We start from the raw sequence: 57,333 nt of genomic DNA, 5'->3' as shown, positions 1-57,333 counted from the left end.
CCGTCAACGACCGGCTCGGCAGAGCGGCGGCCGCATTCGAGGCGCACGAGTCCTGACCGCTCCACGCTTCGTCCCCAACGCTTCGCGCGCGATGCCCGAAGCCAACGCGCAAAAAAGCCCGACTCACAAAGAGCCGGGCTTTTTCGTATCGAACTAGAGTTCGGGAAGCCGTCGGCGGGAAGCGCGCTCCCGCCAGGCCCCGGGTGCCCGCTTACTTGCCCAGACCCGTCGCCGCGATCTGTTGTTCGACGTAGGTGGCGAATGCGGCATACGCGTGCGTCGTCGGATGGAGCTGGTCGGCGAAGACATACGACTGGTCCGCGCCCGCGACCGTCAGCGTCTGCGGCGAGCAGAACAGCGACGAGCCGAATTGCTGGCCGTACTGCTGCGCCGTCATGCCGCCGACCAGCACCGACGGGTTCGCCGTCGCATAAGCGGTTGCGTTCTGTTCCATCTGCGTGATGTTGCAACCCGTGCCTGTCGCGTTGGTGAAGCCTTGCGACTGGTAGCTGCCGAGCAACTGATGCAGCCAGATGAACGAACTGACCTGAATCACCTTCGTGTCGATGCCGGCCGTCTTCAGGCCATTTGCAACTAGCGTGTTGTATGCGGATACGATGCCCGTGATCAGCGCCGGCAGTTGCGGAGCGTTATTCGCTGCCGCCTCGCCCGTCGCAAGCGGCGTCAGGCCGATGTCCGGCACATCGACCACGACCACGTGCGTTGCACCGTTCGACAGCGTGGTGCCGACGAGACCCACGAAGCTCGCGATCGTCGTCTGAAGCTGCGTTCCAACCGCCGTCCCGATGATCAGCTGCTGTTGCTGTACGGTGGTGGCCGTCGCGAGCTGCGTCTGGAGGTTGGTCATGAACTGCGTGTTTTGGAGCAGCTGCAAGATGTCGTTTGCGCCGCCGTTGATCAGCACGAGCTGATTCGAGTTGAAGCTGCCGTGATCCGTCAGGTATTGCTTGACCTGTGACGTGACGGGCACGGTCGTGGCCGCCATGTTGTTGGGCGCGAAGCCGATGCCGACTGGGTTCGCCACATCGGAGCCGCCCTGCGCGTAACCGAAGCCGCCGTTGGCCTTCAGCGGCACGCCGAAGCCGCCGACGTAGGCGGGCGTCAACGTATCGCCGTAATACTCGGCGACCTTCTGCGTCCACACTTCGCCGGGGTTCGTCGTGAAGCGCCCGCCGCCGAAGTTCGCGGCGATCACGGGCGAATACGTGCCGGCGTCCGACAGACTGTCCCCGAACGACACCACCTGCAGCTTGACCCCGCCAGCCGGCGCGCTGCTCGCGTTGTTATTGTTGTTGTCACTGCCGCCGCCGCACGCGACGAGCGTCGCGAATGCCGCGCACGCGACCGCGATCCGTGCGAGGCGCACGACGCCAGCGTTGTTCGATGCTTGCTTCATAAGGTCCTTATCTCCTCGTATGTATTTGGCCTCGAGCGATCCGTCTCTTGAGCCATCTGATGCAGGCAGTGGCCAGCGTCGTGTGGACGCGGCGACGGCTTTGCAAAAATTTTCCCCTGTTATTCGATTCGTGGCGACTAGACGGCCGCGTTGTTGTTCTGCGGCGTGTGTCCTGCCGATTCAAAAGTGCTTTGTCCGTCGCAAAGACTCGCGTGATACTGCGCGGCCCAGGCAGGCGGCCCGAAGAGCGCGTTCAGCCGGTTGCGCCAGCCGCGCACGCGCACGACATCTCGTGCCATCGACGCCCACTCATGAAACGTCGCCTGCAACGGGTTGTACGTGTGCAGCGGCTCGACGATGCCGTACACGGGCGCCTCGTTGGCATCTTCGTCGACGTAGCTGCCGAACAGCCGGTCCCAGATCACGAGCACGCCCGCGTAGTTGCGGTCGATATAGCGGTCGTTGCGCGCGTGATGGACGCGATGAATCGACGGCGTGTTCAGCACGTATTCGAGCCAGCCGAGCTTGCCGATTGCCTGCGTATGCACGAAGAATTGAAACGCCAGATTGATCAGCACGATGCCGACGATCTGCTTCGGCGGAAAGCCGAGCAACGCGAGTGGAATCCAGAAGACCCACATGCCCGCGACGGGATACATCAGGCTCTGCCGGAACGCCGTCGAAAAGTTCATCCGTTCCGACGAGTGATGCACGACATGCGCGGCCCACAGCCAGCGCACGCGATGGCTGCAGCGATGGAACACGTAGTAGAGCAGATCCTGCGCGACGAACAGCACGGCGAACGACAACCAGCCCGCGTGCCAGTCGAAGAGACGGTAATGCTCGTAGCACCACGCGTAGACGGGAATGACGAACAGCCAGGCGAGCTTGTCGGCGCCTTGATGCATCAGCGCGAGCGCGGTGTTGCACAACGTGTCGCGCCAGCTGTAGATGCGCGCTTCGGGATGCGTGCGCCGCGTGCGCCACGCTTCCCAGCCGATGCACGCGAGAAAGACCGGCGCCATGGCGAGCAGGAGCAATTCGGCATCGAATTGCATTGACGTCTCCCTCCGAGGGTCCCTGCGGCCTCCTTCAGGAGGCCGGCATTGTCTTTATTGTTTGCGGCATCGTTCGACGATCGGCGTGCATCGTGTGCGGCTTGCGCGCGATGATGCCCTGCTTGTGCGTGTTTGCCGACGCCATTTTCATACTGCCCGACAGCGTACAACGCCTCGCGACGCGCCGCGCAGCGCTTCGCTAGAAGGAATCCTCAGTGAGCGCCGCGCCGCTGAGGGTTTGTCCTGGTCTTGCGGTGCGGCGCCGCGCTGCGTTCGACAGCGACCGGCGCGGCTGTTTCCGCCAGCATCGTCGAAGGCCCCTGGTACACCCATTCGAGCAGTTCGTCATGCGCGGCGCGCGCCGCTTCCGCGTGCGGATCGTTGATCAGGCTGACGACCACATAGCTCTGTCCATCGGCGGAGGCGACGTAGCCTGCGATCGCGCGCACGTCGCGCAACGTGCCCGTCTTGATGTGCGCATTGCCGTTGACGGGCTTCGACGCCAGACGGTTGCGCATCGTGCCGTCCACGCCGACCACGGGCAGCGAATCGACGAACACCTGCGCGACGGGACTCGCGTTCGCGCTTTGCAGCAGATCGGCGAGTGCGAGCGCCGTGACGTGCTCGTTGCGCGACAGGCCCGAGCCGTTGTCGAGCGTCAGGTATTCCATCGGCATCGCGCTGCGATGCAGGAACGATTCGATGGCCGCCGCCGACTTCGCGGGCGTCGCGGGCGGCTTGCTCGTGACGGCGCCGATCGTCAGGAACAGATTGCGCGCCATCGTGTTGTTGCTGAACTTGTTGATGTCGTGAACGATGTCCGACAGCACCGGGCCCTGGTGCGTCGCGACGAGCTTCGCATCGATGGGCACGGCGCCTTCGCGCGTCGTGCCATTGAACGTGCCGCCCGTCTGTTGCCACAGCGCGAGGAAGCCGCCCGCGAAGAAGGTCGTGTGATCGAGGACGGCCACGTTGACCGTGCGCTCGCCACAGCGCAGCGGATAGTCGCCGACGAACGACGCATTGACGACACCGTTGGAAGCGGGCGTGACGGCCGGCGTCACGAGTTCGCCGCGGCACGGGCCGCGCGTCGCGCGCAGCTCGTTGTCGATCTGCAACTGCGCGAGCGCGGGCAGCACGTCGATCTGCACCTTGCCGTCGTCGTTCGGCGACATCGTGAACGACAGCGACTTGAACGCATACAGCAGCGGATCGGGGCCGACGTTGTACGGCGCGCTCACGTCGTCGTCGAACGCGGGCAGGTCGCGCGTCGACGGATCGAAGAAGCGCTTGTCGAGCACGAGCGCGCCGTCGATGCCCGTGATGCCCGCCTTGTGGATCTTCTGGACCAGATCGATCAGCTCTTCGGGCACGAGCTTCGGATCGCCCGTGCCCTGGATGTACAGATTGCCGTGCAGCACGCCGTTGCCGTCGACGTCGCCTTGCGCATAGGCCGTGGTCTTCCAGCGGTAGTCGGGGCCGAGCATCGACAGGCCCGCATAGGTCGTGACGAGCTTCATCGTCGACGCGGGCATCATCGGCTGACCCGCATTCAGCGCGAGGACGGGCGTGCGGTCGCCGACCTTCTCGACGACGACGCTGATCGACGACAGCGGCACATGCGCGCGCTGCAAGCCCGCCATGACGGGCGCGGGCAATACCGTGGTGACGTTGACGGCGGGATGCTGCGCTTTCTTGCGCGCCTGTGCGGGCGCGGCGACGGCGAGCGCCGAACAGGCGAACAGCACGACGGCGGCGCGCGAGACCGTCAACGATCTGAAGCGGCGTGCGAGCGAACGGGCATACGACGAAACAGGTGAAGCGAAGGCGAGCGGCATGTAGAAGAAATTCGGCGAATGATCAGCGCAAGTCGGTGTCGCGGCGCACCGGCGGACAACGCAAACGCAGCGCGGCAAGCACCATGACAAGCAGCGTGGAACGAACGGCCTGGAAAGGCAAATGCAAGCACCGGCAAGCGAAAGAGACCGCACGCCCGATGCAAAAGCGCTCATTGTAGAGAGTTGCCGTGACACCGAGAACAAAATGATGAGACGCGCGCAGTGCGGCGTGTAGCGCGCGCCACGCCGCGTCCGGCGGCGCATCGCGAGGACATGCAGCCTGCATGCATCGGCCATGTGCGCAGCGCTCGGGCGCTAGAATGCTGGCATTGGAAAACCATCCCGGAACACGACGGCGGAACAGCCGGAACGGATACAAAGCGATGCGCATACTTCTCGTTGAAGACGACCGGATGATCGCCGAAGGCGTCCGCAAGGCGCTGCGCGGCGAAGGCTTCGCGGTCGACTGGGTGCAGGACGGCGAGTCCGCGTTGAGCGCGGCGGCGGGCGAGCCTTACGATCTCGTGCTGCTCGATCTCGGCTTGCCCAGGCGCGACGGCCTCGACGTGTTGCGCACGCTGCGCGCGCGCGGCCATCAATTGCCCGTGCTGATCGTCACCGCGCGCGATGCCGTCGCGGATCGCGTGAAAGGACTCGACGCCGGCGCCGACGATTATCTCGTCAAGCCGTTCGATCTCGACGAACTCGGCGCCCGGATGCGTGCGCTGATCCGCCGCCAGTCGGGACGCAGCGAATCGACGATACGCCACGGCAATCTGACGCTCGACCCCGCGTCGCATCAGGTGACGCTCGATGGCGCGCCCGTCGCGCTGTCCGCGCGCGAGTTCGCGCTGCTGGCCGCGTTGCTCGCGCGGCCGGGCGCCGTGCTGTCGAAGAGCCAGCTCGAAGAGAAGATGTACGGCTGGGGCGAGGAGATCGGCAGCAATACCGTCGAGGTCTACATCCACGCGCTGCGCAAGAAACTTGGCGCCGAACTGATACGCAACGTGCGCGGTCTCGGCTACATGATCGCGAAGGAAGCCTGACACGATGCGTTCGATTCGCCGTCAATTGCTGTTCTGGCTGCTCGCTATCGTGTTGCTCGGCGTCGGCATTGCGGGCTGGCTGATCTACCGTCAGGCGCTCGCCGAAGCCAACGAACTGTTCGATTACCAGCTGCAGGAAATCGCCGCCGCGCTGCCCGCCGAGCCGTTCTCGCAAGTGCTCAGCTCGCGCGATACGGGCGACGAAGGCATCGTGCTGCAGATCTGGAATCGCAACGGCGTGCTCATGTACTACTCGCATCCGCGCGCGCCGCTCGCGCCGCGCGCCGAGCTCGGCTTTTCGACGGAGCGCACCGAGCGCGGCGACTGGCGCGTGTATGGCGCAATCGTCGGCGATAACGTCGTGCAACTCGCGCAGCCCGTGTCGGTGCGCAACCGGCTCGCGGCGAACGTCGCGCTGCGCACGCTGTGGCCGCTGATCGTTTTGCTGCCGTTGTTGGGCGTGGCCGTGTGGGGCGTCGTCGGACGCGGGCTTGCGCCTTTGCGGCGCGTCACGGGCGCGCTCGACACGCGCCACCCCGAGGCGCTCGACCCGCTGCCCGATTCGCGTCTGCCGCTCGAAGTGCAGCCGCTCGTCCGTGCGTTGAACGGTCTGCTCGAGCGACTGGCGGGCGCGCTCGATACGCAAAAGGCCTTCGTCGCCGATGCCGCACATGAGTTGCGCACGCCGCTCGCCGCTGTGCAGATTCAGGCCCAACTGGTGGCGCGCGCGCACGACGAAACGGAGCGCCGCGAAGCGCTCGACGATCTGCAAGCGGGCGTCACGCGTGCGACGCGTCTTGCCGAGCAGCTGCTCGCGCTCGCGCGCTCCGAACCGGATGGACACGCGGCAACAGCCACCGTCGATCTCGACGCGCTGATCCACGAATGTGTCACCGCCTATCTGCCACTCGCGCAGGAGCGCCGCGTCGATCTCGGCATCGAGGCGAGCGAACCGGCCACCGTCCCCGGCGATGCCGAAGCGCTGCGCGTGATGCTCAACAACCTGATCGACAACGCAACCAAATACACGCCGTGCGGCGGGCGCGTCGATGTATGTCTGCGCGTCGAGAACGGCAGGCCCGTCGTGCAGATCGCCGATAGCGGTCCGGGCATTCCACCCGGCGAGCGGGACCGCGTGTTCGACCGTTTCTATCGCGTCGGCGCGGGCGTGAATCGCGCGCGCACGGACGTGTCGGGCAGCGGTCTCGGGCTTGCGATCGTGAGGCGCATCGCGCTTCAGCACCACGCGGCCGTCACGCTCGACGATGCACCCGCCGGCGGCCTGCAAGTCAACGTGCGTTTCTGAATTTGCCGCCCGCGCAAGGCTTGCATCCCGTTAGCGTTGTTTAAGATTGATTTAAGTGACGCCACGTACTCTTCGAGACATCAGAGTCCAATCTCTCCCAGTCAGGAGTACGCGATGAAAGCAAGAATGCTGACCCGAGGCGCCGTTGCAGCGGCCGTCGTTATCGCCTTGTCGGCGGGCTACGTCGCCGGCCACCGCAACGTGCCCGCTCCGCAGGTGATCTCGCCCGCGCAGGCCGCCGCGATGATGCCCGCCGAGGCCGCGGCGAAAACGGGCATTCCGGATTTTTCGGGCCTCGTCGAAACGTATGGTCCCGCCGTCGTCAACATCAGCGCGAAGCACGTCGTGAAGCAGGCGTCGATGCGCGGCAACGGCAACGGCAATGGCAACGGCCAGTTGCCCATCGATCCGAGCGACCCGTTCTATCAGTTCTACCGCCACTTCTTCGACCAGATGCCGGGCATGCAAGGCCCGAATGGTGGTGGCGGCGATGATGGCGGCGACCAGCCGAGCGCGAGCCTCGGTTCCGGCTTTATCGTCAGCGGCGACGGGTACATCCTGACGAACGCGCACGTCGTAGACGGCGCGAACGTCGTCACCGTGAAGCTCACCGACAAGCGCGAGTTCAAGGCGAAAGTGGTCGGCGCGGACAAGCAGTCGGATGTCGCAGTCCTGAAGATCGACGCGAAGGATCTGCCGACCGTGAAGATCGGCGATCCGCGCGCAAGCAAGGTCGGCCAGTGGGTCGTCGCGATCGGCTCGCCGTATGGCTTCGACAACACGGTGACGTCGGGCATCATCAGCGCGAAGTCGCGCTCGCTGCCGAACGAGAACTACACGCCGTTCATCCAGACCGACGTGCCCGTGAATCCGGGTAACTCGGGCGGACCGCTCTTCAATCTGCAAGGCGAAGTGATCGGCATCAACTCGATGATCTATTCGCAGACGGGCGGTTTCCAGGGCCTTTCGTTCGCAATCCCGATCAACGAGGCGATCAAGGTCAAGGACGATCTCGTGAAGACGGGTCATGTGAGCCGCGGACGTCTCGGCGTCGCCGTGCAGGGCATGAACCAGACGCTCGCCGATTCGTTCGGTATGAAGAAGCCGCAAGGCGCGCTCGTCAGCTCGGTCGATCCGGGCGGTCCTGCCGCGAAGGGGGGCTTGCAGCCGGGCGACGTGATCCTGTCGGTGAACGGCACGGACGTGACGGATTCGTCGGACCTGCCGTCGCAGATCGCGGGCCTCAAGCCGGGCACGCAAGCCGATGTCAAGGTATGGCGCGACAAGTCGACGAAGGACGTGAAGGTGACGATCGGCTCGCTGTCGGATGCGAAGGTCGCGTCAAACGACGATAGAGGCCCCGCGCAGATGCAAGGGCGCCTCGGCGTCGCCGTGCGTCCGCTGACGCCGGCGGAGAAGAGCAGCGCTTCCGTCTCGCACGGTCTGCTGGTGCAGGATGCGGGCGGCGCGGCGGCCAGCGCGGGCATCCAGCCGGGCGACGTGATTCTGGCCGTCAACGGACGCGCTGTATCGAACGTCGATCAGCTGAAGCAGGCGGTGTCGGCGGCGGGCAACAGCCTCGCGCTGCTGATCCAGCGCGACAACGCGCAGATCTTCGTGCCCGTCGATCTCGGCTGACGATCAGATGACAATCGGGCTGATGCTGGACTGACGATCGGCTGTGACCGGTAAAAGCTGCCGCTCCTGGAAAAGGGCGGCAGCTTTTTTTCGTGGTCGCGCGCAATGCGTGCCGGCTGTGCAGGCGCCGATTTACGGCGCGGAGAGGGAATGACGGGAATGACGGCAATGGCGAACAAACGGGCATACAGCTTGCGTGCATACGCTCGTCAGGACTGTTTGGGATCGCCCCAAAAGGAGCCACGCAATGATCCATCGTCGTATCCCCGCACGCGCCGTGACGGCCGCGGCTGCGACAGTTCTCACGCTCGGTCTCGCGGGCGGCGCCTTCGCACAGCAGGCGAGCGAAACCACGGGCGGCAGCACCACGGATAACACGAGCGCGGGCAACGTCAACGGCGGCGGCCTGCCGCAGGTTCAGCAGCAGGGCGACGTGTCGTACACGTCGGGCGGCGTCGGTCTCGACGAATCGAAGGCACTGCTCGCGGCGCAAAGCCAGTGGCCTTTGTCGCTGCGCTTCACGGGCCCCGGTTCAGACTACCTCGCGGACGTCAAGGTGAAGATCGTCGATGCGCATAGCGCCGACGTACTCGACGCGACTTCGCGCGGGCCGTACATGCTGGTCAGGCTGCGTCCCGGCCGCTACACCGTGCACGCTTCCTACAAGGATCTCGACCAGTCCAAGGCCGTCACGGTGCCGGCGAGCGGCACGGCCAAGGCGGGGTTCTACTTCGCCACGCAGTAAGCGGGCCGGAATTGCCCGCAAAGCTCGCCGGGAACGACGGCAGGCGGGCGGGCTGCGAGGCTGTGCAACGCGCGGCCCGACGCATGCCCGAAGGCTTGCCCGAGACCGCGCCGAACGCCCTTTCCGCACGCGGCGTGGGCGCGGCGCAACACGTGCGCGCCGGCAATCGGTAGAGACCCCATCCAGCCAACGAAGGTCGCGCAATCCCCCGGCGTTTGGTCAATAATGAAGCCACGCCACGAACACGCTCGTCGCTTCGCCGCATCCAGGGTCGCCATATCGAAGCGAAGCCGGCGCTGCGTGGCCGAGGGAGACGCGCCCCGCAGAATCACAACGAGGCGGCGCGTGCCGCGAGTGCCGGGCTGACGGTTCAGCCATGCGGCCAGTCGGACAGGACAAGCACGTGCCCATCAGCGGAGCGGACGACATGAACGATGCCCCAGCTAGCGGAAGCGCCGACGGCGCGGACGGCGCCGATGCCGTACGAGGCGGCCACCCCGGCGATGCGTCCGGTGGTGCGCCAGCGCACGGCGGGCATGGGCGGGCGCCCCATACGATCCGTATCACGACCAACCGGCACCGGGTGCGCGTGATCCACCAGGGCGTGACATTCGCGGATACGTTCGGCGCGCTCACGCTGAGCGAAACCGGCTATCCCGACGTGTTTTATTTTCCCCGCGCCGACGTGAACATGGCGCGGCTCGAACGATCGACTCATCAATCGCGCTGCCCGTTCAAGGGTGAGGCGTCGTACTTTCATCTTCGCACCGAAGACGAGGTCATCGAAAACGCAGTCTGGAGTTATGAAAACCCGTTAGAAGAGGTCAAGCAGATCAGGGGTTATCTGGCGTTTTACGCATCGCGCGTCGACCGCATCGATCAGACGTCCTGATCCCGCAGTCGCGCGTATTTCGGGGAGGCTGCCATGGAATTGAACGACGCGTTGAGGGTGCCGCTCGCGCCGTCCGAAGTCTGGGACGCGCTGCAGGATCTCGCGTTGTTGCGCGCGAGTCTCGACAACTGCGAGTCGCTGCGCCGGCTCCAGGGCGGCGAATATCTGCTGACGATGACCGTGCCGCTCGGACCATTGCGCGCGCATTACCAGATTCGCGCGCACGTTGCGAGCGAAGACGGCCCGGATAGCGACAAGCCGCACCGCACGCTGAATTTCAAGGCGCGCGCGGAGGGTGTCGGCTCGCTGCGCGGACAGATCGACGTATCGCTGCGCACCGACGATGCGCTTCATTTGCCGGGTCGCGGCCCGAGCACGCGCATCGACTATTCGGTGTGGGCGACCGCGACCGGGCCGCTCTCGGAACTGCCCGCGCGCCAGATCGAAAATGCGCTGCACGAGCTCGCCGACGATTTCTTCACCGAGTTCTGCGCGGTCGTTCAGGCGAAGCACGGCAAGGGGCCGAATCGCGCGACGGCCACGCAGGGGCGCCGCCAGCATGTGTTCCTGCGGCCGATCAGCTTGAGCGGCGTCGCACGCCGGGCGCGGCTGCACGACCACCATCACGGCGGCACGCTGACGGGCCGCGCCGCGCATTCGCTCTTGCACGGCCTGCATCACGAGCACGATCCGCACGTGCTGCCCCACTGGGCATGGGCCGCGATGATTTTCTTCGTCGCGCTGCTGCTCTATATCGCGCGGTACTTCACCCAGGGCTGACGGCCTTAGTAGCTGTCGGCCCGGCGAATCGCGGGCTGTGTCGGCCGCGCGTCACACGCCGCGAAATTCCCGCCGCCATGCGGACGGCGATGTCCTGAACGCGTCGGTGAAATGCTGACGTAGCGAAGCCGTCGAGCCGAATCCCGCCATCCCCGCAATCGATTCGATCGACTCGTCGGTGCTCTCGAGCAATTGCTGCACGCGGGTAAGCCGTTGCGCGAGCAGCCACGCGCCGACAGTCGTGCCCGTCGCGGCCTTGAAGTGACGCGTGAACGTGCGGCGGCTCATTGCGGCGCGGCTGGCGAGCGAATCCAGCGTATGCGGCGCGTCGAGCGAGCCGTTCACCCAGTCGAGCAGCGCGGCGAGACGATCGCCGCGCACGTCTTGCGGCATCGGCTGCTGCACGTATTGCGCCTGTCCGCCTTGACGATGCGGCGGTACGACGAGGCGCCGCGCGACATAGTTCGCGCTTTGCGCGCCGCACAGCTTGCGCACGACATGCAGGCAGCAGTCGAGTCCCGCCGCCGTGCCCGCCGACGTGAGGATGTCGCCGTCGTCGACATACAGGACTTGCGGATCGACCTTCACCTTCGGGAAGCGGCGCGCGAAGTCGCCGGCCCACGCCCAGTGCGTCGTTGCGGGGCGCCCGTCGAGCAGGCCCGCGGCGGCGAGCACGAACGCGCCGAGGCACAGGCCGACCAGTTGCGCGCCGCGCGCGTGAGCGGCGCGCAATGCGTCGAGCAGCGCTATGGGCGGATCTTCGTGCGGATCTCGCCAGGTGGGCACGATGATCGTGTCGGCATCGGCGAGCGCTTCGAGGCCATGCGTTGCGGCGATCGAGAAACCGGCTGTCGTCGACAGCGGGCCAGTCTCGATCGAACAGACGCGGAAATCGAAAACGGGCACGCCGCCGTCGCTGCGATCCTCGCCGAAGACGACGCAAGGCACGGACAGGTGAAATGGGCTGATGCCGTCGAAGGCGATCGCGGCGATCACATGCCTGCGCGGCTTTTTCGCCGTGGCGTTGCGGGTGGCGGTCTTGACGCGGCGAGGCGTGGGGACGGCAGCGTTGGGAAAAACAGAACGGGAAGCGTGGCGGGCCATTCGTGGCCTCCGGAGCGGAAATGCGAATGACCCAATCCTAGCGAAAATTGTCATTCGGGTCACTGTCGCGCGGCGGCCGGAAAGCGAAGAATGCGGGCATCGCGGCTGCAATCGCCGGCCGCTCAACGCCAGCTTGAGGAGACCTGCCATGTCGACGCCCCGTCGCGCCGTGATCGTCATCGACGTCCAGAACGAATACGTCACGGGCGACCTGCCGATCGAATACCCCGACGTGCAGACATCGCTCGCGAACATCGGCCGCGCAATCGACGCGGCGCGCGCCGCGCGCATTCCCGTTGTCGTCGTGCAGAACCTGACGCCGCCCGGCGCGCCGATCTTCGCGCGCGGCAGCGACGGCGCGGAACTGCATCCCGTGGTGGCGTCGCGGGAACGCGATCACTTCATCGAGAAAGCGCTGCCGAGCGCGTTCACGAACACGGACCTCGCCGACTGGCTGGCCGCGCGCGACATCGACACGCTGACGGTGGTCGGCTACATGACGCACAACTGCGACGCATCGACGATCAATCACGCGCTGCACATGGGACTGGCCGTCGAGTTTCTGCACGACGCGACGGGCTCGGTGCCGTACGAGAATAGCGCGGGCTTCGCGAGCGCCGAGGAGATTCATCGCGTGTTAAGCGTCGTGTTGCAGTCGCGCTTCGCGGCGGTGGCGAGCACGCAGCAGTGGATCGCGGCCGTGGAGTCGGGCGGCCAGCTCGAGCGCGGTTCGATCTATGCGTCGAATCAGAAGGCGCGCGCGAGGGCGGTCGCCTGAACGAAGTCGAAGTGAACGTGAGCCGGTCAAAAGCGCGTGAGCCGGCTTTTTTGCGGCCAGTCAGAAGCGGTCCAGCCCATGCACGAACAGCCTGTTGACGGCGCCCGTCCTCAGGCGCCCAGCCGCAACGCCGGACTGCGCAGCCCGTCGATCATGCTTTCGACCATCTGCCGCGCGTAATGGCCGAAGTCCAGCGCTTCGGGCACGAACAGCATATCGCGCAGCGAGCCGCTGATGAACGCATGCACCATCGATGCGGCGACGGGAACGTTCATGTCCGCCGGCAGCTGCCCTTTGGAGATCGCGTTGCGCATCGCCACCTGCATGTTGGCGAGACCTTCGCGCATGTTGTTCTGATAGCGCGCCATTACGGGGCCCATTTCCTCGACGAACTCGCACTTGTGAAAGAGGATCTCGAACACGCGACGGCGATGCGGGTCGTTGGCCGTGTCGCGCAGGCACACGGTGCAGATGTCGATCAGGCGGCCGAGCGGATCGGCCTCGTTCGGGTCCACCGAGGCCGCCTTCAGTTCGACGAGCGGTAGCAGCACGCGGTCGAACATTTCCGTGAAGAGTTCGCCCTTGTTGGCGAAATGCCAGTAGATCGCCCCCCGCGTGACGCCCGCCGTCTGCGCGATGTCGGCCAGCGAAGTGCGCGACACGCCTTTCTCAAAAAAGACCTTTTCCGCGGCATCGAGGATGCGGGTGCGCGTCTCCTGCGCTTCTTCCTTGGTTCGACGGACCATTCGTGTGACCTGCGGGTGATTACGGGGTTTCCCTGACGTTTTTAAACGCGCGTGATAAAGATCATTTCCCATGCCGGTTATTGCCTGGTCGATCTTTCGGGAGAACGCCTTCTTTCGGGCTGAACGCTCTTTTACGTGCATTCATGAATGTATATATAATAGCACCCCATCGATCGGATAGCTCATGTCGGAGTGAACGGTTAATATCCGTCACTGTTGCCTTTTACAGGTGCCTTGCGCTGTCTCAATTATTGGGCGGCGCGGTGCTGCATTCCCGGTTTCGCGCATTTCGCAATGGGTGCACCCGCAGGAAGCGCATTCGTGAGCGTCCGGTCATGGCGTCGTCGTCGAGACGCCGATGTGCGCAGCCTTCTCCGGAGAGAGATGCACGCACTTTTTCCTTCTCAGTCTTTGACAGAGGTCGCTCCATGCGCGTCGAACGGATTCCATTCCGCTTACTCACTGCCGCGACGGCTGCCGTAATGCTGGCAGCGTGCGGACAAAAACAATCAGCACCTCCGCCACAAACTCCCGAAGTCGGCGTCGTCACGGTTCAGCCGCAGTCCGTGCCCGTCGTCACCGAGCTGCCGGGCCGCACCAGTGCATTCCTCGTCGCGCAGGTGCGCGCGCGTGTCGACGGCATCGTGCTGCGCCGCGAATTCACGGAAGGCACGCAGGTCAAGGCCGGCCAGCGTCTGTACAAGATCGATCCGGCGCCGTTCATCGCGTCGCTGAACAACGCAAAGGCGTCGCTCGCGAAGGCGCAGGCGAATCTCGCGTCGACGACCGCGCAGGCGAACCGCTACAAGGTGCTCGTCGCGGCGAACGCGGTGTCGAAGCAGGATTACGACAACGCCGTGGCCGCCGAAGGCCAGGCCGCTGCCGATGTCGCCGCAGGCAAGGCTGCCGTCGACACCGCGCAGATCAACCTCGGCTACACGGATGTCGTTTCGCCCGTGACGGGCCAGGTCGGCATCTCCCAGGTGACGCCGGGCGCGTACGTGCAGGCAAGTCAGGCGACGCTGATGTCGACGGTTCAGCAACTGGACCCGGTTTATGTCGACGTGACGCAATCGAGCCTCGCGGGCCTGAAGCTGCGCCGCGAAATCCAGCAGGGCCGTCTGAAGACCAGCGGTCCGAACGCCGCCAAGGTCGATCTGATTCTCGAAGACGGCCGTGTCTATTCGGAGAAGGGCAAGCTGCAGTTCACCGACGTGACGGTCGATCAGTCCACGGGCTCGGTGACGATCCGCGCGATCTTCCCGAACAAGGACCACGTGCTGCTGCCGGGCATGTTCGTGCGCGCGCGCATCGAAGAGGGCATGAACGACAACGCGCTGCTCGTCCCGCAAGTGGGCGTCACGCACGACCAGAAGGGCCAGCCAACGGCGCTCGTGCTCGACAAGGACGACAAGGTCGAGTTGCGCGTGCTGCAGACGTCGGCGACGTATGGCCAGTACTGGGTGGTCGATGGTGGCCTGAATGCGGGTGACCGCGTGATCGTGCAAGGCACCGACAAGGTCCGTCCGGGCGCACAGGCGAAGGGCGTGCCGGCGCAACTGCCCTCGGCACCCGCCGCCGCGTCGGACGCGGCAGCCGCTGGCGCGCAGAGCTCGCCGGCTGCGGGCGGCGCGCAGCCAGCCAGTGGCGCGGCTGCGGCCTCCGCTGCATCGGGCGCGTAATCAAAGGGAGCCTGTTTCATGGCAAAGTTTTTTATCGATCGCCCGATCTTTGCATGGGTGATCGCCATCATTCTGATGCTGGCGGGTCTGGCGTCGATCTTCACGCTGCCGGTCGCGCAATACCCGACGATTGCGCCGCCTGCCGTGCAGGTCAGCGCGACCTATCCGGGCGCATCGGCAAAAACGGTTGAAAACACCGTCACGCAGGTGATCGAGCAGCAGATGAGCGGCCTCGACCACCTGCTGTATCTGTCGTCGACTTCGGACGATTCGGGCACGGCGACCATCACGCTGACGTTCGCACCCGGGACGAACCCGGACATCGCGCAGGTGCAGGTGCAGAACAAGCTGCAGCTCGCGACGCCGCTCCTGCCGCAAGTGGTGCAGCAGCTCGGCACGAAGGTGACGAAGTCGAGCAGCAGCTTCCTGCTGGTGCTGGCGTTCGTGTCGACGGACGGCAGCATGAGCAAGTACGACCTCGCGAACTATGTCGCGTCGAACGTGCAGGACCCGGTGAGCCGTATCGACGGCGTGGGTACCGTCACGCTGTTCGGCTCGCAGTACGCGATGCGGATCTGGCTCGACGCGCACAAGCTGACTAACTTTGGGCTCACGCCCGTGGATGTCGAAACCGCGCTGCAGGCGCAGAACGTCCAGGTGGCGGGCGGCTCGCTCGGCGGCACGCCGTCGATTCCGGGCCAGCTGCTGCAGGCGACGATCACCGAGGCGACGCTGCTGAACACGCCCGAGCAGTTCGGCAACGTGTTGCTGAAGGTGAATCAGGACGGCTCGCAGGTCCGCATCAAGGACGTGGCGCGCATCGAACTGGGCGGCGAAAACTACAACTTCGACACCAAGTACAACGGCCAGCCGACGGCGGGCTTCGGTATCCAGCTGGCGACGGGCGCGAACGCGCTGGCGACGGCGAAGGCCGTGCGCGACAAGATCGACCAGCTGTCGAAGTACTTCCCGCACGGTCTCGTCGTGAAGTACCCGTACGACACGACGCCGTTCGTGCGCCTGTCGATCGAGGAAGTGGTCAAGACGCTCCTCGAAGGCATCGTGCTGGTGTTCCTCGTGATGTACCTGTTCCTGCAGAACCTGCGCGCGACGCTGATACCGACGATCGCGGTGCCCGTGGTGCTGCTCGGTACGTTCGCGATCATGAGCGCGGTGGGCTTCTCGATCAACGTGCTGTCGATGTTCGGTCTCGTGCTCGCAATCGGCCTGCTGGTGGACGACGCGATCGTGGTCGTGGAGAACGTCGAGCGGGTGATGTCGGAAGAAGGCTTGTCGCCGCGCGACGCAACCCGCAAGGCGATGGGCCAGATCACGGGCGCACTGGTCGGCGTGGCGCTCGTGCTCTCCGCCGTGTTCGTGCCCGTGGCGTTCTCGGGCGGCTCGGTCGGCGCGATCTACCGGCAGTTCTCGCTGACCATCGTGGCGGCGATGGTGCTGTCCGTGCTGGTCGCGCTCATTCTCACGCCGGCGCTGTGCGCGACGATCCTCAAGCCGATTCCGCAGGGCCATCACGAAGAGAAGAAGGGCTTCTTCGGCTGGTTCAACCGCACCTTCGACAAGAGCCGCGACAAGTACCACGCGGGCGTGCACCATGTGATCAAGCGCTCGGGCCGCTGGCTCATCATCTATCTGGTGGTGATCGTCGCCGTGGGTCTGCTGTTCGTGCGTCTGCCGAAGTCGTTCCTGCCCGACGAAGACCAGGGCACGATGTTCGTGCTGGTGCAGACGCCGTCGGGCTCGACGCAGGAAACCACGGCGCGCGCGCTGAAGGACATCTCCGACTATCTGCTGAACGACGAGAAGTCGATCGTCGAATCGACGTTCACGGTGAACGGCTTCAGCTTCGCGGGCCGTGGCCAGAACTCCGGTCTCGTGTTCGTGCGGATGAAGGATTATTCGGAGCGTCAGCATGCGGATCAGAAGGTGCAGGCGCTGGTCGGCCGGATGTTCATGCACTTCTCGACGTACAAGAACGCGACCGTGTACCCGGTGAATCCGCCGTCGATTCCCGAACTCGGCACGGCGTCGGGCTTCGACTTCGAGTTGCAGGATCGCGCGGGTCTCGGCCACGAAAAGCTGATGGCGGCGCGCAACCAGCTGCTCGGCATGGCCTCGAAGGACCCGACGCTCGCGCAGGTGCGTCCGAACGGGCTGAACGATACGCCGCAGTTCAAGGTGTCGATCGACCACGAGAAGGCGTCGGCGCTGGGCGTGAGCCTCGCGACGATCGACCAGACGTTCTCGATCGCATGGGCATCGCAGTTCGTCAACAACTTCCTCGATACGGACAGCCGGATCAAGAAGGTGTATCTGCAAGCCGACGCGCCCTTCCGCATGACGCCGGAGAACCTGAGCGACTGGTACGTGCGCAATACGTCGGGCGGGATAGTGCCGTTCACGGCGTTTGCAAGCGGCCAGTGGTCCTACGGTTCCCCGAAGCTCGAGCGCTATAACGGCATTTCGGCGATGGAAATCCAGGGTCAGGCGGCGCCGGGCAAGTCGACGGGCCAGGCGATGACGGCGATGGAAGCGCTGGCGGCGAAGTTGCCGACGGGTATCGGCTACGAATGGACAGGTCTGTCGTTCCAGGAACGCCAGTCCGGCTCGCAGGCGCCGATCCTGTACGGCATCTCGATCCTCGTCGTGTTCCTGTGTCTCGCGGCGCTGTATGAAAGCTGGTCGATTCCGTTCTCGGTGATCATGGTCGTGCCGCTCGGCGTGCTGGGCGCGCTGCTGGCCGCGACGCTGCGCGGACTGGAGAACGACGTGTTCTTCCAGGTCGGTCTGCTGACGACGGTGGGCCTGTCCGCGAAGAACGCGATTCTGATCGTGGAATTCGCGCGCGAGCTGCAGCAGGGCGAAGGCATGGGCCCGATCGAAGCGGCGCTCGAAGCGGCGCGTCTGCGGCTGCGTCCGATCCTGATGACGTCGCTCGCGTTCATTCTCGGCGTGCTGCCGCTCGCGATCAGTAACGGCGCGGGCTCGGCAAGCCAGCACGCGATCGGTACGGGCGTGATCGGCGGCATGCTGACGGCGACCTTCCTCGCGATTTTCATGATCCCGATGTTCTTCGTCGTGATTCGCGCGAAGTTCACCGGCGAGAAGGAAGACCCCGACGAGGCGCTGAAACACTACAACGAGCACCATCCGCATGACCCGCAGGGCGGCAGCGGTCCGGGCAACGCCAGCTGAGGACATTGAGATGCGTAAATATTCTTTGATGGCAGTGGCAGTCGCGCTCTTCGCCGCAGGCTGCACGATGGAGCCGAAGTACGAGCGGCCCGCCGCACCGGTGTCGGGCGCGTTCCCGAGTGACGGTGTCTACGCGACGCAGCCCGCGCCTGGCGCAGGCGCGCATTCGGCGAACGGCCAGGCGGCCGTCGAAATCGGCTGGCGCGATTTCTTCGTCGATCAGCGGCTGCAACAGCTGATCGATATCGCGCTGAAGAACAACCGCGATCTGCGCGTGTCGGTGCTGAACATCGAGGCTTCGCGCGCGCAGTATCAGATCGCGCGCGCGGCGCTGATGCCGACGATCGACGCCGTCGCGTCGCAGACGAAGCAGCGCACGCCGAAGGACCTGTCGTTCTTCGGCCGGACGATTTCCAACCAGTACTCGGTCGGTCTGAACGCATCGTGGGAAATCGACTTCTTCGGCCGCATCCGCAGCCTGAAGGACCAGGCGCTCGCGAAATATCTGGCGACGGCGCAGGCGCGCAAGGCCGCGGAGATCGCACTGGTCGCTTCTGTCGCGGATCAGTATCTGACGGTGCTCGCCTTTGACGATTCGTTGAGGGTCACGCAGGACACGCTCAAGACCGCGCAAGAGTCGTATCGCATCACGAAGCTGCAGTACGACACGGGCACAGGTTCTGAACTCGATCTGCGTCAGGCTGAGACAGTTGTCGAACAGGCGAATGCGAATCTTCAGTCACAAGCGCGTCTGCGGGCACAGGCTGAGAATGCGCTCGTGCTACTCATCGGCGAACCGTTGCCGACTGATATGCCGAGCGGACTTGCGCTCAACGACCAGGACCTGCTGACCGACATTCCCGCCGGTCTGCCGTCGGATCTGCTCACGCGCCGTCCCGACATCATGGAGGCCGAGCAGAACCTGCTGGCGGCCAACGCGAACATCGGCGCGGCGCGCGCAGCGTTCTTCCCGCGCGTTTCTCTGACAGGCAGCTTCGGCACGCTGAGCCCGACGCTCGGCGGACTGTTCAAGCCGGGTTCGGCGGCGTGGAGCTTCGCGCCGCAGATCACGTTGCCGATCTTCGAAGGCGGCCAGAACCGCGCAAACCTCGATCTCGCAAACGTCGAGAAGAACATCCAGATCGCGCAGTACGAGAAGACGATCCAGACGGCGTTCCGCGAAGTGGCCGACGGGCTCGCTGCGCGCGGCACGTACGATCAGCAGATCAAGGCGCTCGAACGCGACACGTTCGCGGAACAGCGTCGACTCGATCTGTCGGACCTGCGTTACCGGAACGGCGTCGACAGCTATCTCGCCGTGCTGACCGCGCAGACCGCCCTGTACGACGCGCAGCAGTTGCTGATCACGGCGCGCACGCAGCGTCTGACGAACCTCGTCGATCTGTACAAGGCGCTCGGCGGCGGCTGGATCGAGCACGCGGGCGAGCAGCCGCGTCCCGCCGACGCACCCGTCGACTACGGCGCGGCCAGCGCGCCCGTTGCAGCATCGGCTGCGACGTCGGGCTGAGCTTCTGGCTGGATCGACAGCACCCTTTCCTTGCTTCACGCAAAACGCCACGGCATGCCGTGGCGTTTTTTATTGTCGTCCTGCAAACCTCGTCCGGATGGCCAATTCAGGTCTCCAGATCGTTCATGCGCGTCGCGAGCCGCTAGTATCGGCATCTGATGGACGGAAATTGATCGTTCATTGGTTGTCACTTGACAACCTCGTGGCGGAAGCTATAGACTGGAGTCGTTCATGAATCGTCGAACTCATTCGAAGAAGGAAGTCGAGTCAGCACTCGGCTATGCAGAAGAAAACGGCTGGCGCGTCGTGCCAGGCACGGGCTGCGGGCATGCCTGGGGGCGAATGTATTGCCCCTACAACGACACCGATTGTCGATGTGGCGAGTTTTGCATCACCAGCATCTGGTGCACGCCGCGCAATGCAGTCAGTCACGCCAGAACCTTGCGCCGCATCGTGGAGAATTGCGCGCCGCATCGGCACAAGGTCATTTCTCTGCGCGTGATTGCCGAAGCGAAAAGGCGAGCGCGGGCGCAACAGCAGCACGGGCAGCAAGAAGAGCAACAGGAGTAGCAACCAGGGAAGGACAAGGAGCAAACATGGAATACACCTTCACACTGAAGTACCGTCTGAGCGCGGAAGACTGCGATCACGACGAGATCGTCGAGCGTCTCGCGCAGCAAGGTTGCGACGATGCAACCGTGGGTGTCGGTCAGCCTGGGCGCCTTGCGCTCGCGTTTGCTCGCGAGGCGAAAAGCGCGACGCATGCGCTCGTCAGCGCGCTGAAGGACGTGCGCCGCGCGGTGTCGACGGCACAGTTGGTCGAGGCCGCACCGGATTTCGTCGGACTGACGGATGTTGCGGAAGTGGCGGGCGTGTCGCGCCAGAACATGCGCAAGCTGATGCAATCGCATGCCACGGAATTTCCCGCGCCCGTTCATGAGGGCAGCACGTCGCTGTGGCATCTGTCGGACGTGCTCGAATGGATGCACGATCGCGGCGGCTATGACATCGCACCTGAGGTCTTCGAAGTGGCGAGATCGGCGAAGCAGATCAATCTGATGAAGGAGGCTCGCGATCTTGAGCCGAAGGTGACGCGACACTTCAACAACCTGGTCGCTTGAGGCGGGACGAAGGCGGCTGTTCTGCCGTTTGCGTGCGCACGACCGTAGTCATGCGCACGCGTAAGGCGGTAGTTGCCGCCTGGCGCCTGGTGCAGCGTTTGGCGCGAGGCTTAGTGCATGTCGGCGGCGCGCAGCATTTCGTCGCCGGCGATGGTGTCGTCGTTGCCGCTGCGTCCGTCGAAGTCATGACCGGCGCGGCGAATATCGCGCTTCGCTGCGCGTTCGCCCTTCACGCCGTTGAAGATCAGGTTCAGCACGACAGCCGAAACGGATGCCAGCAGAATCCCGCTGTGCAACAGCGGCGAGAGTGCGGGCGGCAGCTTCGAGAAGAAGTTCGGCGAGACCACGGGCACGAGGCCAAGACCGATGCTCACGGCGACGATAAAGAGGTTGTGATGGTTCTTCACGAAGTCGACTTTCGACAGCACTTTGATGCCGTTGGCCGCCACCATGCCGAACATCACGATGCCCGCGCCGCCCAGCACGAAGGCGGGCACCGATGCGACCACCTGCGCCATCTTCGGGAACAGGCCGAGCAGCACGAGGATCACGCCGCCCATCGCGCAGACGAAGCGGCTCTTGATGCCCGTCACGCCGATCAGGCCGACATTCTGCGAGAACGATGTATGAGGGAAGGAGTTGAAGATGCCGCCGATCAGCGTGCCGAGACCGTCCACACGCAGACCCCGCACGAGTGTCTTCTGGTCGACGGGGCGGTCCACCATGTCGCCGACGGCGAGGAACATCCCCGTCGATTCGATGAACGTGACGAACATCACTGTGACCATGGTCGCGATGGAGAGCGGATCGAAGTGCGGCAGGCCGAAATGGAACGGCATCACGAAGCCGACCCACGGCGCGTTCGTCACGCCATCCATGTTCACGCGACCCAGCAGCGCGGCAATGACGAAGCCCACCACGATGCCGAGCAGCACCGAAATATTCGCGATGAAGCGCTTGCCGAACTTGTTGATCAAAAGGATCAGCGTGAGCACGACGAGCGACAGTCCGAGGTAGACCGGGTTGCCGTAATCCGGATTACCGACTCCGCCTGCCGCCCAGTTGATGCCGACTTCCATCAGCGAAAGACCGATCACCGAGATCACCACGCCGACCACGACGGGAGGGAAAAAGCGCAGCAGCTTGCCGATCATCGGCGCGGCGACGATGCCGATCACGCCGGCCGCGATCGTCGAGCCGAAGATGTCGAGGATGCCCAGGTTCGGGTTCGTGCCGATCGCGACCATCGGACCGACTGCGGCGAACGTGCAGCCCATGATGACGGGCAGCCGGATGCCGAAGATCCACAGGCCGAGCGTCTGGATCAGCGTGGCGATGCCGCAGGAAAAGAGGTCGGCGCTGATGAGAAAGGCGATTTGCTCTTTCGGCAGCTTGAGTGCACTGCCGATGATCAACGGCACGGCGACGGCGCCTGCGTACATCACCAGCACGTGCTGGATGCCGAGCGTCAGCAACTGGCCGAAGGGCAGTCGCTCGTCGCACGGATGAACCGTGTTCGAGTGCATCTTGTCTCTCTCCACATCTGTTTTGGGATGACTCCAAGGTATGCGGGACGAAAAAACGCGACAAGACCACGTCGTTCTATTTCAACCTTTGCTGCGACGATATGCGTGAACCGGATTTGGAACCCACGTCCTATGCGGAATCGGAAGAATTTGCCCGCAGCCCTTGTGGCGTGGTGGCGTGCGGGATTTTCATCAACGGAGCGCTCAATGGTGACGTATCGGCGGCCATATGATGTGTATTGCGGTTCGCACATAATGCGTTTTTGGGCCGCGTTCTGTCTGGGGCGGGTTAACCCGCGCGGACGGCCGTTGCGCATGGAAATGCGCCGTTCGCAACCTGTCCCGTTTCGACGCAAGCTGTTCCATCTCGACGGAGCGCAGCGTGCCCCGGAAGCGCACGATTATCTTCAACACCCCCTTTCAAACCGCATTTAACCCATCGAATTCATGTCCTTTCTTGGCATCGACCTCGGTACAGGTTCACTGAAACTCGCGATCATCGACGAGGAAGGCCGCGAGCAATGCGCGGCGAGCGTCGCGTATTCGATCGACACGCCGCAGCCGGGCTGGGCGGAAATCGATCCGGAGGTCTGGTGGCGCGCGCTGCGCGAAGCGGCTTCGCGCCTGCCGCAGGCCCAACGCAGCGCTGTTCGGGCGGTCGGCTTTTCCGGTCAGATGCACGGCGTCGTGCTGAGCGACGCGCAAGGCAACGCCGTGCGGCCCGCGATGCTCTGGCCCGATACACGCGCGTTGCCATTGCTCGACGCATGGCCCGCGCCGCAGCCGAACCCCGTCGCGCCGGGCATGGCAGGCCCGCTGCTGCGATGGATCGCGCTGCACGAGCCGCAGTCCATGCGAGCGGCCCGCTGGGCCTTGCAACCGAAAGACTGGCTGCGCTTCAGGCTGGGCGGTGCGATTGCAACCGATCCTTCCGATGCGTGCGCGACCGCGCTCGCCGATCCAGCCGGCGTATGGGATCGTGTCTTGCTGGAGCGTCTCGGATTGCCTCGCGACTGGTTCGCGCCGCTCGCTGCGTCGTATGCGGCGAGTGGCTCGCTGTCCGACGACGCGGCGCATCTGCTCGGCTTGCGCGCTGGCATCATGCTTGCCACAGGTGCTGGCGACACGCCCTGCGCCGCGCTCGGCAGTGGCCTCGCGAACGACGGCGACGCGCTGCTCACCACGGGCACGGGCGGACAAATTGTCGTGCTCACGACGAAAGAGCCGAACGAGGCACAGGGTCTGCATCGCTATCGGGCCGCGACCGACCACTGGTATCGGATGGCCGCGATGCAGAACGTCGGCGTCGCGCTCGAAGCGGTACGAGGTTGGCTGTCTTACGAATGGTCTGAAGCATATCGCGATGCGTTCGATTCCGATCCTGCGTCGGGCATAACGTTCTTGCCTTATCTGACGGGCGAGCGCACGCCCTGGCTTAATCCCTCGGCGCGCGGCGGCTGGCTCGGGCTCGCGCTGGGCGCGTCGCGTGGCGCGATGATGCGGGCTGCATTCGAAGGCGTTGCGTTTTCGTTGCGCGCGGGGCTCGACGCGATCAGGCAAAGCGGCGCTCAAGTGTCGGCGTTGCGTCTCGCGGGTGGCGGTTCTGTCGATGCGCGCTGGCGCCAGTTGCTCGCCGACGCGCTCGAAGTGGAACTGCATGCCGTCGATTGTCCCAACGCGGCGGCGCGCGGCGCGGCGATGCTCGGCGCAATCGCGTGCGGCCATTGGCATGCAAGCGATCTGGCTGCGCTCGCGCCCGCTGCGACACGCGTCGCTGGACCGCAAAACGATACGGCGCTTGCGGCGCGGTATGCGCGCCTTATCGATCTGTACGGCCGCGTTGAAGGCTGGTTCGCGCTGCCATCCGCCTGAAGCGCGCGCCACGCGTCGCATGACGACAAGCGCGCGACGCGGCATGCCATGGGCGCGTCGCGATTGTCGGCGATGATGTCCGAAGCGCGGCGCGCGAACATGCGAGACAATCCGGGCCGCAATCGTTCACGGCAGTCGGGAACAGATTCAGGGAACAGCTTAGCGAACCACAGGAGAGCATTCACGATGAAGACGAAAGCAGCAATCGCATGGAAAGCCGGCGCACCGTTGACGATCGAAGAAGTCGACCTCGAAGGGCCGCGTGCCGGTGAAGTGCTGATCGAAGTGAAGGCGACGGGCATCTGCCACACCGACTACTACACGCTGTCGGGCGCAGATCCCGAGGGCATCTTCCCGGCCATTCTCGGTCACGAAGGCGCGGGCGTCGTCGTCGATGTGGGGCCGGGCGTCGGCACGCTGAAGAAGGGCGATCACGTGATCCCCCTCTACACGCCCGAGTGCCGCCAGTGCAAGTTCTGCCTGTCGCGCAAGACGAACCTGTGCCAGGCGATCCGCTCGACACAGGGCAAGGGCCTGATGCCCGATTCGACGTCGCGCTTCTCGCTCGACGGCAAGCCGCTCTTTCACTACATGGGCACGTCGACGTTCTCGAACTACATCGTCGTGCCGGAGATCGCCGTCGCGAAGATCCGCGAGGACGCGCCGTTCGACAAGGTCTGCTACATCGGCTGCGGCGTGACGACGGGCGTCGGCGCTGTGGTCTATTCGGCGAAGGTCGAGGCGGGCGCGAATGTGGTCGTGTTCGGTCTGGGCGGGATCGGCCTCAATGTGATCCAGGGCGCGAAGATGGTCGGTGCGGACAGGATCATCGGTGTCGACATCAACCCGGGCCGCGTCGAACTGGCGAAGAAGTTCGGCATGACGCACTTCATCAACCCGAAGGAAGTCGAGAACGTCGTCGACCATATCGTGCAGCTCACCGATGGCGGCGCGGACTATTCGTTCGAATGCGTCGGCAATACGACGCTGATGCGCCAGGCGCTCGAATGCACGCACAAGGGCTGGGGCCAGTCGTTCATCATCGGCGTGGCGGCGGCGGGCGAGGAGATCAGCACGCGGCCGTTCCAGCTGGTGACGGGCCGTCAGTGGAAGGGCTCGGCGTTCGGCGGCGCGCGCGGCCGCACCGACGTGCCGAAGATCGTCGACTGGTACATGGAAGGCAAGATCAACATCGACGATCTGATCACGCACCACCTGAAGCTCGACCAGATCAACGAAGGCTTCGATCTGATGAAGAAGGGCGAGTCGATCCGCTCGGTGGTCATCTACTAAGGAGCGCGCGATGCTCGAACTGATCGAATCGCATGCGTCGTTCGGCGGGACGCAGCGTATCTACCGGCATGAGTCGAAGACGATCGGGCTGCCGATGCGCTTCTCGGTCTTCATGCCGAACGAGGCGTTGCAGCGGAAGGTGCCGGCGCTGTTCTATCTCGCCGGCCTGACCTGTACCGAAGAGACGTTCCCGATCAAGGCGGGCGCGCAGCGCTTCGCCGCGCGGCATGGCATCGCGCTGATCGCGCCCGATACGAGTCCGCGTGGCGCGGGCGTGCCGGGCGAGAGCGCGTCGTGGGACTTCGGCGTCGGCGCGGGCTTCTATGTCGACGCGACGCAGGAGCCATGGTCGAAGCACTATCGGATGTACTCGTATGTGCGGGACGAACTGCGCGAAACGGTCTTGAGCGAGTTGCCGGTTGATGGTGAAAGACTCGGCATCTTCGGTCACTCGATGGGCGGGCACGGCGCGCTGATGCTCGCGCTGCGCAATCCGGACATCTATCGGTCGGTGTCGGCGTTCGCGCCGATCGCCGCGCCGATGCGCTGTCCGTGGGGCGAGAAGGCCTTCAGCGGCTATCTCGGCGCGGATCGCGAGGCATGGAAGCAGTACGACGCAAGCGAGCTGGTCGGCAAGGCGACACGCAAGTTCACGGAAGGGATTCTGGTCGATCAGGGGCTCGCCGATCAGTTTCTCGCCGAGCAGCTCAACCCCGATGTGTTCGAGGCCGCCTGCAACGCAGCGGGGCGGCCGCTCACGCTGCGCCGGCATGAAGGCTACGACCACGGCTACTTCTTCATCTCGACGTTCATGGAGGATCATCTCGCGCATCACGCGAAGGTGTTGCTCGGCTAATCGTCAATGCGTCGAGGCCGCTGGTGCCTGAAGCAAAACGGGGTGGCTCGCAAGCCACCCCGTTTTTTATCGGCGCACATGTTGCGCCATCAGGCTCGCGCCGTACACCAGCGCCGCGAGCAACGTGATCCAGAAGCTCGTCGGCCAGTCGGTGTAGAACGCGAGCGTCACGCCGATCCATGCCTGCGCGAGCGCGAGCAGTGCAGCGACGACGAGCCCGACGGAAAGACGCGTCGACAGGTTTTGCGCTGCCGCCGCCGGTCCGACCATCAGCGTGAACACGAGCAGCACGCCGACAATCTGCGTGCATGCGGCCACCGCGAGCGCGGCGATCGCCAGAAACAGCACCGACACGAGCCGAAGCGACACACCTTTCGCTTCCGCCAGTTCCGGCTGCAACGATGCGAACAGCAAAGGCCGCATGATCGCCGCCAACGCAAGCAGGCTGACGACGCCGAGCGCGGCGAGCACCGCGAGCGTCGCCGAACTGACGCCGAGCACGTTGCCGAACAGCAAGGCCGTCACCTGCGTCGCGTACGCGGTGAAGAAGTGCAGAAACAGCAAACCGAAGCCCAGCGCGAGCGACAGGATCACGCCGATCGCCACATCGCGGCCCGCGAGCTTTTCGCCAAGCGCGCCCATGCCGACGCCTGCCGCAAGCGTGAAGCCGATCATCCCCCAGATCGGCGAAATGCCGATCAGCACGGCGCCCGTCGCGCCCGTGAAGCCGACGTGCGACAGTGCGTGTCCCGCGAAGGTCTGCCCGCGCATCACGAGGAAGTAGCCGACGATGCCTGACAGCACCGCGACAATCCCCGACGCCGCGAAGGCGTTCACCATGAAATCGTATTCAAACATCGTGCGTGTGTCCGTCGCGTGAGGCGTGATGGTGCGCATGTCCGTGGCCGTGCGCGTGGCCATGCGAATGCCCGTGGCCGTGCGCGTGGCCATGCGAATGCCCGTGGCTGTGCGGCTCGCCATGATGATGGTCGTCGTCTTCGTGCTCGTGATCGTGCTTCTCGACTTCGACATCGCCCGACATCACGAAGATGCGGCCGTTCACGCGCATCACTTCGATGGTCGAGCCATAAAGGCGCGAGAGCACCGGCTTCGTGATCACTTCATCGACAGTGCCAAGCGCGGCGACGCCGTTGCCGAGATACAGCACGCGATCGAGCGCATGCAGCAGCGGATTGAGCTCATGCGCGGAGAACAGCACGGCGATGCCGAGCTCCTGCTGCACGCGTTTCACCAGCTCGACGACCGCCTTCTGGTGATGCGGATCGAGGCTGATCAGCGGCTCGTCGAGCAGCAGCAGGCGCGGATTGCCGAGCAGACATTGCGCGAGCAGCAGCCGTTGCCGCTCTCCGCCCGACAGCTCAGACAACGGCCGCGCAGCCAGCGCGCTGCCGCCGACCAGCTCCAGCACCCGATCGACATCGGCGCGTGTTTTGGCATCGGCGTGGGGCAGACCCCAGCGATGCCCGTCGGCCGCCATCGCGACGAAATCGCGTCCGCGCACGCGCCGGCCGGCGAGCGCGCTGCGCGTCTGCGGCATGTAGCCGATCGACGGATTGCCGCGCACCACGGGCTCGCCGAGCACGCGCATCGTGCCGCTTGCAGCGGGGACGAGTCCGAGCACCGAGCGCATCAGCGTCGTCTTGCCCGCGCCGTTCGGCCCGAGCACGCCGATGAACTCGCCCTGGTTGATCGTGAAGCTGGTGTCGCGCAGGATCTTGCGGTCGCCGAGTTCGAGCGTCACGCGATCCAGTTCGAGCACGGGCGCGTTGCCAGGCGATGCCGCGCGGCGAGGCATGTTCATGGAGTCTTTCCTTGGTTCGCGCCGCCGCCGTTGCCTGCGGCGAGCGCGTTTCCGAGCGTATCGAGTTGCGCCAGCATCCATTGCTGGAAGGTCTTGCCGGCGGGTTGCGTCTCGGTGACGCTGACGGTCGGCACGTGCGATTGCTGCGCGAGTTTCAGCATGCGTTTCGTGAGGGCTTCCGTTGCCTGGCCGTTGTAGATCAGAACGCGCACGCGTCGCTCGCGAAGATCGCGTTCGAATGCGGCGATGTCCGATGCACTCGCTTCCGTGTCGTTCATCGCGGCAAGCTGAAAGCGCTGGTTACGCATATCGAGTCCGATCGCATCGGACATGTAGCCGAACACCGGTTCGGTCGCCGTCACGCTCGCATGCGCGTACTGGCTGCGCAGCGCGGCGATCTTGTCGTTCATCGGCTTGAGCGAGTCGAGAAACTTCGCGAGGTTCGCATCGTACACGGCCCTGTGCGACGGATCGGCTGCTGCCAGCGCCGCGCTCACCGCGCGGGCGACGGCGGGCATCGTCGGCGGGTCGTACCACAGGTGCGGATTGTCACCGCTCTTCTTGCCGATGAGATCGGCCGCGACGATCACCTTGCGCTTGTCGCTCTTCGACGCGTTCAGCAGCTTCGTCATCCACGGATCGTAATCGGCGCCGTTGTAGACGACAAGGCTCGCGCGCTGCAACGCGCGCGCCGTCTTCGGGCTCGCTTCGAACAGATGCGGGTCCTGGTCGGGATTGCTCAGGATGCTCGTCACGTCGACGCGGTCGCCTCCCAGTTGCTGCACGACATCGCCATAAAAATTCTCCGCGGCGACCACGGGAATCTTCGCATCCTGAGCATGCGCGGCATGAGTAAATGCGACGGCCATCAGCGTCGAAACGGCGGCTCGCGTCAGAAACTTCCACATCGGGTTGTTCTTCTTCATATCGGATTGACCTGCGGCTTGAGAGGCGTCGGGTTGAACGAAAGGGGCAGATGTCATGGATGAGCGTGCTTGCACGCCGCGCACAGCCCGCTCAGCTCGACGACCTGGTGATGCACTTCGAAACCGGGTGCGCTGTGCGACAACTGCGCGGCCACTCCGTCGCCGGGAACCTCGACCGTTTCGCCGCACGCTTCGCACATCAGGAACTGGCTCTGATGCGGCTCGCCCATCTGGCAGCACGCGAAAAACGCATTCTTCGATTCGATCCGATGCACGAAGCCATGCTCGACGAGAAACTCGAGCACACGATAGACCGTGGTCGGCGGCACGCGGCCGCGCTGTGGTTCGAGCGCGGCGAGCAGGTCGTATGCGCCGACGGGGCGCTCGCTCTGCGCGATCAGCGTATAGACCTGGCGGCGCAGCGTCGTCAGCGCGAGGCCGCGCTCGGACGCGAGCGCATCGGCGCGCGCCAGCTTGCGAGCGAGCTTGTCTGCGGACGGCGCGGCCTGATCGCCGGGACGGGCAGCGTCATGAAAAGCGTGAGCATCGGATGAGCGGGCCATGCCACCACCTCCGGGCAACATCGGAATGGACGAAGGCGCAATGATATAACGTATCTCGAAAAATTGTCATTGCCCGTTGCAAAGTCATCGCCGATTCTTAGAAAGGAGCGCTGTATCGGAAGCCTTTTGACGCTGCCGCGCTGCACCATCGAAATTGCGCGACGCGCCTTGACATCACCGGACGTGTATCCGATCATTCGATCACAACGAGAGCAATTGCTCGGATAGCGAGCGTTCGCTCATGCTGATTCGAAGAAGCAAACGAACCGGAGACAGGTTGTGACAGCCCGACTGCAAGGCAAAGTGGCGATTCTGACGGGCGCAGCGAGCGGTATCGGCGAGGCGGTGGCCCGCCGGTATCTCGAGGAGGGAGCGCGCTGCGTGCTGGTGGACGTGAAGCCGGCTGGCGAATTTGCGCACGCGCTGCGCGAAACGGAAGCCGAGCGCGTGCTGACGATCAGCGCGGACGTGACACGCCGTGAAGACATCGCGCGCATCGTCGACGGGACGGTGCAGCGCTTCGGCCAGATCGACATTCTCTTCAACAACGCGGCGCTGTTCGATATGCGTCCGCTGCTCGACGAATCCTGGGACATCTTCGACAAGCTCTTCGCGGTCAACGTGAAGGGCATGTTCTTCCTGATGCAGGCCGTCGCGCAGCGCATGGTCGAGCAAAGACACGGCGGCAAGATCATCAACATGTCGTCGCAGGCGGGCCGCCGCGGCGAGGCGCTCGTGTCGCACTACTGCGCGACCAAGGCGGCCGTGCTGAGCTATACGCAATCGGCCGCCTTGGCCCTCGCGCCTCACAAGATCAACGTGAACGGCATCGCCCCGGGCGTCGTCGATACGCCGATGTGGGATCAGGTCGATGCCCTTTTCGCGCGTTACGAGAACCGGCCGCTCGGCGAGAAGAAGCGTCTCGTCGGTGAAGCGGTGCCACTGGGCAGGATGGGGCTGCCCGCGGATCTGACGGGGGCGGCGCTGTTCCTCGCGTCTTCGGATGCGGATTACATCACCGCGCAAACCCTGAACGTCGACGGCGGCAACTGGATGAGCTGACCGTCATTCATTCACCGGCATCCAATTTCCGGCGTCCTGCGCGCACCCGCCGGCCACGTACCAAAACGCACGTACGAATAAAGGAGACAAAAGATGAAGCCCACCTTCAAACCCGCGCTCAATGTATTCGGCGCTGCGGCGCTTGCGTGCGCCGCGTTCAGCGCGAACGCGGCGACCGTGACGATCGCGACGTTGAACAACCCGGACATGATCGAGCTGAAGAAGCTGTCGCCGGCATTCGAGAAAGCGAATCCGGACATCAAGCTGAACTGGGTGATCCTGGAAGAAAACGTGCTGCGTCAGCGCGCGACGACCGACATCACGACGGGCAGCGGCCAGTTCGACGTGATGACGATCGGCGCCTATGAAACGCCGCAGTGGGGCAAGCGCGGCTGGCTCGCGCCGCTCACGGGCCTGCCCGCCGATTACGACCTGAACGACGTCGTGAAGACGGCGCGCGACGGTCTGTCGTACAACGGCACGCTGTACGCGCTGCCGTTCTACGTCGAAAGCTCGATGACGTACTACCGCAAGGATCTGTTCGCGGCGAAGGGCCTGAAGATGCCCGACGCCCCGACGTATGACCAGATCGCCCAGTTCGCCGACAAGCTCACCGACAAATCGGCGGGCACCTACGGCATCTGCCTGCGTGGCAAGGCCGGCTGGGGCGAGAACATGGCATACGTGACGACGCTCGTGAATACGTTCGGCGGCCGCTGGTTCGACGAAAAGTGGAATGCGCAGTTGAAGTCGCCGGAATGGAAAAAGGCCGTGTCGTTTTACACGGACCTGCTGAAGAAGGACGGCCCTCCGGGAGCGAGCTCGAACGGCTTCAACGAGAACCTCACGCTGATGTCGTCGGGCAAGTGCGCGATGTGGATCGACGCGACGGTCGCGGCGGGCATGCTCTACAACAAGCAGCAATCGCAGATTTCGGACAAGGTCGGCTTCGCGGCCGCGCCGACCGAGGCGACGCCGAACGGCTCGCACTGGCTGTGGGCATGGGCGCTGGCGATTCCGAAGTCGTCGAAGCAGGCCGATGCCGCGAAGAAGTTCATCACGTGGGCGACGTCGAAGCAGTACATCGAACTCGTCGCGAAGGATGAAGGCTGGGCCTCGGTGCCGCCGGGCACGCGCCAGTCGACGTATGCGCGCCCCGAGTACAAGCAGGCCGCGCCGTTCGCCGACTTCGTGCTGAAGGCAATCGAAACGGCTGACCCGAACCATCCGACGGCCAAGCCGGTGCCGTACACGGGCGTGCAGTTCGTCGGCATCCCTGAGTTCCAGTCGTTCGGCACGGTGGTCGGTCAGAGCATCTCGGGTGCCGTCGCGGGCCAGATGTCCGTCGATCAGGCGCTCGCAGCCGGCAACGCGACCGCCGACCGCGCCGTCAAGCAGGCCGGATACCAGAAATAACGATGAAGTGAAAATGGGCACGTCGTTTGCGTTTCCCCTGGCGCAAGCGGCGTACCCAGCCCGTAGCCTCGAAACCAGGCCGTAACGATGTAACGCGCCGGCTGACAGCGCACCGTCAGCCGGACCCTGGCAGCACAGCGAGTCGCAAGCCCCGCGACCCGCGCACTACCGAAGAGGTGGTTCATCATGCGTCTTCATTTGCGTCTACCCCTCATGCACGCACAACCCCAGCCCAAAACAGAACACGAGCGAGAGGAGCGCAAGGCCGCGCACGCGCGCTGGCTCGTATCGCCATCCGTAGGCCTCCTCGTGCTCTGGATGACGATACCGCTCGCGATGACGATCTGGTTTTCGTTCTCGCGCTACAACCTGCTGAACCCGGATGAAAAAGGTTTCACGGGCATCGACAATTACAAGTTCCTCGCCAGTGATCCTGCATTCGGTCCGTCGATCCTGCACACGCTGCAACTGATCGTCGCCGTGCTGGTCATCACCGTGGTCGGCGGCGTGCTGATGGCGGTGCTGTTCGACCGCAAGTTCTACGGGCAGGGCATCGCGCGGCTGCTCGCGATCGCACCGTTCTTCGTGATGCCGACGGTGAGCGCGCTGATCTGGAAGAACATGATCCTGCACCCGGTGTACGGGCTCGTCGCGCAAGGCATGCGGTCAATCGGTCTTACACCGATCGACTGGTTCGCCGACTATCCGTTGACGGCCGTGATCATCATCGTCGCGTGGCAGTGGCTGCCGTTCGCGTTCCTGATCCTGTTCACGGCGATCCAGTCGCTCGACCAGGAGCAGAAGGAAGCCGCGAAGATCGACGGCGCCGGTCCGTTCTCGATGTTCTTCTTCATCACGCTGCCGCATCTGAGGCGAGCGATCGCCGTGGTCGTGATGATGGAAACCATTTTCCTGCTGTCGATCTTCGCCGAAATCTACACGACGACGGGCGGCGGTCCGGGCAACGCGACGACCAACCTGTCGTACCTGATCTACGCGCTGGGCCTGCAACAGTTCGACGTCGGCCTTGCATCGGCAGGCGGGATTCTCGCCGTGGTGCTCGCGAATATCGTGTCGTTCTTCCTCGTGCGTATGCTCGCGAAGAACCTGAAAGGGGAGTACGAAAAATGAGCCAGGTTGCTGCTACACCCGTTACGACGACCCAGTCGTCGGCCGCTTCGCCGCTCGCCGTCATCCGGCGCAGCATCCCCGGCATCATCGCGTGGCTGCTCGCGTTGCTGCTGTTCTTCCCGATCTTCTGGATGACGATCACGGCATTCAAGACCGAGCGGCAGGCGTACGCGTCGTCGCTCTTCTTCGTGCCGACGCTCGACAGCTTCCGCGAGGTGTTCGCGCGCAGCAATTACTTCGGCTTCGCGTGGAACTCGATCCTGATCTCGGTCGGCGTGACGCTGCTGTGCCTGATCCTCGCCGTGCCGTGCGCGTACGCGATGGCGTTCTTCCCGACCCGGCGCACGCAAAAAGTGCTTCTGTGGATGCTGTCGACGAAGATGATGCCGTCCGTCGGCGTGCTGGTGCCGATCTATCTGCTGTGGAAGAACAGCGGATTGCTCGATACCGTCACGGGCCTCGTGATCGTCTACACACTGATCAATCTGCCGATCGCCGTGTGGATGGCGTTCACGTATTTCGCCGAAATACCGCGCGACATTCTCGAAGCAGGCCGCATCGACGGCGCCGCGACGTGGCAGGAGATCGTCTATCTGCTGATGCCGATGGCGCTGCCGGGGCTCGCGTCGACGGCGCTGCTGCTCGTGATCCTGTCGTGGAACGAGGCGTTCTGGAGCATCAACCTGTCGAGTTCGAACGCCGCGCCGCTCACGGTATTCATCGCGTCGTATTCGAGCCCTGAAGGACTGTTCTGGGCGAAGCTGTCGGCGGCGTCGCTGCTGGCCGTGGCTCCGATCCTGATCGTCGGCTGGGTTTCGCAGAAACAGCTCGTGCGTGGCCTTACGTTCGGGGCGGTCAAGTGACGGACATCAGAACCGACGCGAAGCCGGCTTTGATTTGCGATTGCGACGGCGTGCTGATCGACAGCGAAGCCGTCGCGGCCGCGATGCTCGTGCACGAACTCGAAGCGCGCTGGCCCGACGCCGACGTGACGCCCGTCGTGATGCCGTTGCTGGGCTTGCGCATCGAGAGTGTGCTGCAAGGCACGGCGACGCAACTGGGCAAGACGTTGACGCCCACGGACATCGCCGCGATTCGCCGCGCAGTCGAAGCCGCTGCCGTGAAGGCGCCGATGGTCGACGGCATCGAGGCGGCGCTCACGAGCATTCCGCTCACGAAGGCCTGTGCGAGCAACAGCTTTCGCGCGTACGTCGAAGCGGCGCTGGCGCGCACGGGCCTCGTCCGGCATTTCGGCAACCGGCTGTTCTGCGCGGATGCCGTCGCGCAACCGAAGCCCGCGCCTGACGTCTATCTCGCCGCCGCGCGCGGACTGGGCGTGAGCGCCGATGCATGCCTCGTCATCGAAGACAGCGTGACGGGCGTCACGGCGGCGACGGCGGCGGGCATGACGGTGTATGGATTCATCGGCGGCGGCCATGCGAGCGACGCGCAGATCGACGCGCTGCACCGCGTGGGTGCGCAACAGGTATTCGACGACATGAGGCAATTGCCGGGACTGGTCGCGGACTGGATGCAGCGCATAACGGTCGCGTGAAGGTCGCATGTCGGACGCGTGATGATCGGACGGGCATCTGCTAAGCCCGCTTTCCGGCAAAGCGATTGAACGTAGTAGAGCAGCAGCAACTATTTTGCATGGGACGGAAGTAGACGCTAAAGCGCGAACTCCCGTCGACAATGGAGACACATCATGGCAAGCGTAACTCTGCGCAACATCAGGAAAGCCTACGACGACAACGAGGTGATGCGCGACATCAACCTCGACATTCAGGACGGCGAGTTCGTCGTGTTCGTCGGGCCGAGCGGCTGCGGCAAGTCCACGCTGATGCGGATGATCGCCGGCCTCGAAGACATCACGGGCGGCGATCTGCAGATCGACGGCACGCGCATGAACGACGTGCCGCCCGCCAAGCGCGGCATTGCGATGGTGTTCCAGTCGTACGCGCTGTATCCGCACATGACGCTGTACGACAACATGGCGTTCGGCCTCAAGCTCGCGGGCACGAAGAAGCCGGAGATCGACGCCGCGGTGCGCAACGCCGCGAAGATCCTGCACATCGACCATCTGCTCGAACGCAAGCCGAAGCAGCTGTCGGGCGGCCAGCGGCAGCGCGTCGCGATTGGCCGCGCGATCACGCGCAAGCCGAAAGTGTTCCTCTTCGACGAACCGCTGTCGAACCTCGACGCCGCGCTGCGCGTGAAGATGCGCCTCGAATTCGCACGTCTGCACGACGAACTGAAGACGACAATGATCTACGTCACGCACGATCAGGTCGAAGCGATGACGCTCGCGGACAAGATCGTCGTGCTGTCGGCGGGCAATCTGGAACAGGTGGGCAGCCCGAACATGCTGTATCACGCGCCCGCGAACCGCTTTGTCGCGGGCTTCATCGGCTCGCCGAAGATGAACTTCCTCGAAGGCGTCGTGCAGTCGGTGTCGGCGAACGGCGTGCTCGTGAAGTACGAAACGGGCGAGACGCAGCTCGTGCTGGTCGAAGCGGGCCGCGCGAAAGAGGGTGACAAGGTGACGGTCGGCATCCGGCCCGAGCATCTGCATATCGACGTGGCGGACTATGGTGTGTCGGCGCGCATCATGGCGGTCGAATCGCTCGGCGATGCGGCGTATCTTTACGCCGAAAGCAGCGTCGCGCCCGATGGCCTGATCGCGCGCATTCCGCCGCTCGAACGGCACGAGAAAGGCGCAACGATCCGGCTCGGCGCAACGCCCGATCATTGCCATCTGTTCAACAGCGACGGCCAGGCGTTCCAGCGCAAGATCGTCGAAGTGCTCGCGGCCTGATTGAACGATAAGTAAAGCGCCGAACGAGCGCGATTCGAGCGCGATTCAAGCGCTGTTCGAACGCACAGATACGGGCGCCGTTGTTCCGCCTTCGCCGCAAAGGTGACGGCGGACAACGGCGCCTTGCTTTTGCAGACTCGGACTTATCCGATATTTCCGCGACCTATCCCATATCAAAATTGTGCATCGTCTGACGGGACGCCTGAGGCCAAACGGCCCGACGCGTTCTGTCGATTTCCCGTCCATCCCGTCGAATACGCCATCAGCGCGATCGCAATCCGAATCGCGCGTGCATGTGCGTGCCGCCGACGACCCAAGACGCCATGCACAACATCCCCGCCTTCCCGCAACAAGAAACCTTCACGACATCGACTGCCGGGAACACGGTCGAAAATGCGCTTGCGCTCCATCGCGCGGGCCGGCTCGATCGCGCCGAACAGGCGTATCGCGCGATTCTGGACGCGCAGCCGTGCGACGCGAGCACGCTCTATATGCTCGGCGTGCTGTACCTGCAGCGCGAGGACATCGAGCGCGCGATCGAACGCTTCGATGCCGCGCTCGCGCTTGAGCCGCACGATGCGGATTGTCTGATCGATCGCGGCATCGCGGCTCTCGCGCGCGGCGACGATAAAGGCGCGGAGCGATTCTTCAGCCAGGCCGTCGAGTACGCGCCGCAACATGCGCTGGCGCACAGCAATCTTGGCAAGGTGCGACGGCTTATGGGCAAGCGTGAAGAGGCGCTAGCCAGTTTCCAGCAGGCCGTTGAACTGGAGAGCGATCTCTTCGAAGCGGCGCTAGGCCGTGCTGATCTGCTCGAAGAGCTTGCGCGTCCGCAGGAGGCTGTCGTCGCTTATCGACGGGCGGAGCAGTTGGCGCCGCAGGACATGCGGGTGCTGCGCGGCCTGGGCGTGACGTTGAACGCGGTGCGCCGGCATACGGAGGCGGCCGACGTTTTTCAACGCGCATTGCAGCAGGAGCCGCGCGATATCCACGCGCTGTTCGGCCTTGCATTCGCGACGGATGCACAACTGAAGTTCGACGATGCGCTTGCGATCTACGCTCGCGCGCTGGAGATCGCACCAGACTCGCCGACGCTGCACAACAACGTCGCGTTCACGCTGACGTGCCTGTCGCGCTACGACGAAGCCGACGATCATCTGCGCCGCGCGATCGAACTCAGCCCCGAGCTTTCCAACGCATACAAACTGCTCGGCATGTCCGAATTGCGGCGCGGGAATTTCCGCCGTGGCTGGACGTACTACGAGCATCGCAAGACCACGCCGAGCGGCCTGCTCGACTACCCGAAGCTCGGCATGCCCGAATGGCGGGGCGAGCCGATCGGCGGCAAGCGCTTGCTGCTCGCGCGCGAGCAGGGCGCCGGCGATCAGTTGCAGTTCATCCGTTATGCCGATGTGCTGCGCGATCTCGGCGCAACCGTCGACGTGTGGACCAGCAACGAACTGGCGCCTCTCATCTCCCGCATGCCCAGCGTGAACCGCGTTCTGACGAGCCAGCCCGACGGCGGCTACGACTACTCCTGCCGCATGATGAGCGTGCCCGCATGGCTTGCCGACGACGCGATCCCGAACACGGTGCCGTATCTGTCGGCGGATGCGGCGCAGGTCGCCGTCTGGCGCGAGCGGCTCGCGCAGGCCGCGGGCGAGCGCAAGAAGATCGGGCTCGTGTGGGCGGGCAATCCGCAGCATTACCTCGACGTGTATCGTTCGGCGCCTCTTGCGGCGCTCGAACCGCTTGCGTCGGTGCGCGGCCTCGCATGGTTCGCGTTGCAAAAGGGCGCGGCGGAGGCGCAGCTCGACGGGCTCGCGCATCGCTGGCCGATCTGCGCGCTCGGTCAACTGCTGAACGACTTCGACGCGACGGCGGCCGTCATCGAGTGTCTGGATCTCGTCATCACCGTCGATACGTCCGTCGCGCATCTGGCGGGCGCACTCGGCAAGCCGGTGTGGGTGATGCTGCCGAAGCAGGCCGACTGGCGCTGGATGATGTCGGGCGAGGACAACCCGTGGTATCCGACTGCGCGTCTTTTCCGGCAGCAGGTGCTCGGCGACTGGACGTCTGTGATCGATGCGTTGGGCAGCGCGCTCGAAGCGCTTTGAACGGTTCAGGCGCTGCGGTCGTTTCGAGAGGGCGCTAGCGTCCTCTCATCAAGCGCGTGTCGCAACCGACACATCCGCACCGTGATTCAGCGCGGCGCGCGCGCACAGCTCGTCGGTGACGAGTCCCGACAGCCAGCCGCCCTTGAGCGCGGCAATCACCGCACCGCGTTTTCGCTCGCCGCCCGCGAAGCCGATCACGGGACGCTTCGGCGGCGAATCGAGCCGCAAGCTCGTCACGCGGCGGCCAGTCGGCGATTCGACGCGCGCGCCGTCGGCGTCGATGGGCAGGCCGAGCAATTCGGCGACGGCGCCTAGCGACACCAGTTCCTCCACCTCGTCCGACGTGATGAAGCCGTCCTCATGCAGCGGACAATGCAAGCCGATATTGCCGATGCCGACGAATGCCACATCCGCCTCGCCCGACAGCGACTCGACGATCCGGTACAGACGGTGATTGCACCACTGCGCGCGTTCCGCTTCGCTGTCGGCGATCAGCGGCGCGGGCAGCAGGAAGTGCTTGCCGCCCGTCTTCTCGGAGATGTGCAGCGCGACGTCGTAGCGGTTCGACGAGCCGTCCTGCGCGATTGCGCCGACCATCGACACGAGCCGATGCTGCGGCCGCTCCAGTTGCGCGACCTGATCGACGACGGCCTTCAGCGTGCGCCCGCTGCTCACGGCGACGACCATCGGCCGTTCTTCGCCGAGATAGCGCTCCATCACCTGCGCGCCCGCGACGGCGAGCTTGCGATCGATCTCTTCGGGGTTGTCGTTGTCGACGGGCACGACTTCGCACATCGACAGCCCGTAGCGCTTCGACAACTGCGCAGCGAGCGACAGGCAGTCCGCGAGCTGATGATCGACGCGCACGCGGATCAGGTTCTTCTCGACGGCGAACGCGACGAGCCGCTGCGCAACGGGCCGCGACACCTGCAGTTTTTCGGCGATCTCGTTCTGCGTATTGCCGGCGACATAGTAGAGCCAGGCTGCGCGCGTCGCGAGATCGAGCTTTTCAGTGGACTTGGGCACGATGGGTTCGCTCAGGATTGCGCCGAAGCGCGTAACACCAGGAAGCCCGCATCGGACGTTCTAGTGTGCTGCATGCCGTACGCATTCATCGTAGTGCGCATCACGGGTTCACACTACGCTGCATTCGCGTCGCGCGCGGGCGCGAACATCGGCTTCACGTGCTGGTACAGCGCGCGATAGCTGGCGAGCCGCTCGCGCAGCACGGCATGACGCGGCGCGTTCGGCGTGAATTCGATTTCGACGGGCGGCTTGGTGAGCACCGTCGACGGATCGCCGCCCGCCGCGAGCCAGCCCAGACGCGCCGCGCCGAGCGCCGCGCCCGTTTCGCCGCCGCCATGCTTGCGCGTCGCCGTATTCAGCGAATCGGCGAGCAGTTGTGCCCAGTAGTTGCTGCGCGCGCCACCGCCCAAGAGCGACAGTGCGCTCACTTCGGTGCCCGCCGCGCGCAACGCGTCGAGGCCGTCCGTCAGCGCGAGCGTCACGCCTTCGAGCACCGCATAGCCGAGCAGCGCGCGATCGGTCGCGTGCGTCATGCCGAAGAACACGCCCTGCGAATACGGATCGTTGTGCGGCGTGCGTTCGCCGGACAGATACGGAAGGAAGAGCGGCGCAGTCGCGAGCGCGTCGTCGGGGAGCTTTTCGACTTCGGCGAGCAGCGTCGGCTCGTCGGTCGACGTCAGCTTGCAGACCCAGCGCAAGCAACTCGCCGCCGACAGCACCACGCTCATCTGATGCCAGCGGTCGGGAATCGCATGGCAGAACGCGTGCACAGCCGACTCCGGATTCGGCCGGAAGCTGTTGCCGATCACGCACAACACGCCCGACGTGCCGAGCGACACGAAGCCGTCGCCCGGCTGCGTCGCGCCGATGCCGATTGCACTCGTCGCGTTGTCGCCGCCGCCCGCCGCGACTACGACGGGTTCGCGCAAGCCCAGTTCGCGCGCGAGCTCGGGGCGCAGCATGCCCGACGGCGCGCTGCCTTCCGCGAGACGCGGCATATGCGAGCGGTTCAGATCGCAGGCGGCGAGCAGCGTATCGGACCAGTCGCGCTGCGCGACGTCGAGCCATAGCGTGCCGGCTGCGTCGGATGGATCGGAGACCTTGTCGCCTGTCAGCTGAAGACGCAGATAGTCCTTCGGCAGCAGCACGCAGGCCGTCTGCCGGAAGATTTCCGGCTCGTGGCGCGCGACCCACAGCAGCTTGGGCGCGGTGAAGCCGGGCATCGCCAGATTGCCGGCGATGCGATGCAGGTCCGGCGCGCGCCGGTACAACTCATCACACTCCTCGACGGCGCGCATGTCGTTCCACAGGATCGCGGGACGCAACACCCGGTCTTCGTTGTCGAGCAGCACAGCCCCGTGCATCTGTCCCGACAGCCCGATGCCGCGAATCTGCGCGAACTGTTCCGGGTAACGGTCGCGCAATGCGAAGAGCGCGGTGCGCGTGCCCTTCCACCAGTCGGACGGGTTCTGCTCCGACCAGCGCTGATGCGGACGCGAAACGGTGAACGGAGAACCTGCCGTGCCGATCACGCGTCCGTCGGACGCGAGCAGCAGAATTTTCACTTCGGACGTGCCGAGGTCGATGCCGAGATACATGGGCGCGAAACCTTCGTCGGTAGGAGATGCGCTACTTTAGCCGCATGCCGCTGACGATGCCATGCGCAATAGACCTGACGCATGGCAGGCGTCGAAAGCGGCGATCAAAGGGAACGGCCGCGCGTGGAGGTGGCATCACGCGCGGCCATGCTGTCGTGTGTCGAGCAAGGCGATGTCGACGGCTTCAGCCGAGTTCATTTAGCCAACCGAGTTCACTTAGCCAACTTCAGCCAGCTTCAAGCGCCGCGCTTCGCGAGCCACGCATCGACGCGTTCGAGCGCCGCGCGCACCACTTTTTCGAGCGAAGCCGTACCCGCCATGCTGCCCCAGAGCAGACGGTCCGCGCAGTAAGCCTGCACCGGATCGGATGCCTTGAAGAAGCCGCGCGCAACGCCTTCGTCCATCACGCCGTCCTGATACGTGTACGGCAACTGGCCGCGCTGCCACCTGTCGAGAAAACGGAAGAAGAGCGCGGGCAGCATCGCTGTCGCATTCGGCTCGACCTTGCGCTCGAAGCACTCGGACAGCGTCGGCGCGATGAAGCCGGGAATCTTCGAGAAGCCATCGGCGGCGACGCGCTGATTCGTGTCCTGGATATAAGGATTGCCGAAGCGTTCGAGCACGACATCGCGGTACTTCGCGAGATCGAGCGGACTCGGCGTGAGGCAGGGGATCACGTCCTGCGTGACGTAGTCGTGCGCGAACTGGCGGATTTCCCGATCGAGCGTGCCTTCGTGGATAAACGAGAGGCCGACCAGCGTGCCCGCCCACGCGATGCAGCTGTGCGTCGCGTTCAGAATGCGGATCTTCGCTTCCTCATACGGCAGCACCGATTCGACCAGCTCCGCGCCGACCCGCTCCCACGCCGGCCGCCCGGCGACGAAGTGATCCTCGATCACCCACTGGATAAACGATTCGCCCATCACGGGGCACGCGTCGTCGACGCCCGTTGCCGCCTTCACGCGCTCGCGCACATCGGGTGTCGGGCGCGGCGTGATCCGGTCGACCATCGAGTTCGGACATGCCGTGTTCGCATCGAACCACTGACGCAGCGTGTTCGCGCCGCGCCGCTCCAGAAATTCGGTCATGCCCGCGCGGAAGCGCTCGCCGTTGCTGCGCAGGTTGTCGCAGGTCTGCAGCGTGACGGGGCCGGCGTTGCGCTGCATGCGCGCTTCGAGAATCGCGGCGAGCGCGCCGTAGATCGTGGTGCACGCGCCGCTCAGATCAGCGGACAGATCGGGATTCGCCGTGTCGAGCTTGTCGTGCTCGTCGAGGTAGTAGCCGCCTTCCGTCACGGTGAACGCGATGATCCTGCACGCGGGATCGGTGCCCGCTTCGACGAGCCCATCGAGATTCGCCGACCACGGCACCACGCGCTTGATCGAGCGGATCGTCTCGTAGTCGCGCTTGCCTTGCGGCGTGACGGTTTCGAGCGTGTACACGCCGTTTTGCGCGGCCAGCGCATCGGCGACGGCATTCATGTCGCTGCGGATATTGCCGACGGTAAGCGACCAGTGCGGATCGCCAGGCTGACTCGCTTCGTCGAGCCGATGCAGATACCACGCCTGATGCGCGCGATGGAACGATCCCGCGCCGATGTGCAGGATCACCTGCGTGCTTGCGCCGTTGCTTGCACCGCTGCTTTGGCCGCTGTTCATGTGCGTCTCCTGTGTCGACCCGGGCTGGCGTATCGACGGGCGTTGGCGCTTTCGCGCTCATTCCCGTTCCATGCGTTGCTCGGGTCCCATGCTAGTGAAGTCTTATGCGCACGGTCTTTCGCGTGCGTTACTTGGGATAAGTCTAGAAGCTGTCTCGGCGACGTGAGCCGACGATTCGAAGCGAAGAGCATTTGCTCTCAACGTGAACTAATGATCGTATCCGGTCGATCGAAAGTCAAGGCGAAGGACAGTGCTTTTTTACGGCGAATCGTTGCGCAGCGCGGCGGGGCGGGATTTTCAACGGCTTATGCGCTGCCGGTGAGACGCTTGCCAAAGGTCGGTCGGCTGGCTGTTGCATTGCATCAAATTTGACAGCCAGAAGGCCAGGATTAACCCGAATGCAAAAAAGTATCAGTCGACGGTCTCATTTCTAGTGGCCGCGATTGCGCTCGGGGGCTAACTTTCGCTACACAAAAGCAATGAACCCGATGGCGCTCGCGCAAGACCTGAAACGCAATGCGCCCGACGAAGGAACAGGAGGAGGACCGACGTGCAACCCGATCTCGAACTGGTGAGCGTGCGCCGCGACGAGTCGTTCAAGGTGTGGTATCACGGCTATCCGTATCGCACAGTGCGCTGGCACTTCCATCCGGAATTCGAAGTCCATCTGATCGTCGCGACGACGGGCAAGATGTTCGTCGGCGATTACATCGGCAGCTTCGCGCCGGGCAATCTCGTGCTGATGGGGCCGAACCTGCCGCACAACTGGGTCAGCGAAGTGCCCGAGGGCGTGACGATCGCGCAGCGCAATCTCGTCGTGCAGTTCGGACAGGACTTCGTCGCGCATTGCACCGAGAGCTTCCCTGAATGGCGCACGCTCGAAGCGCTGCTCGCCGATTCACGGCGCGGCGTGTCGTTCGGCACGCAGACGAGCGCGGCGATCCAGCCGCTCTTCATGGAACTGCTCGAAGCGCGCGGCCTGCGCCGCATCGTGCTGTTCCTGTCGATGATGGAAATCCTGCTGAACGCGAGCGACCGCGAACTACTCGCGAGCCCTGCGTACCAGAGCGACCCAACCAGCTATGCATCGACGCGCATCAACCATGTGCTGTCGTATATCGGCAAGAACCTCGCGTCGGAGTTGCGCGAATCCGATCTCGCGCAACTCGCGGGGCAGAGCGTGAGCGCCTTCTCGCGGTACTTCCGTCGCCATACGGGCCTGCCGTTCGTGCAGTACGTGAACCGCATGCGGATCAATCTCGCGTGTCAGCTGCTGATGGATGACGAACTGAGCGTCACCGACATCTGCTACAAGGTCGGCTTCAACAATCTGTCGAACTTCAACCGGCAGTTCCTCACGGCGAAGGGCATGGCCCCGTCGAAGTTCCGCCGCTTCCAGCAACTGAACGACGCGAGCCGCGCCGCTTCGGAAGCCGCGGCCGCGCTCGGCAAGGGCATCGCGAATGCGCCTTCGATCGTGCCCGCCGGGCAGGCCCGAAGCCATGCGCACGCTCAGGCACGCGCCGCGCCCGCGGCGTATCCGCCTCTGGGTTCGCCAGTCGCCACGACATAGAGCACTTCAGCATCACCGATGTTTCACCTGCTCATCGCGCTGCAAACCGCGCGAGGGACGCACTCATCCTCATAAACGGAGACAACCATGACGCACACCACTTCGCATCCTTCGCGCACGTTGCGCCTGCGCGCCGCGCTGACCTTCGCCGCCGTGACGCTCGGCGCGCCGCTCCTGGCGCCGGCGAGCGCCAACGCCGCGCCGCTCAAAATCGGCATGACGTTCCAGGAGCTGAACAACCCGTACTTCGTGACGATGCAAAAGGCGCTGAACGATGCGGCCGCATCGATCGGCGCGACGGTCGTCGTCACCGATGCGCATCACGACGTGAGCAAGCAGGTGAGCGACGTCGAAGACATGCTGCAGAAGAAGATCGACATTCTGCTCGTCAATCCGACCGATTCGACGGGCATCCAGTCGGCCGTGACATCGGCGAAAAAGGCGGGCGCCGTGGTCGTCGCCGTCGATGCGAACGCGAACGGTCCCGTCGATTCGTTCGTCGGCTCGAAGAATTTCGACGCGGGGCAGATGTCGTGCGAGTACCTTGGGAAAGCGATCGGCGGCAGCGGCGAAGTGGCGATTCTGGACGGCATTCCCGTCGTGCCGATTCTCGAACGCGTACGCGGCTGCAAGGCGGCGCTCGCAAAGTTCCCGAACGTGAAGCTCGTCGATACGCAGAACGGCAAGCAGGAGCGCGCGACCGCGCTGTCCGTCACCGAGAACATGATCCAGGCGCATCCGAACCTGAAAGGCATCTTCAGCGTGAACGACGGCGGCTCGATGGGCGCGCTGTCCGCGATCGAATCATCGGGTAAGGACATCAAGCTAACGAGCGTCGACGGCGCGCCGGAAGCGATCACCGCGATCCAGAAGCCGAACTCGAAGTTCATCGAAACGTCCGCGCAATTCCCGCGCGACCAGATCCGGCTCGCGATCGGCGTGGCACTCGCGAAGAAGTGGGGCGCCAATGTGCCGAAGGCGATTCCCGTCGACGTGAAGCTCGTCGACAAGGACAACGCGAAGGGCTTCAGCTGGTAAGCGATGTGTTGCGTATGCGGTGACGCTTGTTTCTTCAAGCAAGCGTCACCGCATGAACAAGGAAACGCGATGGACACGGTCCTCAAACTCGACAACATCACGAAGAGCTTTCCGGGCGTGCAGGCGTTGCAGCGCATTCATCTCGAGATCGCGCGCGGCGAGATTCACGCGCTGCTTGGCGAGAACGGCGCGGGCAAGTCGACGCTGATGAAGATCCTGTGCGGCATCTATCAGCCCGACGACGGCACGATCGTGATCGACGGCGAAGCGCGGCACTTCGCGAACTATCACGATGCCGTTGCGGCGGGCGTCGGCATCGTGTTTCAGGAGTTCAGCCTGATTCCGTATCTGAACGCCGTCGAGAACATGTTCCTCGGACGCGAGCTGCGCAATCGCTTCGGCATGCTCGATCGGTCGCGGATGCGGCGCGCGGCGGCGGAGATTTTCGCGCGGCTCGGCGTCGTGATCGATCTTTCGGTGCCGATTCGCGAACTGTCCGTCGCGCAGCAGCAGTTCGTCGAAATCGGCAAGGCGCTGTCGCTGAACGCGCGCATCCTGATTCTCGACGAGCCGACAGCGACGCTTACGCCCGCCGAAGCCGAGCATCTGTTCACGATCATGCGCGACCTGAAGCGGCACGGCGTCGCGATGATTTTCATCTCGCATCACCTCGAAGAGATTTTCGAAGTGTGCGACCGCATCACCGTGTTGCGCGATGGTCAGTATGTCGGCATGACGGATGTGGCGAAGACGGATGTCGGCCGGCTCGTCGAGATGATGGTCGGGCGCAAGATCGAAAGCAGCTTTCCGCCGAAGCCCGCGCTGCCCACCGACGCGAAGGTCGTGCTCGAAGTGAACGCATTGCAATTGCACAAGGACGGCCCCGTGAATCGCTTCGCGCTGCGCGAAGGCGAAATACTCGGCTTTGCGGGACTCGTCGGCTCGGGTCGCACGGAGACTGCGCTCGCCGTCATCGGCGCGGATGCGGCGCACGTGAAGGACATTCGCATCAACGGCATGTCGGCGAATCTGTCCGATCCCGCCGACGCATTGAAATCGGGTATCGGCATCCTGCCCGAAAGCCGCAAGACGGAAGGGCTGATCACGTCGTTCTCGATCAAGCAGAACATCTCGATCAACAACCTCGGCAAGTACCGCACCTCGCGCTTCTTTATCGATCACGGCAGCGAAGCGCGCGCAACGGCGGACATCATGAAACGCGTCGGCGTGAAGGCGCCGACGATGAACACCGAAGTCGCGACGCTGTCGGGCGGCAATCAGCAAAAGGTGGTGATCGCGCGCTGGCTCAATCACCACACGAACATCCTGATCTTCGACGAACCGACGCGCGGCATCGACGTCGGCGCGAAAGCGGAAATCTATCTGCTGATGCGCGAGCTCACCGCGCGCGGCTACTCGATCATCATGATCTCGTCGGAATTGCCGGAGATCGTCGGCATGTGCGACCGCGTCGCCGTGTTCCGGCAAGGGCGCATCGAAGCGATGCTCGAAGGCGATCAGATCGAATCGAATGCCGTGATGACTTATGCAACCGCTGGTGCAACAGCCGGCACTCGTGGAGCAACACAGCATGAACACGCCTGACACTTCCCCCAAGACATCGACCGTCGCGTCCAATACGCCGGGCGCGCCCAGTCGAGGTGTAGCGGCGCGCCTGAACTGGTCGAGCATCAAACGCTCGACGCTGTTCTATCCGTTCATCGGCCTGCTTGTCGTGTGCATCGTGATGGTGTTCGCGAGCGACAGCTTCCTGTCGGCAGCGAACCTGGAGAACGTGCTGCGGCAGGTGTCGATCAACGCAATCATCGCCGTCGGCATGACGGCCGTGATCCTGACGGGCGGCATCGACCTGTCCGTCGGTTCCGTGATGGCGCTTTCCGGCACGCTCGCAGCGGGCCTGATGGTGGCGGGACTCAACGGCGTCGCGGCGATCGCGATCGGCATTGCAGTCGGACTCGGCTTCGGCTTTGGCAACGGCTTCTTCGTCGCGTTCGCGGGCATGCCGCCCATCATCGTCACGCTCGCGACGATGGGCATCGCGCGCGGCCTCGCGCTGATCTACACGGGCGGCTATCCGATCGACGGCTTGCCCGACTGGGTGAGTTTCTTCGGCAGCGGCAAGGTGTTCGGCATTCAGGCGCCCGTGCTGATCATGCTCGTCGTCTATGCGATCGCGTGGCTGCTGCTCGAACGCATGCCGTTCGGACGCTACGTCTATGCGATCGGCGGGAACGAGCAGGCGACGCGTCTTTCCGGCGTGCGTGTCGCGCGCGTGAAGCTGATCGTCTATACGCTCGCCGGCCTGACGTCGTCGTTTGCGGCCATCGTGCTCACGTCGCGCTTGATGAGCGGCCAGCCGAATGCGGGCGTCGGCTTCGAGCTCGATGCGATCGCGGCCGTGGTGATGGGCGGCACGTCGATCTCGGGCGGACGCGGCTCGATCATCGGCACGCTGATCGGCGCGCTGCTGCTCGGCGTGCTGAACAACGGGCTCAACATGGTTGGCGTGAATCCATACGTGCAGAACGTGATCAAGGGCGGAATCATTCTGCTCGCGATCTACATCAGCCGCGACCGCAAGAAGTGAATTTCCCTTTCCTTTGTTCTCCCCTTAAAAGCAGGGCAATGCAATGACCACTCAGGACACCACCAAAAGCATGACGGCGATCGTGTGCCACGCGCCGAAGGACTATCGCGTCGAACGCGTGACGAAACCGCAGGCGCGCGCGCACGAACTCGTGATCCGCATCGCGGCATGCGGCATCTGCGCGAGCGACTGCAAATGCCATTCGGGCGCTAAGATGTTCTGGGGCGGCCCGAGTCCATGGGTCAAGGCGCCTGTGATTCCCGGCCATGAATTCTTCGGCTACGTCGAAGAACTCGGCGAGGGCGCAGCCGAACATTTCGGCGTGAAGAAGGGCGATCGCGTGATCGCCGAGCAGATCGTGCCGTGCGGCAAATGCCGCTACTGCAAGTCCGGCCAGTACTGGATGTGCGAAGTGCACAACATCTTCGGCTTTCAACGCGAAGTCGCGGACGGCGGCATGGCCGAATACATGCGCATTCCGCCGACGGCCATCGTCCACAAGATTCCCGACGGCATCTCGCTCGAAGATGCCGCGATCATCGAGCCGCTAGCGTGCGCGATTCACACCGTCAATCGCGGCGACATCCAGCTGGACGACGTCGTCGTGATCGCGGGCGCGGGGCCGCTCGGTCTGATGATGACGCAAGTCGCGCACCTGAAAACACCGAAGAAACTCGTCGTGATCGATCTCGTCGACGAGCGTCTCGAACTCGCGCGCGAATACGGCGCGGACGAGACGATCAATCCGAAGAAAGACGATGCGCTCGCCATCATCCAGTCGTTGACGGAGAACTACGGCTGCGACGTCTACATCGAAACGACGGGCGTGCCTGCGGGCGTGAATCAAGGCATGGACCTCATTCGAAAACTCGGGCGTTTTGTCGAGTTTTCCGTATTCGGCGCCGAGACTACAATGGACTGGTCGATCATCGGCGACCGCAAGGAGCTCGATGTGCGCGGCGCGCATCTCGGGCCTTACTGCTATCCGATTGCGATCGACCTGCTGGCGCGTGGGCTCGTCACATCGAAAGGCATCGTCACGCATGGCTTCTCTCTCGAAGAATGGGACGAAGCGATCAAGGTCGCGAACTCGCTCGATTCGATCAAGGTGCTGTTGAAGCCGGCCCGATAGTCCCGTGCCTGATCCGTCATTCCGAAGGAAAACAGACAGTGCGCGTCGCAAGGACGCGCACACGGAGACACTATGAATTACGTCATCGGCGTCGATATTGGCACGCAGAGCACGAAGGCCGTGCTCGTCGACGAGAACGGCGCAATCGTCGCGCAGCATTCGAGCAGCTATCACCCGGATACGCCGAAGCCGTTGTGGGCCGAGCAATGGCCGACGGTGTGGATGAAGGCCGTCGTCGAATGCATTGCGCGCTGTGTCGCGAAAGCGCGCGAGGCGGGCGTCGCGTCGAACGCGATCAAGGCCGTGTGCGTGAGCAGCCTGTATGGCGGCTCCGGTATTCCCGTCGATAGCGAAATGAAACCGTTGTATCCGTGCCTGATCTGGATGGACCGGCGCGCGACGGCTCAAGTCGAGTGGGTGCGCAACAACGTCGATCTCGACCGCCTCCATGCGATCACGGGCAATGGCGTCGACAGCTATTACGGCTATACGAAGATGCTGTGGCTGCGCGAGAACGAGCCGAACGTGTGGGCCAATACGCGCTTCTTCTTGCCGCCGAACGCGTACGTGATCTATCTGCTGACAGGCGAAGTGGCCGTCGATCACAGTTCGGCGGGCAACATCGGTGGCGTGTACGACATCGAGAAGCGCGACTGGTCCGACGAAGCGCTCGACATGCTCGGCATTCCCGCGACGATGATGCCCGAGCATCTCGTCGAATCGTCGGAGGTGGTGGGCGGCCTGCTGTCCCAATGGACGGAGCAGCTCGGACTCGAAGCGGGCACGGCTATCGTCGCGGGCGGCGTCGATGCGGCAATGGCGACCTACGCGGCGGGCGTCACGCGCGCGGGCCAGCATGTCGCGATGATCGGCACGAGCATGTGCTGGGGCTATATCAACCAGAGCGTCGATGCGCGGCACGGTCTCGTCAGCATGCCGCATGTGTTCAACGGCCAACACGACATCTATGTGTTCGGCGGCGCGATTACGGCGGGCGCATCGGTGACGTGGTATCGCGAGCAGTTCTGTCAAGCGGAAGTCGAAGCGGCGAAAGCGATACCGGACGGCGATCCGCATCAGCTGCTCGAAGAAGACGCGGCACACATACCAGCGGGCTCGGACGGCGTGATGTTCCTGCCGTATCTGATGGGCGAGCGCAGCCCCGTGTGGGACGCGAAAGCGAGCGGCGCGTTCGTCGGCCTGAGTCTTTATCACACGCGCGCGCATCTGTATCGCGCGGTGCTTGAAGGCGTCGCGTTCGCGTTGCAACACAACATCGTCGCGGGGCGCAAGGGCGCGAAGTCGCTCGACGACAAGCTGATCGTCGTCGGGGGCGCGGCGCATTCGGACCTGTGGATGTCGATCATCGCGGACGTCACCGGCTTTCCCGTCCATACGATCGAGCAGGAGGTGGAAGCGCCGCTGGGCGCGGCGCTGCTGGCCGCGTACGGCGTGAAGCTGATCTCGCAGGAGACGGCGCGCGGCGGCTGGGTCAGGCTCGTCGAGCGCGTGAAGCCCGATCCTGCGCGCCAGGCCCTGTACGCGGAGCGCTTTTCCATTTACACGGATCTGTATCCGGCACTGAAGCCCGTCATGGATCGGCTGCAAGCGAAATGAACGCGACCTTCGATTTTTTCGGACGCTCGTTCCTCGTGACGGGCGCATCGAGCGGCATCGGCCGTGTGACCGTCGAGCGGCTGTGCGCAAGCGGCGCGCAAGTCGTCGCGGCCGCGCGCAACGTTAACGAGCTTGCGAAGCTCGCGGAGGAGACGGGCTGCGAGCCCCTGGTTTTGGATGTTGGCGATGAAGGGGCTATCGATGACGCGCTCGGGTCGCTTGATGTCGTCTTCGACGGTCTTGTGAATTGCGCGGGCACGACAGTGCTCGAACCGGCCGTCGAGACGACGGCGGCGAGCTTCGACAGCGTGATGAACGTGAATGCTCGCGGCGCGGCGCTGGTCGCGCGGCATGTGGCGCGCGCGATGATCGATGCGAAGCGGGCGGGCAGCATCGTCAACGTGTCGAGCCAGGCGGCCCTCGTCGGGCTCGACGATCATCTGAGCTATTGTGCGTCGAAGGCGGCGATGGATGCGATCACGCGCGTGCTGTGCGTCGAGCTCGGACCGCACGGCATACGCGTGAACAGCGTGAATCCGACCGTGACGTTGACGCCGATGGCGGTGAAGGCGTGGAGCGAACCGGCGAAACGTGAGCCCGCATTGCAGGCGATTCCGTTGAAGCGTTTCGCGCAGCCGCGTGAAGTGGCCGAGCCGATTTTGTTTTTGCTGAGCGACGCGGCTTCGATGATCAGCGGTGTGGCGTTGCCGATTGATGGTGGGTATACGGCGACGTGAATGGTTTTTCGCCGGTTTCGCTGGCATCCGCGATGCGCCTCGCGGCGCAGGTGTTGCCCCTGTGCGGGGCGGCACCTACTCTTCTTTGCCGCGGCAAAGAAGAGTAGGCAGAAGAAAGCCGCTCGCACCGCCAGTGCTTGACGTTTACCCACGGGCTCTTAACGTCCCCATAGTTCGCGCGATAGCGTGCTGGCTTGTGTTCGTTGCCAACGCTCCGGCTAAACGCCTCACCCACTTCATGCACGTGTGGCACGGCTAAGGGTATTGAACGTTTCTGCGCCGCATGTCGGTAGTGAATGTCGGTTGCTGTGTTGTACGGGACACCGCCCGCACTTGTAGACGCATCGCGTAGTGAGAGTTTCCTGTGCGGCGCGAAGGCCTACACACAGTTTGCCGCAAAGGGGCGCGGGGATATTTGATGTCGCTGACCGCGACGCAGGGGTATGAGGCAGGTGAGGCGCTTAAGTAGTGCGTTGGCAACGCACATGGGCGAGTACGCTGCCGTGTGAAGCGTGGGGAAGTTGAGAGCCCGTGGGTAAACGTCAAGCACTGGCGGTGTGAGCGGCTTTCTTCTGCCTACTCTTCTTTGCCGCGGCAAAGAAGAGTAGGTGCCGCCCCGCACAGGGGCAACACCCGCGCCGCGAGGCGCATACGCGGATGCCAGCGCAAAGGCAAAAACACCAAAACAAAAGCCGTTGCAAACAAAATCACAAAACAGTCCGCACGTGCCACAACTCGGGAAACAGCACCACATCCAGCATCTTGCGCAGATAAGGCGCACCGCTCGTCCCGCCCGTACCCTGCTTGAACCCGATGATCCGCTCGACAGTAGTCACATGCCGAAACCGCCACTGCCGAAAGGCATCCTCAAGATCGACGAGTTCTTCCGCCATCTCGTACAGCTCCCAATGCTGCGACGGATTGCGATACACCTCTAGCCATGCCGCTTCGACTGAAGGATCGTGCCGCGTCGGCTGTGTCCAGTCGCGTTCGAGCCGCGACGGATCGATCGCGAAGCCGCGCCTTGCAAGCAGACGGATCACTTCGTCGTAAAACGAAGGCGCTTCGAGTGCCGCTTTCACTTCGGCATGGATATCCGGGTGATGCGCATGGGGCTTCAGCATCTGCTCGTTCTTGTTGCCGAGCATGAACTCCAGCTCGCGATACTGATACGACTGAAACCCCGACGAGCTGCCGAGGAACGGCCGCATCGACGTGTATTCGGAAGGCGTCATCGTCGACAGCACGTTCCAGGCCTGCACGAGCTGCTCGAGAATCCGCGACACGCGCGCAAGCATCTTGAACGCGGGTGGCAATTCATCGCGATGCACACACGCGAGCGCCGCGCGCAGTTCGTAGAGCGCGAGCTTCATCCACAGCTCGCTCGTCTGATGCTGGATGATGAACAGCATCTCGTTGTGATCGGGCGAAAGCGGATGCTGCGCATGCAGGATCGAGCCGAGCGACAGATAGTCGCCATAGCTCATCGACTTCGAGAAATCGAGCTGCGCGTCGTGCCAGCCTTTGTCTTCGTCGGCGGCCATGTGCGACGCGTGCCCGGTGTGATCGGAGTGCGGCGTCTGCGTGCCGCCGTGTCCGAACGGACAGCCTTGCGCGGGCTTCTCTTCCATCATCTTCATGTGATCGGTCATCGTCGTTCCTTAGGTCACGGCGCCGCGCGCGGCAAAATCGGGCGCGCGCCAGGTCTCGTGCGCAAGCACGTGGCGCAGATGCTCGACGGCATCCCACACATCGACATAGCGCGTGTACAGCGGCGTAAAACCGAAACGCAGCACATGCGGCTCGCGATAATCGCCGATCACGCCGCGCGCGATCAGCGCCTGCATCACTTCATAGCCGTGCGGATGCTCGAAGCTCGCATGCGAGCCGCGCTGCGAATGCGCGCGCGGCGTCACGAGCTTGAGCGGAAACTCTTTGCAGCGCGTTTCGACCAGCTTGATGAAGAGATCGGTCAGCGCGAGCGACTTCTTGCGGATCGCCTGCATGTCGGTTTGCAGGAATACGTCGAGCCCGCATTCGACGAGCGCCATCGACACCATCGGCTGCGTGCCGCACAGGAACCGGCCGATGCCATCGTCGGCGGCAAAGGTCGGGTCCATCGCGAACGGCGCGCGATGACCCCACCAGCCCGACAGCGGCTGCTCGAAGTCGCTCTGATGACGATGCGGCACCCACGCGAACGCGGGCGAGCCCGGACCGCCGTTCAGGTACTTGTACGTGCAGCCGACGGCGCAATCCGCGCCGACACCGTTCAGATCGACGGGCACGGCGCCCGCCGAGTGCGCGAGATCCCACAGCGCGAGCGCGCCCTGCTGATGGATCAGTTGCGTGAGCGCGGCCATGTCGTGCATGTAGCCCGTGCGGTAGTTGACGTGCGTGATCATCACGACGGCGACATCGTCGGTGATCGCTGCGTGCAGCTCCGACGGATCGTCGACGAGGCGCAGTTCATAGCCGCGATCCAGCTGTTTGATCAGCCCTTGCGCGATGTATAGATCGGTCGGGAAATTCGAGCGCTCCGACACGATCACGCGTCGCTTCGGATCGCGCGTGTCCTGCAAGCTCAGTGCCGCCGACAGCACCTTGAACAGGTTGATCGAAATGGTATCGGTGACGACGACTTCGTTGTGCGCCGCGCCGATCAGCGGCGCGAGCTTGTTGCCGAGGCGTCGCGGCAGCGAGAACCAGCCGGCCGTGTTCCAGCTGCGAATGAGGCCTTGCGTCCATTCGGCGTCGATCACCGTCTGCGCGCGCTGCGCGGCTGCGGCGGGCGGCACGCCGAGCGAATTGCCGTCCAGGTAGATGACGCCCGGCGCGAGCGCGAACTGGTCGCGCAAGGGCGCGAGCGGATCGGCTGCGTCGAGCGCGAGTGCTTCGTCACGTTGATTCATGATGGTTCGGTTGGGTTAATCGAGAGAGTGTGTCGAGGCGCAAGGCCGTAAGTTACCGTCGGGCTTGTCGTTACCCTGGCAATGCTCGCAGCACGGCGCGTACCGGGCTCGCATCGAGCGTCGTGAGCTTGAGCGGCAGCGCGATCAGTTCGTAGTCGCCCGGTTCCACGGCGTCGAGAACGATGCCTTCGAGAATCGCCATCCGGTGTGCGCGAATGCGGCCGTGCGCGTCCATCGTCTTCGACTCCTGCGGATCGAGTGACGGCGTGTCGATGCCGATCAGCTTCACGCCGTGCGCCGCGAGCAGATCGATCGTGTCGGGCGCAACGGCGCAGAAGTCGCTGTCCCAGGCTGTCGTTGGCGCCGCGCGATAGGTGCGCAGCAGCACGCGCGGCGGTACGCCGTCGAGCGACGCGGCGACGTGCTCCGGCGTCACCAGCGGCTTCGCGCCGATGCAATGAATCACGCGGCAGCAGCCCAGATACGCATCGAGCGGCACCACGCCGATCGCCGCGCCTTGGGCGTCGTAGTGAAGCGGCGCGTCAGTGTGCGCGCCCGTGTGCGGCGAGATCGTCAGCCGCGCTACGTTGACGGGCGAACCTGCCTCGATCCGCCACACGCGCTCGATGCCGACGGGCGTGTCGCCCGGCCAGACGGGCGTCGCCGTATCGACGGCGGGCGTGATATCCCAAAGTGTCTCCATGCGTCTGTCATGTCGTTGTACGTCCATCCTTGGATGATAGGCGGCATGAAGTGAAATGTGCTTGCTAAAAAAACTGTTTATTTCGACCCCTTTGGAACATAATTTGAGGCAAACGGGAAAGGGAGACCGAAAATGAACGCGATCTCACTCGACGCCACCGATTGCCGTATCTTGACGGTGCTGCAGCACGAAGGACGAATCAGCAATCTCGATCTGGCGGAGCGAATCTCGCTTTCGCCGTCGGCGTGTCTGCGCCGTTTGCGCCTGCTCGAAGAGCAGGGCGTGATCGAGCGCTATCGCGCGTGTCTGAACCGCGAAGTGCTCGGCTTCGAACTGGAAGCGTTCGTGCAGGTATCGATGCGCAACGACCAGGAAAACTGGCACGAGCGCTTCGCCGAAGCGCTGCGCGACTGGCCGGAAGTGGTCGGCGCGTTCGTCGTGACGGGGGAGACGCACTATCTGCTGCGGGTGCTCGCCCACAATCTCAAGCACTATTCCGATTTCGTGCTCGGCCGGCTCTACAAGGCGCCGGGCGTGATGGACATCCGCTCGAACATCGTGCTGCAGACGCTCAAGGAGGATTCGGGCGTCCCGGTGTCGCTGGTGACGGGCGCGAAGGTGCAATCGAACGGATAGCGGCGCAGGCGGCGGAAACTCCGCGCGGAAAACCTGCGAAGTCTTTCTTTCTCGCGCCGCCGCTGAAATGAAGCAAGCCGTCAGCCCAGCGGCTTCAGTCCATGAAAATCGCCGTTCTGGAACACGAGCGGCTGGACCTGGCCCGCGCTTTCGTGGACGCCGCAGCGCTCGACTTCGCCGACGAAAATGACGTGATCGCCTTCCTGGTAGCGGCTGCGGTTATGGCATTCGAACCATGCGAGCGCGCCGTCGAGCACCGGCATGCCCGTGTTGCCCGCCGCATGCGAGACGCCTTCGAACCGGTCGCCCTTGACGGTCGCGAAGCGTTTGCACAAATCGAGTTGCGACGCGGCCAGCACATTGACGACATAATGACTGTTCGCCTGGAACACGGGCATCGATGCCGAGCGCGTCGCGAGGCTCCACAGCACGAGCGGCGGCGTCAGCGAGACGGAATTGAACGAACTGGCCGTAATGCCGATCAGCGCGCCGGACGGCGCACGCGTCGTGATGACGGTGACGCCCGTCGCGAACTGGCCGAGTGCGCGGCGAAAGGCGGCATCGTCGAAATTGGGCGGGGCGGCGCGCTTCATCGCGTGAGGCATTCCGGCGAACGGAGCGCTTGATGAAGCGACCAGATGGAGAAAATCGGTTTGAAGGTCATGTAGAAATTCGGCGAATTGTCCCAATTTTAACTGCAATCGCAGAGGGCCTGGCGCCGCAGACGGTCGGCGTGGCAGTGCAGTCCGCCGTCGCGAGCTGCAAGGCTTGCGCCTGATGCCACGGATCGCGCATGGTATGGATAGTGCGGGCGGCACGCGTTGAACAGAAGCGAGGTGCCGCACGATCGCCACGCCAGCCGGATGCGACGAAGCATCGGGTTTCAAGGTTACTGTGACGAGTCAGCACGTTCCGCGCGTCGAGGCGGACGGCGCGGCGAGCCAATCTAAGGAGCGAACATGAGTGAGTCGGTCGAGACCGCCACGCTGGGCGGCGGATGTTTCTGGTGTCTTGAGGCGGTGTTTCTGGGCGTCGATGGCGTGACGTCGGTGGAGTCGGGCTACGCAGGCGGGCAGGTCGAAAGCCCGTCGTACGAGCAGGTGTGCGACGGCGACACGGGGCACGCGGAAGTCGTCAAGGTCGAGTTCGATCCGGCGCGCATCAGCTATCGCGAGATTCTGGATATTTTCTTCGCGATCCACGATCCGACGCAGCTCAACCGCCAGGGCAACGATGTCGGCACGCAGTACCGGTCGGTGATCTTCACGCACTCGGATATGCAGCGCGAGACGGCCTTGCAGGCGATCCGCGAGATCGGCGCGGAAGGCATCTACGGTGGCCAGATCGTCACGCAGGTGCTGCCGCTCGACGGCAACTACTGGCCCGCCGAGGCGTATCACCAGAACTATTTCGCGCAGCATCCGGATCAGGGCTATTGCGCGTTCGTCGTCGCGCCGAAGGTGGCGAAGTTCCGCCAGAAGTTTGCCCATCGGATCAAGGCGGGCGCCTGATCCTTAAGCGCGCCACGGCGCGCGTCTTTGACAATGCATGCGCAGCGCGGACCCGAGGTGGCCTGCGCTGCGTTTTTGCTGCCCGGCTAAGCGGCCTGTGCCGCATTCTCCCTTTGCGCATTGCGAAGCCGCTCGCAGGCAGCCGCGATCTCCGCCGCGAGCTTCACGCAGGTTAGCCCGAAGTTCCTCCCTTTCTTGTAGTCATCACGCGGTCGCAAGTCCGCGTGATTGCTGGGCACTGGCGCCATTAGGGCGTTTTTATTGGCTCAATAATGTAGTCACTAAAATCT

At 64.1% G+C, this 57,333-nt stretch carries 50 protein-coding genes (1 of these 50 only partly in view); 32 read left to right on the top strand and 18 right to left on the bottom strand.

Annotated elements, in window-relative coordinates; all coding sequences use genetic code 11:
* Positions 1-56: the 3' end of an L-threonylcarbamoyladenylate synthase gene (locus tag BN2476_RS34995; RefSeq protein WP_087738772.1), read on the top strand. The gene continues 988 nt to the left of window position 1, outside the view; only the last 56 of its 1,044 coding nucleotides appear in the window; its start codon lies beyond the left edge, outside the window; the stop codon is at positions 54-56.
* Between the two features lie 155 nt (positions 57-211).
* On the opposite strand, the gene BN2476_RS34990 is transcribed toward BN2476_RS34995, so the two are convergent.
* From BN2476_RS34990 to BN2476_RS34975, 4 genes are all read right to left on the bottom strand, one after another.
* Positions 212-1,417 (bottom strand): SGNH/GDSL hydrolase family protein, encoded by a 1,206-nt coding sequence (locus tag BN2476_RS34990; protein WP_087738771.1) that lies wholly within the window; start codon positions 1,415-1,417, stop codon positions 212-214.
* A gap of 137 nt (positions 1,418-1,554) precedes the next feature.
* A complete protein-coding gene (locus BN2476_RS34985) occupies positions 1,555-2,475 on the bottom strand; it encodes a sterol desaturase family protein (protein ID WP_087738770.1) in 921 nt (306 codons plus the stop codon).
* A 212-nt stretch (positions 2,476-2,687) separates the two neighbouring features.
* Positions 2,688-4,313, bottom strand: coding sequence for a D-alanyl-D-alanine carboxypeptidase/D-alanyl-D-alanine endopeptidase (gene dacB / locus BN2476_RS34980; RefSeq protein WP_087738769.1), 1,626 nt, complete (start codon positions 4,311-4,313; stop codon positions 2,688-2,690).
* A 22-nt stretch (positions 4,314-4,335) separates the two neighbouring features.
* Positions 4,336-4,704, bottom strand: coding sequence for a hypothetical protein (locus tag BN2476_RS34975; protein ID WP_087738768.1), 369 nt, complete (start codon positions 4,702-4,704; stop codon positions 4,336-4,338).
* Between BN2476_RS34975 and BN2476_RS34970 the strand changes: the two genes are divergently transcribed.
* The 6 genes from BN2476_RS34970 (at position 4,697) to BN2476_RS34945 (ending at position 10,720) form a co-directional block, all read left to right on the top strand.
* Positions 4,697-5,359 carry a response regulator gene (locus tag BN2476_RS34970; protein ID WP_087738767.1) on the top strand — a complete coding sequence of 221 codons (663 nt, stop codon included), beginning with the start codon at positions 4,697-4,699 and terminating at the stop codon, positions 5,357-5,359. The two genes, BN2476_RS34975 and BN2476_RS34970, sit on opposite strands and share 8 nt — an antisense overlap.
* Positions 5,360-5,363: 4 nt before the next feature.
* Positions 5,364-6,665 (top strand): ATP-binding protein, encoded by a 1,302-nt coding sequence (locus tag BN2476_RS34965; protein WP_087738766.1) that lies wholly within the window; start codon positions 5,364-5,366, stop codon positions 6,663-6,665.
* A 114-nt stretch (positions 6,666-6,779) separates the two neighbouring features.
* A complete protein-coding gene (locus BN2476_RS34960) occupies positions 6,780-8,303 on the top strand; it encodes a DegQ family serine endoprotease (RefSeq protein WP_087738765.1) in 1,524 nt (507 codons plus the stop codon).
* A gap of 247 nt (positions 8,304-8,550) precedes the next feature.
* The gene (locus tag BN2476_RS34955; RefSeq protein ID WP_087738764.1) at positions 8,551-9,048 is read left to right on the top strand and encodes a hypothetical protein; all 498 of its coding nucleotides are present in this window, start codon (positions 8,551-8,553) and stop codon (positions 9,046-9,048) included.
* A gap of 427 nt (positions 9,049-9,475) precedes the next feature.
* A complete protein-coding gene (locus BN2476_RS34950; RefSeq protein WP_087738816.1) occupies positions 9,476-9,940 on the top strand; it encodes a DUF427 domain-containing protein in 465 nt (154 codons plus the stop codon).
* 33 nt (positions 9,941-9,973) lie between these two features.
* Positions 9,974-10,720 carry an SRPBCC family protein gene (locus BN2476_RS34945; protein WP_087738763.1) on the top strand — a complete coding sequence of 249 codons (747 nt, stop codon included), beginning with the start codon at positions 9,974-9,976 and terminating at the stop codon, positions 10,718-10,720.
* Between the two features lie 51 nt (positions 10,721-10,771).
* Here BN2476_RS34945 and BN2476_RS34940 read toward each other — a convergent pair whose 3' ends face one another.
* On the bottom strand, positions 10,772-11,824 hold the full coding sequence (locus tag BN2476_RS34940) for a helix-turn-helix domain-containing protein (RefSeq protein WP_235851098.1): 1,053 nt from the start codon (positions 11,822-11,824) through the stop codon (positions 10,772-10,774).
* A 148-nt stretch (positions 11,825-11,972) separates the two neighbouring features.
* Here BN2476_RS34940 and BN2476_RS34935 point away from each other — a divergent pair, with 148 nt between their 5' ends.
* Positions 11,973-12,602: a cysteine hydrolase family protein gene (locus tag BN2476_RS34935; protein ID WP_087738762.1), complete on the top strand. Its 630-nt coding sequence runs from the start codon at positions 11,973-11,975 to the stop codon at positions 12,600-12,602.
* Positions 12,603-12,712: 110 nt separating this feature from the next.
* On the opposite strand, the gene BN2476_RS34930 is transcribed toward BN2476_RS34935, so the two are convergent.
* On the bottom strand, positions 12,713-13,348 hold the full coding sequence (locus BN2476_RS34930) for a TetR family transcriptional regulator (RefSeq protein WP_087738761.1): 636 nt from the start codon (positions 13,346-13,348) through the stop codon (positions 12,713-12,715).
* A gap of 428 nt (positions 13,349-13,776) precedes the next feature.
* Between BN2476_RS34930 and BN2476_RS34925 the strand changes: the two genes are divergently transcribed.
* The 5 genes from BN2476_RS34925 to BN2476_RS34905 all read left to right on the top strand — a co-directional run bounded on the left by BN2476_RS34925 (position 13,777) and on the right by BN2476_RS34905 (position 20,892).
* On the top strand, positions 13,777-15,030 hold the full coding sequence (locus tag BN2476_RS34925; protein WP_087738760.1) for an efflux RND transporter periplasmic adaptor subunit: 1,254 nt from the start codon (positions 13,777-13,779) through the stop codon (positions 15,028-15,030).
* Between the two features lie 18 nt (positions 15,031-15,048).
* Positions 15,049-18,243 carry an efflux RND transporter permease subunit gene (locus BN2476_RS34920; RefSeq protein ID WP_087738759.1) on the top strand — a complete coding sequence of 1,065 codons (3,195 nt, stop codon included), beginning with the start codon at positions 15,049-15,051 and terminating at the stop codon, positions 18,241-18,243.
* A 10-nt stretch (positions 18,244-18,253) separates the two neighbouring features.
* Entirely contained in the window at positions 18,254-19,771 is a 1,518-nt protein-coding gene (locus BN2476_RS34915) for an efflux transporter outer membrane subunit (RefSeq protein ID WP_087738758.1), read from the top strand.
* A 231-nt stretch (positions 19,772-20,002) separates the two neighbouring features.
* Positions 20,003-20,341 carry a hypothetical protein gene (locus BN2476_RS34910; RefSeq protein ID WP_087738757.1) on the top strand — a complete coding sequence of 113 codons (339 nt, stop codon included), beginning with the start codon at positions 20,003-20,005 and terminating at the stop codon, positions 20,339-20,341.
* 26 nt (positions 20,342-20,367) lie between these two features.
* On the top strand, positions 20,368-20,892 hold the full coding sequence (locus BN2476_RS34905) for a helix-turn-helix transcriptional regulator (protein WP_087738756.1): 525 nt from the start codon (positions 20,368-20,370) through the stop codon (positions 20,890-20,892).
* A 110-nt stretch (positions 20,893-21,002) separates the two neighbouring features.
* Here the strand turns inward: BN2476_RS34905 and BN2476_RS34900 are convergent, their stop codons facing one another.
* Entirely contained in the window at positions 21,003-22,418 is a 1,416-nt protein-coding gene (locus BN2476_RS34900; protein ID WP_087738814.1) for a nucleobase:cation symporter-2 family protein, read from the bottom strand.
* Between the two features lie 447 nt (positions 22,419-22,865).
* On the opposite strand from BN2476_RS34900, the gene BN2476_RS34895 reads away from it, so the two are divergent.
* The 3 genes from BN2476_RS34895 to fghA all read left to right on the top strand — a co-directional run bounded on the left by BN2476_RS34895 (position 22,866) and on the right by fghA (position 26,439).
* A complete protein-coding gene (locus BN2476_RS34895; protein WP_087738755.1) occupies positions 22,866-24,290 on the top strand; it encodes a xylulokinase in 1,425 nt (474 codons plus the stop codon).
* 186 nt (positions 24,291-24,476) lie between these two features.
* On the top strand, positions 24,477-25,583 hold the full coding sequence (locus BN2476_RS34890; RefSeq protein ID WP_087738754.1) for an S-(hydroxymethyl)glutathione dehydrogenase/class III alcohol dehydrogenase: 1,107 nt from the start codon (positions 24,477-24,479) through the stop codon (positions 25,581-25,583).
* Between the two features lie 10 nt (positions 25,584-25,593).
* Positions 25,594-26,439, top strand: coding sequence for an S-formylglutathione hydrolase (gene fghA, locus BN2476_RS34885; protein ID WP_087738753.1), 846 nt, complete (start codon positions 25,594-25,596; stop codon positions 26,437-26,439).
* Between the two features lie 66 nt (positions 26,440-26,505).
* Here the strand turns inward: fghA and BN2476_RS34880 are convergent, their stop codons facing one another.
* Genes BN2476_RS34880 through BN2476_RS34865 form a run of 4 tightly spaced genes read right to left on the bottom strand, consistent with a single transcriptional unit; the run spans position 26,506 to position 29,750 of the window.
* Positions 26,506-27,297 carry a metal ABC transporter permease gene (locus tag BN2476_RS34880; RefSeq protein ID WP_087738813.1) on the bottom strand — a complete coding sequence of 264 codons (792 nt, stop codon included), beginning with the start codon at positions 27,295-27,297 and terminating at the stop codon, positions 26,506-26,508.
* Positions 27,290-28,261, bottom strand: a complete 972-nt coding sequence (locus BN2476_RS34875) for an ABC transporter ATP-binding protein (RefSeq protein ID WP_087738752.1) — start codon at positions 28,259-28,261, stop codon at positions 27,290-27,292. The genes BN2476_RS34880 and BN2476_RS34875 overlap by 8 nt, the downstream gene beginning before the upstream one ends.
* Positions 28,258-29,187 carry a metal ABC transporter solute-binding protein gene (locus BN2476_RS34870; protein WP_087738751.1) on the bottom strand — a complete coding sequence of 310 codons (930 nt, stop codon included), beginning with the start codon at positions 29,185-29,187 and terminating at the stop codon, positions 28,258-28,260. The genes BN2476_RS34875 and BN2476_RS34870 overlap by 4 nt, the downstream gene beginning before the upstream one ends.
* Positions 29,188-29,240: 53 nt before the next feature.
* A complete protein-coding gene (locus tag BN2476_RS34865; RefSeq protein WP_087738750.1) occupies positions 29,241-29,750 on the bottom strand; it encodes a Fur family transcriptional regulator in 510 nt (169 codons plus the stop codon).
* A gap of 279 nt (positions 29,751-30,029) precedes the next feature.
* Here BN2476_RS34865 and BN2476_RS34860 point away from each other — a divergent pair, with 279 nt between their 5' ends.
* The 7 genes from BN2476_RS34860 to BN2476_RS34830 all read left to right on the top strand — a co-directional run bounded on the left by BN2476_RS34860 (position 30,030) and on the right by BN2476_RS34830 (position 38,294).
* Positions 30,030-30,812 (top strand): L-iditol 2-dehydrogenase, encoded by a 783-nt coding sequence (locus BN2476_RS34860; protein ID WP_087738749.1) that lies wholly within the window; start codon positions 30,030-30,032, stop codon positions 30,810-30,812.
* A gap of 93 nt (positions 30,813-30,905) precedes the next feature.
* The gene (locus BN2476_RS34855) at positions 30,906-32,228 is read left to right on the top strand and encodes an ABC transporter substrate-binding protein (protein WP_087738748.1); all 1,323 of its coding nucleotides are present in this window, start codon (positions 30,906-30,908) and stop codon (positions 32,226-32,228) included.
* A 186-nt stretch (positions 32,229-32,414) separates the two neighbouring features.
* The gene (locus BN2476_RS34850; protein ID WP_087738747.1) at positions 32,415-33,359 is read left to right on the top strand and encodes a carbohydrate ABC transporter permease; all 945 of its coding nucleotides are present in this window, start codon (positions 32,415-32,417) and stop codon (positions 33,357-33,359) included.
* On the top strand, positions 33,356-34,222 hold the full coding sequence (locus tag BN2476_RS34845) for a carbohydrate ABC transporter permease (RefSeq protein ID WP_087738746.1): 867 nt from the start codon (positions 33,356-33,358) through the stop codon (positions 34,220-34,222). Before BN2476_RS34850 ends, BN2476_RS34845 begins: the two co-directional genes overlap by 4 nt.
* The gene (locus tag BN2476_RS34840) at positions 34,219-34,914 is read left to right on the top strand and encodes an HAD family hydrolase (RefSeq protein WP_087738745.1); all 696 of its coding nucleotides are present in this window, start codon (positions 34,219-34,221) and stop codon (positions 34,912-34,914) included. Before BN2476_RS34845 ends, BN2476_RS34840 begins: the two co-directional genes overlap by 4 nt.
* Before the next feature lie 153 nt (positions 34,915-35,067).
* Entirely contained in the window at positions 35,068-36,177 is a 1,110-nt protein-coding gene (locus BN2476_RS34835; protein WP_087738744.1) for an ABC transporter ATP-binding protein, read from the top strand.
* Between the two features lie 323 nt (positions 36,178-36,500).
* Positions 36,501-38,294 carry a tetratricopeptide repeat protein gene (locus tag BN2476_RS34830; protein WP_235851097.1) on the top strand — a complete coding sequence of 598 codons (1,794 nt, stop codon included), beginning with the start codon at positions 36,501-36,503 and terminating at the stop codon, positions 38,292-38,294.
* A 48-nt stretch (positions 38,295-38,342) separates the two neighbouring features.
* On the opposite strand, the gene BN2476_RS34825 is transcribed toward BN2476_RS34830, so the two are convergent.
* The 3 genes from BN2476_RS34825 to dalD form a co-directional block, all read right to left on the bottom strand.
* The gene (locus BN2476_RS34825) at positions 38,343-39,320 is read right to left on the bottom strand and encodes a sugar-binding transcriptional regulator (RefSeq protein WP_087738742.1); all 978 of its coding nucleotides are present in this window, start codon (positions 39,318-39,320) and stop codon (positions 38,343-38,345) included.
* 113 nt (positions 39,321-39,433) lie between these two features.
* On the bottom strand, positions 39,434-40,918 hold the full coding sequence (gene xylB, locus BN2476_RS34820) for a xylulokinase (protein WP_087738741.1): 1,485 nt from the start codon (positions 40,916-40,918) through the stop codon (positions 39,434-39,436).
* Between the two features lie 236 nt (positions 40,919-41,154).
* The gene (dalD, locus tag BN2476_RS34815) at positions 41,155-42,576 is read right to left on the bottom strand and encodes a D-arabinitol 4-dehydrogenase (RefSeq protein WP_087738740.1); all 1,422 of its coding nucleotides are present in this window, start codon (positions 42,574-42,576) and stop codon (positions 41,155-41,157) included.
* 550 nt (positions 42,577-43,126) lie between these two features.
* Between dalD and BN2476_RS34810 the strand changes: the two genes are divergently transcribed.
* The 7 genes from BN2476_RS34810 (at position 43,127) to BN2476_RS34780 (ending at position 51,281) form a co-directional block, all read left to right on the top strand.
* Positions 43,127-44,149 (top strand): AraC family transcriptional regulator, encoded by a 1,023-nt coding sequence (locus BN2476_RS34810; protein ID WP_087738739.1) that lies wholly within the window; start codon positions 43,127-43,129, stop codon positions 44,147-44,149.
* Positions 44,150-44,236: 87 nt separating this feature from the next.
* Complete coding sequence (locus BN2476_RS34805; protein WP_087738738.1) at positions 44,237-45,187, top strand: ABC transporter substrate-binding protein; 951 nt, start codon at positions 44,237-44,239, stop codon at positions 45,185-45,187.
* 69 nt (positions 45,188-45,256) lie between these two features.
* Entirely contained in the window at positions 45,257-46,792 is a 1,536-nt protein-coding gene (locus BN2476_RS34800) for a sugar ABC transporter ATP-binding protein (protein WP_087738737.1), read from the top strand.
* Complete coding sequence (locus BN2476_RS34795; protein ID WP_087738812.1) at positions 46,779-47,795, top strand: ABC transporter permease; 1,017 nt, start codon at positions 46,779-46,781, stop codon at positions 47,793-47,795. The genes BN2476_RS34800 and BN2476_RS34795 overlap by 14 nt, the downstream gene beginning before the upstream one ends.
* Positions 47,796-47,838: 43 nt before the next feature.
* On the top strand, positions 47,839-48,927 hold the full coding sequence (locus tag BN2476_RS34790) for an alcohol dehydrogenase catalytic domain-containing protein (RefSeq protein ID WP_087738736.1): 1,089 nt from the start codon (positions 47,839-47,841) through the stop codon (positions 48,925-48,927).
* A gap of 72 nt (positions 48,928-48,999) precedes the next feature.
* Entirely contained in the window at positions 49,000-50,544 is a 1,545-nt protein-coding gene (locus BN2476_RS34785) for an FGGY-family carbohydrate kinase (protein WP_087738735.1), read from the top strand.
* Positions 50,541-51,281, top strand: coding sequence for an SDR family oxidoreductase (locus BN2476_RS34780; protein WP_087738734.1), 741 nt, complete (start codon positions 50,541-50,543; stop codon positions 51,279-51,281). The genes BN2476_RS34785 and BN2476_RS34780 overlap by 4 nt, the downstream gene beginning before the upstream one ends.
* 707 nt (positions 51,282-51,988) lie before the next feature.
* On the opposite strand, the gene kynA is transcribed toward BN2476_RS34780, so the two are convergent.
* From kynA to kynB, 3 genes are all read right to left on the bottom strand, one after another.
* Entirely contained in the window at positions 51,989-52,933 is a 945-nt protein-coding gene (gene kynA, locus BN2476_RS34775; RefSeq protein ID WP_087738733.1) for a tryptophan 2,3-dioxygenase, read from the bottom strand.
* A gap of 9 nt (positions 52,934-52,942) precedes the next feature.
* The gene (gene kynU, locus BN2476_RS34770; protein ID WP_087738732.1) at positions 52,943-54,193 is read right to left on the bottom strand and encodes a kynureninase; all 1,251 of its coding nucleotides are present in this window, start codon (positions 54,191-54,193) and stop codon (positions 52,943-52,945) included.
* A 70-nt stretch (positions 54,194-54,263) separates the two neighbouring features.
* Positions 54,264-54,896: an arylformamidase gene (kynB, locus tag BN2476_RS34765; protein WP_087738731.1), complete on the bottom strand. Its 633-nt coding sequence runs from the start codon at positions 54,894-54,896 to the stop codon at positions 54,264-54,266.
* Between the two features lie 132 nt (positions 54,897-55,028).
* Here kynB and BN2476_RS34760 point away from each other — a divergent pair, with 132 nt between their 5' ends.
* Positions 55,029-55,532: an Lrp/AsnC family transcriptional regulator gene (locus tag BN2476_RS34760; protein ID WP_087738730.1), complete on the top strand. Its 504-nt coding sequence runs from the start codon at positions 55,029-55,031 to the stop codon at positions 55,530-55,532.
* A gap of 80 nt (positions 55,533-55,612) precedes the next feature.
* Here the strand turns inward: BN2476_RS34760 and BN2476_RS34755 are convergent, their stop codons facing one another.
* Complete coding sequence (locus BN2476_RS34755; protein ID WP_087738729.1) at positions 55,613-56,125, bottom strand: flavin reductase family protein; 513 nt, start codon at positions 56,123-56,125, stop codon at positions 55,613-55,615.
* 366 nt (positions 56,126-56,491) lie between these two features.
* Between BN2476_RS34755 and msrA the strand changes: the two genes are divergently transcribed.
* Positions 56,492-57,043 carry a peptide-methionine (S)-S-oxide reductase MsrA gene (gene msrA, locus BN2476_RS34750; RefSeq protein ID WP_087738728.1) on the top strand — a complete coding sequence of 184 codons (552 nt, stop codon included), beginning with the start codon at positions 56,492-56,494 and terminating at the stop codon, positions 57,041-57,043.
* Positions 57,044-57,333: the final 290 nt, after the last annotated feature.

Origin of the sequence: Paraburkholderia piptadeniae, from assembly GCF_900007165.1 — a bacterium.
In the GTDB taxonomy this organism is placed as follows: domain Bacteria; phylum Pseudomonadota; class Gammaproteobacteria; order Burkholderiales; family Burkholderiaceae; genus Paraburkholderia; species Paraburkholderia piptadeniae.
This window is presented reverse-complemented; position numbering and strand designations above follow the sequence as displayed.

Coding starts and splice junctions, on each gene's coding strand:
- fghA (WP_087738753.1), top strand. CDS start 25,594: ATGCTCGAACTGATCGAATCGCATGCGTCGTTCGGCGGGACGCAGCGT.
- BN2476_RS34830 (WP_235851097.1), top strand. CDS start 36,501: ATGCACAACATCCCCGCCTTCCCGCAACAAGAAACCTTCACGACATCG.
- BN2476_RS34990 (WP_087738771.1), bottom strand. CDS start 1,417: ATGAAGCAAGCATCGAACAACGCTGGCGTCGTGCGCCTCGCACGGATC.
- BN2476_RS34910 (WP_087738757.1), top strand. CDS start 20,003: ATGAATCGTCGAACTCATTCGAAGAAGGAAGTCGAGTCAGCACTCGGC.
- BN2476_RS34880 (WP_087738813.1), bottom strand. CDS start 27,297: ATGTTTGAATACGATTTCATGGTGAACGCCTTCGCGGCGTCGGGGATT.
- BN2476_RS34805 (WP_087738738.1), top strand. CDS start 44,237: ATGACGCACACCACTTCGCATCCTTCGCGCACGTTGCGCCTGCGCGCC.
- dalD (WP_087738740.1), bottom strand. CDS start 42,576: ATGAACAGCGGCCAAAGCAGCGGTGCAAGCAACGGCGCAAGCACGCAG.
- BN2476_RS34835 (WP_087738744.1), top strand. CDS start 35,068: ATGGCAAGCGTAACTCTGCGCAACATCAGGAAAGCCTACGACGACAAC.
- BN2476_RS34950 (WP_087738816.1), top strand. CDS start 9,476: ATGAACGATGCCCCAGCTAGCGGAAGCGCCGACGGCGCGGACGGCGCC.
- kynB (WP_087738731.1), bottom strand. CDS start 54,896: ATGGAGACACTTTGGGATATCACGCCCGCCGTCGATACGGCGACGCCC.
- BN2476_RS34905 (WP_087738756.1), top strand. CDS start 20,368: ATGGAATACACCTTCACACTGAAGTACCGTCTGAGCGCGGAAGACTGC.
- BN2476_RS34895 (WP_087738755.1), top strand. CDS start 22,866: ATGTCCTTTCTTGGCATCGACCTCGGTACAGGTTCACTGAAACTCGCG.
- BN2476_RS34865 (WP_087738750.1), bottom strand. CDS start 29,750: ATGGCCCGCTCATCCGATGCTCACGCTTTTCATGACGCTGCCCGTCCC.
- BN2476_RS34975 (WP_087738768.1), bottom strand. CDS start 4,704: ATGCGCATCGCTTTGTATCCGTTCCGGCTGTTCCGCCGTCGTGTTCCG.
- BN2476_RS34960 (WP_087738765.1), top strand. CDS start 6,780: ATGAAAGCAAGAATGCTGACCCGAGGCGCCGTTGCAGCGGCCGTCGTT.
- BN2476_RS34970 (WP_087738767.1), top strand. CDS start 4,697: ATGCGCATACTTCTCGTTGAAGACGACCGGATGATCGCCGAAGGCGTC.
- BN2476_RS34790 (WP_087738736.1), top strand. CDS start 47,839: ATGACCACTCAGGACACCACCAAAAGCATGACGGCGATCGTGTGCCAC.
- BN2476_RS34800 (WP_087738737.1), top strand. CDS start 45,257: ATGGACACGGTCCTCAAACTCGACAACATCACGAAGAGCTTTCCGGGC.
- BN2476_RS34785 (WP_087738735.1), top strand. CDS start 49,000: ATGAATTACGTCATCGGCGTCGATATTGGCACGCAGAGCACGAAGGCC.
- BN2476_RS34925 (WP_087738760.1), top strand. CDS start 13,777: ATGCGCGTCGAACGGATTCCATTCCGCTTACTCACTGCCGCGACGGCT.
- kynA (WP_087738733.1), bottom strand. CDS start 52,933: ATGACCGATCACATGAAGATGATGGAAGAGAAGCCCGCGCAAGGCTGT.
- BN2476_RS34920 (WP_087738759.1), top strand. CDS start 15,049: ATGGCAAAGTTTTTTATCGATCGCCCGATCTTTGCATGGGTGATCGCC.
- BN2476_RS34935 (WP_087738762.1), top strand. CDS start 11,973: ATGTCGACGCCCCGTCGCGCCGTGATCGTCATCGACGTCCAGAACGAA.
- BN2476_RS34850 (WP_087738747.1), top strand. CDS start 32,415: ATGCGTCTTCATTTGCGTCTACCCCTCATGCACGCACAACCCCAGCCC.
- BN2476_RS34870 (WP_087738751.1), bottom strand. CDS start 29,187: ATGAAGAAGAACAACCCGATGTGGAAGTTTCTGACGCGAGCCGCCGTT.
- BN2476_RS34795 (WP_087738812.1), top strand. CDS start 46,779: ATGAACACGCCTGACACTTCCCCCAAGACATCGACCGTCGCGTCCAAT.
- BN2476_RS34780 (WP_087738734.1), top strand. CDS start 50,541: ATGAACGCGACCTTCGATTTTTTCGGACGCTCGTTCCTCGTGACGGGC.
- BN2476_RS34875 (WP_087738752.1), bottom strand. CDS start 28,261: ATGAACATGCCTCGCCGCGCGGCATCGCCTGGCAACGCGCCCGTGCTC.
- BN2476_RS34890 (WP_087738754.1), top strand. CDS start 24,477: ATGAAGACGAAAGCAGCAATCGCATGGAAAGCCGGCGCACCGTTGACG.
- BN2476_RS34855 (WP_087738748.1), top strand. CDS start 30,906: ATGAAGCCCACCTTCAAACCCGCGCTCAATGTATTCGGCGCTGCGGCG.
- msrA (WP_087738728.1), top strand. CDS start 56,492: ATGAGTGAGTCGGTCGAGACCGCCACGCTGGGCGGCGGATGTTTCTGG.
- BN2476_RS34760 (WP_087738730.1), top strand. CDS start 55,029: ATGAACGCGATCTCACTCGACGCCACCGATTGCCGTATCTTGACGGTG.
- BN2476_RS34940 (WP_235851098.1), bottom strand. CDS start 11,824: ATGGCCCGCCACGCTTCCCGTTCTGTTTTTCCCAACGCTGCCGTCCCC.
- BN2476_RS34915 (WP_087738758.1), top strand. CDS start 18,254: ATGCGTAAATATTCTTTGATGGCAGTGGCAGTCGCGCTCTTCGCCGCA.
- dacB (WP_087738769.1), bottom strand. CDS start 4,313: ATGCCGCTCGCCTTCGCTTCACCTGTTTCGTCGTATGCCCGTTCGCTC.
- xylB (WP_087738741.1), bottom strand. CDS start 40,918: ATGTATCTCGGCATCGACCTCGGCACGTCCGAAGTGAAAATTCTGCTG.
- kynU (WP_087738732.1), bottom strand. CDS start 54,193: ATGAATCAACGTGACGAAGCACTCGCGCTCGACGCAGCCGATCCGCTC.
- BN2476_RS34955 (WP_087738764.1), top strand. CDS start 8,551: ATGATCCATCGTCGTATCCCCGCACGCGCCGTGACGGCCGCGGCTGCG.
- BN2476_RS34930 (WP_087738761.1), bottom strand. CDS start 13,348: ATGGTCCGTCGAACCAAGGAAGAAGCGCAGGAGACGCGCACCCGCATC.
- BN2476_RS34845 (WP_087738746.1), top strand. CDS start 33,356: ATGAGCCAGGTTGCTGCTACACCCGTTACGACGACCCAGTCGTCGGCC.
- BN2476_RS34965 (WP_087738766.1), top strand. CDS start 5,364: ATGCGTTCGATTCGCCGTCAATTGCTGTTCTGGCTGCTCGCTATCGTG.
- BN2476_RS34945 (WP_087738763.1), top strand. CDS start 9,974: ATGGAATTGAACGACGCGTTGAGGGTGCCGCTCGCGCCGTCCGAAGTC.
- BN2476_RS34755 (WP_087738729.1), bottom strand. CDS start 56,125: ATGAAGCGCGCCGCCCCGCCCAATTTCGACGATGCCGCCTTTCGCCGC.
- BN2476_RS34900 (WP_087738814.1), bottom strand. CDS start 22,418: ATGCACTCGAACACGGTTCATCCGTGCGACGAGCGACTGCCCTTCGGC.
- BN2476_RS34985 (WP_087738770.1), bottom strand. CDS start 2,475: ATGCAATTCGATGCCGAATTGCTCCTGCTCGCCATGGCGCCGGTCTTT.